Annotated in this window: 43 protein-coding genes and 1 pseudogene (1 of these 44 running past the window's edge); 29 read left to right on the plus strand and 15 right to left on the minus strand. The window is 66.7% G+C overall.

Annotated features, from left to right (window positions below; genetic code table 11):
* The 6 genes in view from hemC to B9Y86_RS05185 are tightly spaced (at most 50 nt apart) and all read right to left on the minus strand, a layout consistent with a single transcriptional unit that may run on beyond the window.
* On the minus strand, window positions 1-674 hold the 5' portion of the coding sequence (gene hemC, locus B9Y86_RS05160) for a hydroxymethylbilane synthase (protein ID WP_085483531.1). Its footprint begins 259 nt before the window's first position; the window shows 674 of its 933 coding nt (coding positions 1-674); it begins with the start codon at window positions 672-674; its stop codon lies off the left edge, out of view.
* Between the two features lie 31 nt (window positions 675-705).
* Window positions 706-1,869, minus strand: coding sequence for a ferrochelatase (locus tag B9Y86_RS05165; protein WP_085483533.1), 1,164 nt, complete (start codon window positions 1,867-1,869; stop codon window positions 706-708).
* Window positions 1,866-2,591 (minus strand): hydrogen peroxide-dependent heme synthase, encoded by a 726-nt coding sequence (hemQ, locus tag B9Y86_RS05170; RefSeq protein WP_139824733.1) that lies wholly within the window; start codon window positions 2,589-2,591, stop codon window positions 1,866-1,868. Before hemQ ends, B9Y86_RS05165 begins: the two co-directional genes overlap by 4 nt.
* A gap of 50 nt (window positions 2,592-2,641) precedes the next feature.
* Window positions 2,642-2,995: a DUF3618 domain-containing protein gene (locus B9Y86_RS05175; protein ID WP_085483537.1), complete on the minus strand. Its 354-nt coding sequence runs from the start codon at window positions 2,993-2,995 to the stop codon at window positions 2,642-2,644.
* On the minus strand, window positions 2,992-3,396 hold the full coding sequence (locus B9Y86_RS05180; RefSeq protein ID WP_085483539.1) for a phage holin family protein: 405 nt from the start codon (window positions 3,394-3,396) through the stop codon (window positions 2,992-2,994). Before B9Y86_RS05180 ends, B9Y86_RS05175 begins: the two co-directional genes overlap by 4 nt.
* A 10-nt stretch (window positions 3,397-3,406) precedes the next feature.
* Window positions 3,407-3,766, minus strand: coding sequence for a hypothetical protein (locus tag B9Y86_RS05185; protein WP_085483541.1), 360 nt, complete (start codon window positions 3,764-3,766; stop codon window positions 3,407-3,409).
* 159 nt (window positions 3,767-3,925) lie between these two features.
* On the opposite strand from B9Y86_RS05185, the gene B9Y86_RS05190 reads away from it, so the two are divergent.
* Complete coding sequence (locus tag B9Y86_RS05190) at window positions 3,926-4,657, plus strand: phosphotransferase (protein ID WP_085483544.1); 732 nt, start codon at window positions 3,926-3,928, stop codon at window positions 4,655-4,657.
* Window positions 4,658-4,687: 30 nt separating this feature from the next.
* Here the strand turns inward: B9Y86_RS05190 and B9Y86_RS05195 are convergent, their stop codons facing one another.
* Both B9Y86_RS05195 and hemE read right to left on the minus strand, forming a co-directional pair.
* Entirely contained in the window at window positions 4,688-6,184 is a 1,497-nt protein-coding gene (locus B9Y86_RS05195) for a protoporphyrinogen/coproporphyrinogen oxidase (protein WP_085483546.1), read from the minus strand.
* Window positions 6,181-7,257: a uroporphyrinogen decarboxylase gene (gene hemE, locus B9Y86_RS05200; RefSeq protein ID WP_244894636.1), complete on the minus strand. Its 1,077-nt coding sequence runs from the start codon at window positions 7,255-7,257 to the stop codon at window positions 6,181-6,183. The genes B9Y86_RS05195 and hemE overlap by 4 nt, the downstream gene beginning before the upstream one ends.
* A gap of 56 nt (window positions 7,258-7,313) precedes the next feature.
* On the opposite strand from hemE, the gene B9Y86_RS05205 reads away from it, so the two are divergent.
* The 5 genes from B9Y86_RS05205 (at window position 7,314) to B9Y86_RS05225 (ending at window position 10,627) form a co-directional block, all read left to right on the plus strand.
* Window positions 7,314-8,627, plus strand: coding sequence for a glutamyl-tRNA reductase (locus B9Y86_RS05205; protein WP_085483548.1), 1,314 nt, complete (start codon window positions 7,314-7,316; stop codon window positions 8,625-8,627).
* A complete protein-coding gene (locus B9Y86_RS05210) occupies window positions 8,628-9,233 on the plus strand; it encodes a GNAT family N-acetyltransferase (protein ID WP_217809163.1) in 606 nt (201 codons plus the stop codon).
* Window positions 9,226-9,642, plus strand: a complete 417-nt coding sequence (locus B9Y86_RS05215) for an NUDIX hydrolase (RefSeq protein ID WP_085483841.1) — start codon at window positions 9,226-9,228, stop codon at window positions 9,640-9,642. The genes B9Y86_RS05210 and B9Y86_RS05215 overlap by 8 nt, the downstream gene beginning before the upstream one ends.
* A gap of 92 nt (window positions 9,643-9,734) precedes the next feature.
* Window positions 9,735-10,130 carry a PPOX class F420-dependent oxidoreductase gene (locus B9Y86_RS05220; protein WP_085483550.1) on the plus strand — a complete coding sequence of 132 codons (396 nt, stop codon included), beginning with the start codon at window positions 9,735-9,737 and terminating at the stop codon, window positions 10,128-10,130.
* The gene (locus B9Y86_RS05225; RefSeq protein ID WP_085483552.1) at window positions 10,127-10,627 is read left to right on the plus strand and encodes a VanZ family protein; all 501 of its coding nucleotides are present in this window, start codon (window positions 10,127-10,129) and stop codon (window positions 10,625-10,627) included. The genes B9Y86_RS05220 and B9Y86_RS05225 overlap by 4 nt, the downstream gene beginning before the upstream one ends.
* A 109-nt stretch (window positions 10,628-10,736) precedes the next feature.
* On the opposite strand, the gene B9Y86_RS05230 is transcribed toward B9Y86_RS05225, so the two are convergent.
* Window positions 10,737-11,798: an aminotransferase class V-fold PLP-dependent enzyme gene (locus tag B9Y86_RS05230; protein ID WP_085483554.1), complete on the minus strand. Its 1,062-nt coding sequence runs from the start codon at window positions 11,796-11,798 to the stop codon at window positions 10,737-10,739.
* Window positions 11,799-11,879: 81 nt separating this feature from the next.
* Between B9Y86_RS05230 and B9Y86_RS05235 the strand changes: the two genes are divergently transcribed.
* Window positions 11,880-12,848 (plus strand): LysR family transcriptional regulator, encoded by a 969-nt coding sequence (locus B9Y86_RS05235; protein ID WP_085483843.1) that lies wholly within the window; start codon window positions 11,880-11,882, stop codon window positions 12,846-12,848.
* A gap of 101 nt (window positions 12,849-12,949) precedes the next feature.
* Here the strand turns inward: B9Y86_RS05235 and B9Y86_RS05240 are convergent, their stop codons facing one another.
* Window positions 12,950-13,231, minus strand: a complete 282-nt coding sequence (locus tag B9Y86_RS05240) for a putative quinol monooxygenase (protein ID WP_085483555.1) — start codon at window positions 13,229-13,231, stop codon at window positions 12,950-12,952.
* Window positions 13,232-13,302: 71 nt separating this feature from the next.
* Between B9Y86_RS05240 and B9Y86_RS05245 the strand changes: the two genes are divergently transcribed.
* From B9Y86_RS05245 to B9Y86_RS05270, 6 genes are all read left to right on the plus strand, one after another.
* Window positions 13,303-14,337, plus strand: a complete 1,035-nt coding sequence (locus tag B9Y86_RS05245; RefSeq protein WP_085483556.1) for a LacI family DNA-binding transcriptional regulator — start codon at window positions 13,303-13,305, stop codon at window positions 14,335-14,337.
* Window positions 14,338-14,528: 191 nt separating this feature from the next.
* The gene (locus B9Y86_RS05250) at window positions 14,529-15,740 is read left to right on the plus strand and encodes a sugar ABC transporter substrate-binding protein (protein WP_085483557.1); all 1,212 of its coding nucleotides are present in this window, start codon (window positions 14,529-14,531) and stop codon (window positions 15,738-15,740) included.
* Window position 15,741: 1 nt separating this feature from the next.
* Window positions 15,742-16,680: a carbohydrate ABC transporter permease gene (locus B9Y86_RS05255; protein WP_085483559.1), complete on the plus strand. Its 939-nt coding sequence runs from the start codon at window positions 15,742-15,744 to the stop codon at window positions 16,678-16,680.
* A complete protein-coding gene (locus B9Y86_RS05260) occupies window positions 16,677-17,507 on the plus strand; it encodes a carbohydrate ABC transporter permease (protein WP_085483561.1) in 831 nt (276 codons plus the stop codon). Before B9Y86_RS05255 ends, B9Y86_RS05260 begins: the two co-directional genes overlap by 4 nt.
* A gap of 49 nt (window positions 17,508-17,556) precedes the next feature.
* Entirely contained in the window at window positions 17,557-19,584 is a 2,028-nt protein-coding gene (locus tag B9Y86_RS05265; protein ID WP_085483563.1) for a glycoside hydrolase family 31 protein, read from the plus strand.
* Between the two features lie 31 nt (window positions 19,585-19,615).
* The gene (locus B9Y86_RS05270; RefSeq protein ID WP_085483565.1) at window positions 19,616-20,635 is read left to right on the plus strand and encodes a diacylglycerol/lipid kinase family protein; all 1,020 of its coding nucleotides are present in this window, start codon (window positions 19,616-19,618) and stop codon (window positions 20,633-20,635) included.
* Here B9Y86_RS05270 and B9Y86_RS05275 read toward each other — a convergent pair.
* Entirely contained in the window at window positions 20,632-21,552 is a 921-nt protein-coding gene (locus tag B9Y86_RS05275) for a serine hydrolase (RefSeq protein WP_085483567.1), read from the minus strand. The two genes, B9Y86_RS05270 and B9Y86_RS05275, sit on opposite strands and share 4 nt — an antisense overlap.
* 192 nt (window positions 21,553-21,744) lie before the next feature.
* Here B9Y86_RS05275 and B9Y86_RS05285 point away from each other — a divergent pair, with 192 nt between their 5' ends.
* The 4 genes from B9Y86_RS05285 to B9Y86_RS05300 all read left to right on the plus strand — a co-directional run bounded on the left by B9Y86_RS05285 (window position 21,745) and on the right by B9Y86_RS05300 (window position 25,373).
* Window positions 21,745-23,100 (plus strand): hypothetical protein, encoded by a 1,356-nt coding sequence (locus B9Y86_RS05285; protein WP_139824735.1) that lies wholly within the window; start codon window positions 21,745-21,747, stop codon window positions 23,098-23,100.
* A 107-nt stretch (window positions 23,101-23,207) separates the two neighbouring features.
* Complete coding sequence (locus B9Y86_RS05290; protein WP_085483573.1) at window positions 23,208-24,500, plus strand: HNH endonuclease signature motif containing protein; 1,293 nt, start codon at window positions 23,208-23,210, stop codon at window positions 24,498-24,500.
* Between the two features lie 74 nt (window positions 24,501-24,574).
* Entirely contained in the window at window positions 24,575-24,928 is a 354-nt protein-coding gene (locus B9Y86_RS05295; RefSeq protein ID WP_085483845.1) for a darcynin family protein, read from the plus strand.
* Window positions 24,921-25,373 carry a MarR family winged helix-turn-helix transcriptional regulator gene (locus tag B9Y86_RS05300; protein ID WP_176223261.1) on the plus strand — a complete coding sequence of 151 codons (453 nt, stop codon included), beginning with the start codon at window positions 24,921-24,923 and terminating at the stop codon, window positions 25,371-25,373. The genes B9Y86_RS05295 and B9Y86_RS05300 overlap by 8 nt, the downstream gene beginning before the upstream one ends.
* 10 nt (window positions 25,374-25,383) lie before the next feature.
* Here B9Y86_RS05300 and B9Y86_RS05305 read toward each other — a convergent pair whose 3' ends face one another.
* A complete protein-coding gene (locus tag B9Y86_RS05305; protein ID WP_085483577.1) occupies window positions 25,384-27,336 on the minus strand; it encodes a M13 family metallopeptidase in 1,953 nt (650 codons plus the stop codon).
* Window positions 27,337-27,362: 26 nt separating this feature from the next.
* On the opposite strand from B9Y86_RS05305, the gene B9Y86_RS05310 reads away from it, so the two are divergent.
* From B9Y86_RS05310 to B9Y86_RS05335, 6 genes are all read left to right on the plus strand, one after another.
* On the plus strand, window positions 27,363-28,676 hold the full coding sequence (locus tag B9Y86_RS05310; protein ID WP_244894637.1) for an MATE family efflux transporter: 1,314 nt from the start codon (window positions 27,363-27,365) through the stop codon (window positions 28,674-28,676).
* A 31-nt stretch (window positions 28,677-28,707) separates the two neighbouring features.
* Window positions 28,708-29,769: an NAD-dependent epimerase/dehydratase family protein gene (locus B9Y86_RS05315; RefSeq protein WP_085483580.1), complete on the plus strand. Its 1,062-nt coding sequence runs from the start codon at window positions 28,708-28,710 to the stop codon at window positions 29,767-29,769.
* Entirely contained in the window at window positions 29,766-30,443 is a 678-nt protein-coding gene (locus B9Y86_RS05320; protein ID WP_217809164.1) for a glycosyltransferase family 2 protein, read from the plus strand. The genes B9Y86_RS05315 and B9Y86_RS05320 overlap by 4 nt, the downstream gene beginning before the upstream one ends.
* Before the next feature lie 62 nt (window positions 30,444-30,505).
* Window positions 30,506-31,774 (plus strand): ROK family protein, encoded by a 1,269-nt coding sequence (locus B9Y86_RS05325; protein WP_176223262.1) that lies wholly within the window; start codon window positions 30,506-30,508, stop codon window positions 31,772-31,774.
* Between the two features lie 258 nt (window positions 31,775-32,032).
* Complete coding sequence (locus B9Y86_RS05330) at window positions 32,033-33,217, plus strand: MFS transporter (protein ID WP_085483584.1); 1,185 nt, start codon at window positions 32,033-32,035, stop codon at window positions 33,215-33,217.
* Between the two features lie 29 nt (window positions 33,218-33,246).
* The gene (locus B9Y86_RS05335; RefSeq protein WP_085483586.1) at window positions 33,247-34,764 is read left to right on the plus strand and encodes a carboxylesterase/lipase family protein; all 1,518 of its coding nucleotides are present in this window, start codon (window positions 33,247-33,249) and stop codon (window positions 34,762-34,764) included.
* A gap of 30 nt (window positions 34,765-34,794) precedes the next feature.
* Here B9Y86_RS05335 and B9Y86_RS05340 read toward each other — a convergent pair whose 3' ends face one another.
* Together B9Y86_RS05340 and B9Y86_RS05345 are read right to left on the minus strand one after the other, a co-directional pair.
* Window positions 34,795-35,862, minus strand: a complete 1,068-nt coding sequence (locus B9Y86_RS05340; RefSeq protein ID WP_085483588.1) for a S41 family peptidase — start codon at window positions 35,860-35,862, stop codon at window positions 34,795-34,797.
* 90 nt (window positions 35,863-35,952) lie between these two features.
* Window positions 35,953-36,888 (minus strand): hypothetical protein, encoded by a 936-nt coding sequence (locus tag B9Y86_RS05345; RefSeq protein WP_085483590.1) that lies wholly within the window; start codon window positions 36,886-36,888, stop codon window positions 35,953-35,955.
* A 579-nt stretch (window positions 36,889-37,467) separates the two neighbouring features.
* On the opposite strand from B9Y86_RS05345, the gene B9Y86_RS05350 reads away from it, so the two are divergent.
* The 4 genes from B9Y86_RS05350 to B9Y86_RS05365 all read left to right on the plus strand — a co-directional run bounded on the left by B9Y86_RS05350 (window position 37,468) and on the right by B9Y86_RS05365 (window position 40,826).
* Window positions 37,468-38,289, plus strand: a complete 822-nt coding sequence (locus B9Y86_RS05350; protein WP_085483592.1) for a hypothetical protein — start codon at window positions 37,468-37,470, stop codon at window positions 38,287-38,289.
* A 147-nt stretch (window positions 38,290-38,436) separates the two neighbouring features.
* Complete coding sequence (locus B9Y86_RS05355) at window positions 38,437-39,093, plus strand: TIGR04282 family arsenosugar biosynthesis glycosyltransferase (protein WP_085483594.1); 657 nt, start codon at window positions 38,437-38,439, stop codon at window positions 39,091-39,093.
* Window positions 39,094-39,102: 9 nt separating this feature from the next.
* Window positions 39,103-40,356 carry a molybdopterin-dependent oxidoreductase gene (locus tag B9Y86_RS05360; RefSeq protein ID WP_085483596.1) on the plus strand — a complete coding sequence of 418 codons (1,254 nt, stop codon included), beginning with the start codon at window positions 39,103-39,105 and terminating at the stop codon, window positions 40,354-40,356.
* Window positions 40,353-40,826: a hypothetical protein gene (locus B9Y86_RS05365; protein WP_085483598.1), complete on the plus strand. Its 474-nt coding sequence runs from the start codon at window positions 40,353-40,355 to the stop codon at window positions 40,824-40,826. Before B9Y86_RS05360 ends, B9Y86_RS05365 begins: the two co-directional genes overlap by 4 nt.
* Here B9Y86_RS05365 and B9Y86_RS05370 read toward each other — a convergent pair.
* Complete coding sequence (locus tag B9Y86_RS05370; RefSeq protein ID WP_085483600.1) at window positions 40,815-41,312, minus strand: CGNR zinc finger domain-containing protein; 498 nt, start codon at window positions 41,310-41,312, stop codon at window positions 40,815-40,817. The two genes, B9Y86_RS05365 and B9Y86_RS05370, sit on opposite strands and share 12 nt — an antisense overlap.
* Window positions 41,313-41,395: 83 nt before the next feature.
* On the opposite strand from B9Y86_RS05370, the gene B9Y86_RS05375 reads away from it, so the two are divergent.
* Together B9Y86_RS05375 and B9Y86_RS05380 are read left to right on the plus strand one after the other, a co-directional pair.
* The gene (locus B9Y86_RS05375; protein WP_085483602.1) at window positions 41,396-42,274 is read left to right on the plus strand and encodes an alpha/beta fold hydrolase; all 879 of its coding nucleotides are present in this window, start codon (window positions 41,396-41,398) and stop codon (window positions 42,272-42,274) included.
* 270 nt (window positions 42,275-42,544) lie between these two features.
* Window positions 42,545-42,957 (plus strand): annotated as a pseudogene (locus tag B9Y86_RS05380) (hypothetical protein); the annotation flags it as partial.

Raw genomic sequence — 42,957 nt, forward strand, 5'->3', positions numbered from 1 at the left:
GCTCGAACAGCGGTGCGTGTCAGCCCGTGTTCGATGCTCAACAGCTCAGTGATGTCGTCTCCTTCTCGCGCCTCGATGGCGAGAGCGCCTTGGCCGGGCGCGGTCGGCCACAGCTCAAGATCAAAGAACTCCGACGCCTCCGCCAGCCGACCCAGTCGTTCGAGTCCGGCTGCAGCCAACACGACGCCGTGAAGGTCTCCCCGTTCAACCGATCGTAGTCGTGTGTCGACATTCCCTCGAATATCTACGACCTCCAGATCAGGACGAAGTGATAACAATTGGGCACGACGGCGCGGAGAACCGGTTCCCACTCGAGCGCCCTCGGGCAGATCAGCGAGCGAGACGCCTCCCTGTGCGCAGAGAACGTCGCGCGCATCCTCCCTCTCGGGAACCCCGCCGATGACGAGCCCTGGGTATGCGGCCGTCGGCAGGTCTTTGAGCGAGTGCACGATGAGATCGACCTCGCCGCGTGTCAGAGCTTCACGCAGCGCACTCGCGAACACGCCGGTTCCCCCCAGCGACGCGAGCGATTCCCTCGATGTGTCACCCTCTGTCTTGATGATCACGAGCTCGGTCGGCACGCCGGTCGCCGCGGTGATCTGGTCGGCGACCATGCCCGTCTGGGCGCGCGCGAGCGCGCTGCCACGGGTGGCGATGCGAAGGATTCGGGTCAAAACAGAAGAGCTCTCAGAATGGAACGAAGGGTTAGGGCGCGAGTCCGGAGATCGCGGGCTTGAACCCCAAGCGTACGTTCTCGCAGCAGCCCGGGCGGCACACGTCGTACCAGGGGCCGAGCTTGGTCACTGCCGGACGCTCCGCCGCGGGCGTCGCCTGCACCCGCTCGAGTACGAGATCGACGAGCCCCGAAACGTAGGCCGGGTGGATGCCCGGGGTCGGCACCCGCACGGCCGCTAGGCCGGCTTCGGCGGCCGAGGTCAGAGCCTCGTTATCGAGGTCCCACTTCACCTCCATGTGGTCGCTGACGAAACCGAGGGGCACGATGATGACAGCCCGGATGCCGCGGGCCGGCAATTCGGCGATCGCATCGTTGATGTCGGGCTCGAGCCACGGCATCGAGGGCGGGCCGCTGCGCGACTGGAACACCAACTGCCACGGGGCACTGGACTCCGCGGCGAGCATGACAGCCTCGGCGACCGCGAGGTGCTGGGCCTGATACGCGCCACCCTCGCCGAATCCACGGGCCTCGGGGCCCGAGCGGGCGGCATCCGTCGACGGGATCGAGTGCGTCGAGAACAGAACCTCGACCTCTGTCTCGAGGTTGAGATCGGGCACCTCTGCGGCGAGCTGGGCGAAGCCCTCGCGCACACCCTCGATGAACGGCTCGACGAAGCCGGGGTGGTCGAAGAACTGACGCACCTTGTCGATCTCGAGCACGTCGCCGAGGCCAGACTCGTCGAGCGCCATCGCGAAGTCCTCGCGGTACTGGCGGCAGCTCGAGTACGAGCTGTAGGCGCTGGTCGCGATGGCGATCAGCTTCTTGTGGCCGGCATCGGATGCCTCGCGCAGCGCGTCGGCGAGGTAAGGATCCCAGTTGCGGTTGCCCCAGATCACCGGCAGGTTCAGTCCGCGGCGGTCGACCTCGGCCTGCAGAGCGATCTGCAGCGCGCGGTTCTGCGCGTTGATCGGGCTGATGCCGTCGAACGCGCGGTAGTGGTGGGCGACCTCTTCGAGCCGCTCTTCAGGGATGCCCCGGCCGCGCGTGACGTTGCGGAGAAAGGGAATGACGTCGTCTTGGCCCTCAGGCCCGCCGAACGATGCCAGCAGAATGGCGTCGTACTGCGTGGGCTCTGTGACGTGCTCGGGGCCTTCGGCCGCTGCCGGCGTTGCGTTGCGCACCAACTCGCTCACTGGAGCACCTCGATGACCTCGGCCGTGGTGATACGGCGACCGGTGAAGAACGGAACCTCTTCGCGCACGTGCCGACGGGCATCCGTCTGGCGCAGATCGCGCATGAGGTCGACCAGGTTCAGCAGGTTGTCGTCTTCGAGGCCGAGGATCCACTCGTAGTCGCCGAGGGCGAACGATGCCACCGTGTTAGCGAGCACGCTGCGGAACTCGCTGCCCTTGCGACCGTGCTCGCCGAGCATGGCGCGACGCTCCTCGTCGGGCAGCAGGTACCACTCGTAGCTGCGCACGAACGGATACACCGTGAGCCAGGCGGCCGGCTCCTTGCCACGCATGAACGCGGGAAGGTGGTTCGCGCTGAACTCCGCGGCGCGGTGTACACCCATGGCGTTCCACGTCGGAAGCAGTGGCTGGATCAGGCCCGTGCGACGCAGCTCGCGCAGTGCCCACTGGAGTGTCTCGGGAACGGGACCGTGCAGCCAGAACATGACATCGGCATCCGCTCTGAGACCAGACACGTCGTAGAGGCCACGCACGACGACACCCTCGGCCTCGACGATCGCGATCGCGTCATCGAGTTGGCCGACGGCATTCGCGACGTCGTGCCCATCGAGTGTCGTCGCTCGGTCGGGATTTCGTCTGAATACGGCCCACAGCGTGTAGCCGATGACCTCATCGGCGGGCGTGGTGGTCTGCTCGACTGTCGGGTCAGTCATGTTCCTCATTCATTTCGTGTGAGTAGTCAGTGGCGATGGCACGCCACGAGATCATGCGCTCAGCGCCTGGAAATAGCCCGAACGGCCACGAACACAGCTCCGCCCACCGCGACCGCGAGGCCACCGATCGCTGCAGCCAGGGCCACGGGGTTCTCGTCGCGCAGCACTCGGATCTTGTTGGAGATCTCGGCCGCGGCGAGCTTGGCCTGCTTCGGCACGTTGAGCTTGTATTCGATGGCATCGAGGTTGGCGGCGAGCGCCTCCCTGTTCTTCACGATGTCGGCGGCGAGCTCTGCCGAACTGCGCTGCGGCGCCTCCGGCTTGCCGTCGCCCTGCAAAGCGGTCTTCGCCATCTGGGTCGTGGCACGAACTGCCGCGCCGTCGATGGGTGCGTCTTTTCTATCGGTGCTCATCGGCCGAGTCCCTTGATCGCGTTGACATCTTTCTTGAGGCTGTCGACCGAGTCCTCGGGAATCGGCGGGATGCCCTTCTTGATCGAGCGCACGCCGACCAGCACCAGAATCGCGACGATGACGAGAAGCGCCCCGGCCACGATGAGGGCTGCGGCCCACGGCTGGAAGACCGTCGCGAGGCCGAGCACTGCGGCTGCGATGAGCACCGCGAGCGCGAAGAAGCCCAGAAGCGCGGCGACGACGAACAGTGCTGCGCCGACTCCGAGCTTGGCGAGGCGTGAGGTGATCTCGCGCTTCAGGCCCTCGATCTCATCTTTGACGAGCTTCGTGAGCAGGCCCGGAAGTTCGCCGAGAAGTTCGCCGAGCGACTTCTTGCGAGCCGGGTTGGGAAGGTTCGTCATCGGACGCGCCCTACTCGTCGTCTGCCGAGGCAGGAGCGGGCGTGGCCGGCTTCATCGTCGAGGCCTTCGTTGTGGAGGCCTTCTTCTTCGCCGCGCCGGCGGACTTCGAGCTGGCACCCTTCGCGGGAGCGTCATCGAGGTGCAGCAGCGAACGCACCGCCTTCTTCGTGGCGTTTCCGGCCTTCACCTGCACCGTGTCGACGCGCTGGCCGGCGAACTCCTTGACGGCCCCGGCGACCTGTTGCACGGGTGCAAGGTTCCACACCTTGTCGGCACCTGCCTTGATCTGCTCGTACCGCGGCCGACCGGCACGCGAGCCGAGAACGTAGCCTGTGGCCAGACCGACCACCAAAATCAACTTGCCGCGCATAACGACTCCGATCCATAGAGAGTTGGCGTGAGCTATAAGCGTAGACCTTGCCGCCTGAACGGCGAACGGGATGCCTTTCCCTCCGCGGGTGTGTTAGGTGCGGCCAGCGATTCCGGCGCGGCCAGCGTGGGGCGACTCGCTCACTTCTATGCTGGCGCTATGGACGGACTCCTCTCAGGCGGCAACATGAACGTGGTGGAACGCAGTGGCGACACGGTTCTTCGACAGGCGGGGCCCTGGACTCCCACCGTTCACCGATACCTCGACTACCTCTCGCTGGCGGGAATCGACTGGGCTCCGCGAGCGCTCGGCATCGAGGGCGAGCGTGAGAGGCTCTCGTTCATCGAGGGTGACGTTCCGCTGTACCCGCTTCCGGAGTGGGTATGGAGCGAGTCTCTCCTCGCCGAGTGCGCCGCGCGGCTGCGTGAGTTGCACGATGCCAGCATCGGCTTCGGTCTCGACGACGCGGTGTGGCAGTCACGCAGCAAGGTTCCGGCCGAGGTGATCTGCCACAACGACTTCTCACCGCACAACCTCGCCTTTCGCGACGGGCACTTCGTTGGCGCCATCGACTTCGACATGTGCTCGCCCGGGCCTCGCCTGTGGGACATCGCCTACTTCGCGACCCGCATTGTTCCCCTGACCGGGTCGACACCCGAGGGTGCACCCGGCATGGAAGAGGCGCGGCGCCGGGTGGGCATCATCCTCGAGGCGTACGGCTCCGACGCGAGTTGGGATGATGTGCTCCGCGTAGCGATCATCCGCCTCGTCGATCTGGCGCAGATGTCGATCGAGAAGGCCGACGAGCTGTCGAAGCCGCACCTGCGCGACGAGGCCGCGTACTACGAGGCAGAGGCCAAGTACCTGCGCGAGCTGCGGAAGGCCAGCTGAGCCCACTGCTTCATCGGTCGACGGCCGGGGTCACGCGTGCCCGGCGCGCAGCTCGAAGGCGAAGTCGGATGCCGCGGTGCGCGACTGCGCGACCGTGGCGGCCAGGCCGGTGCCCGCCATCCAGGCGCCGACCACGAGGAGCCCGGGAACGGCATCCGCTTGGGAGCGCAGCGCCTCGACCCTGGCGCGGTGTCCGACGGTGGCGAACGCCAAGGAGTCGTTCCAGCGAGTGCGGGCGAAGCCGCGCACCGAACTCTCATCGAGGGTGAGGCCCAGCAGCGCCGTCGCATCCGACAGCGCCTGGGCCTTCGTGGGCGGCGGCGTGACGGCGTCGAGATCGTAGGAGAGGCGCAGCACGTGCCTGCCGGAACCTGCAGCCTGGGCCAGCCAGTTCCATTTGGCGGTCGCGTGGGTGAGCGCCTTGGCCTGGATGCCGGGAACGCCGGTGGCGACGAGCACGCCGGTTCCCCGCGGGGCCGCGTCGAGGCGGGCATCGTCGACCACGAGGGTGGCGAGCTCTACCGAGGCAGGCGCGGGCCACGCCTCGGGGGCTCCCGTGTCGATGCCGAGCCCATCGAGAAGTGCGAGGCCGGTGCGGAACGACGTAGCGACGACCACAGCTCGCGAGGTGACTTCGATCGGCTCGGACTCGTCTTCGACTGCCACCGCTGTGGTGCTCCAGAGGCCGTTGTGTTCAGGGAGCGGTCCGGTGCTCCGCACGGCGGTGGACATCCGGAATTCGACGCCGAACTTCTCGCAGTCGGCGACCAGGGCCTCGACGAGTCGATACATGCCACCGTCGAGCCCTGCGACTGCGGAGCCGGCGGCCACCTTGGTTCCACGCTCCTCGAGCAGGGCGAGTACCGCCCCAGACAGCGAGCCCTGATTTGTCATGGCCTTCGTGAGTCCGGGGGCCACGGCGTGCACGTCGATGACGTTCGGCGACGCCGAGTGCACCCCGGCGACGATCGGTGTCACCAGGCGGTCGAGCACCGCCCGACCCATACGGCGGCGCACGATGCCACCGAGGTCGGTCTCAGGCCGCACGCGCAGAAGCGGAATATATCGGTCGAGCTGCGCCCGCAACGCGCCCTTCCAGCCGAGGATGCGGCGCACGTCGTCGGCGAGCGGGGCGCCCGGGATTCCGAGGAGGCTCAGTTTCGGCAGTGGCGCCGCCCCACCGGGCAACTGCACCCATGCCCCGCGGGAGTTGGGAGTGGCGATCTCGTCGCCCAGCCCGAGGTCGGCGATCAGCGTCGCGACGGGTCCGGGCTTGCCCTTCTCTCCCCCGCGGGTGGCGAAGCTCTCCGCCCCGCTGTCGAGCCGGATGCCGGACACCTCGTGCGTCGCCACGAATCCGCCCGGGGTCTCGGCCGCGTCGAGCACGACGACCCGGAGGCCCTTGCGCGCGCACTCCCGCGCCGAGACGAGTCCGGCAACACCGGCCCCGATGACGACGACATCGAAGTCGACGGGCTTTTGTTCAGAATCAGCGGCGTGCTCGTCGCTATTGGCCGAGGTGGTCATCGTGAGTGCACGAGTTCGACGATGCGGGTGAGCACGTCGGGATCGGTCTCGGGCGGAACCCCATGCCCCAGGTTGAGCACGTGGGCGGGAGCGGCCTTTCCGCTCTCGAGAACATCGAGCACGTGCCTCTCGAGCACGGGCCAGGGCGCGGCGAGCAGCGCGGGGTCGACATTGCCCTGCAGTGGAACTCCTCCGCCGAGACGACGGCTCGCCTCGGCCAGCGGGATGCGCCAGTCGACACCCATCACGTCGGCACCGATCTCGTGCATGGCCTCGAGAACCTCGCCGCTACCGACACCGAAGTGCACCCGAGGAACACCGAGCTCGGCCACGGCGGAGAGCGCCTTCGCCGAGTGCCGCTGCACATGGGCCGTGTAGTCGGCGAGCGACAGCGATCCCACCCACGAGTCGAACAGCTGCGCCGCCGAGGCTCCAGCGACAACCTGCGCGCGTAAGAACTGACCCGTGACCGTCGCGGCCCAATCGAGCAGGCCGGCCCAGGCATCCGGATCGGCGTGCATCAGGGTGCGCGCCCGCAGGTGGTCTTTCGACGGGCCACCCTCGACGAGATAGGCGGCGAGAGTGAAGGGGGCACCGGCGAATCCGATGAGCGGGGTGGTGCCGAGCTGCGCGACCGTTCGGGCGACTCCCGCGGCGACGGGAGCAAGTGCGGAGGGGTCGAGCGTGGGCAGCGCGGCCACATCCGCGGCGGTGCGAACGGGCTTGCCGAGCACCGGTCCGCGGCCGGGAACGATGTCGACGTCGACTCCGGCCAGCTTCAGGGGAATCACGATGTCACTGAAGAAGATGCCCGCGTCGACTCCGTGCCGACGCACGGGCTGCAGCGTGATCTCGCTCGAGAGCTCGGGGTCGAGACAGGCGTCGAGCATCTGCGTTCCGACCCGCAACTCGCGGTACTCGGGCAGCGAGCGGCCCGCCTGCCGCATGAACCATACGGGCGTCACGTCGCCACGTTCACCTCTATAGGTGGTGACGAGAGCGCTGGATGCCGTGCGCCCGTCGACAAGGGGATGATCGGCGGGCAGGGTGGTTGCGGCGTTTGTCGAAGTCACCGGGCGATTTTAGCTGCGCTACCTGAGCAGTGTTCTACGCACCGTAGACTTGTCAGGTGCTGCTCTGCCTGACTGCGAACCATCGCAACGCCAGCTTCGATCTTCTCGAGAAGCTGTCGATCGGCGCACCCTCCCTCGCCACCTCGCTCGTGACCGAGAGCGACTTCATTCAGGGTGCCGTTGTTCTGGCCACCTGCAACCGCTTCGAGGCCTACCTCGACGTCGACGAGCCGCTCACCGCGGCCGCCGCTCTCGCGGCCGAGCAGGCCATCGAGGTGCTGGCCGAGGCATCCGTCGTCGACGTCGACGACGTGCGCAACACCCTCACCGTTCTCTGCGGCGACACGGTCGCCGAGCATCTCTTCTCTGTGTCGAGCGGGCTCGAGTCGGTCGCCATCGGCGAAGACGAGATCGCCGGCCAGGTTCGCCGAGCCCTCACCACCGCCCGAGTCGAGCACACCACCTCGAGCGATCTCGAGCGCCTGTTCCAGCGCGCGTCGAAGACCTCACGCGGTGTCAAGACGAAGACCGGCCTCGGCGGAGCGGGCCGCAGTCTTGTGCGTCTGGCGCTCGATCTGGCCGAGAGCCGCGTCACCGACTGGGCCGGTACCACCGTTCTTCTCGTGGGCACAGGCCGCTACGCCCGAGCCAGCCTCGCCGCCCTCCGCGACCGCGGGGTCACCAACGTGCGGGTCTACTCGCCGTCGGGCCGCGCCGCGAACTTCGCCGCCTCGCACCAGCTGCAGGCCGTCGCGAAGGCCGAGCTGGTCGAGGCGATTGCGGCATCCGATGTGATCGTCACCTGCAGCACCGCACCCACTGTCGTGCTCACCGCCGAGCAGCTGAACGCCGCAGCCGACATCGAGGGCGCCGTCGAACGCCGCCTCGTGATCGACCTCGGATTGCCGCGCAACGTCGACCCGGCGGTCTCCACCGTCTCGGGCACCGAACTGCTCGACCTCGAGACAGTGAGCCTGCACGCTCCCCTCGAAGAGCTGAACGCCGAGTCGCACGCACGCGCGCTGGTGGGCGAGGCGGCAGCCGAGTATCGCGCATCCCGCGCCGAGGCCGAGGTCGCCCCTGCCGTGGTGGCCCTGCGCTCGCACCTCTTCGACCTGCTCGACGACGAGATCGCCCGGGCCCGATCGCGCGGAGACTCGTCAGACGAGACCGAACGCGCGCTGCGGCACCTGGTCGGCGTGATTCTGCACACCCCGTCGGTGCGAGCCCGCGAGCTCGCACGCACGGGCGGAACCGAGACCGTGTTCGCGGCCGTCGAAGCATTGTTCGGCCTGCAGGCGTCGCCCGCCGTTGCCGAGGCCGTCGTCGCGTCCACTCTGCCCCTCACGCACCGCGCGCCCGGAGCCTGAGTGAGCGGCGAGGCCGTGCTGCGCGTGACGGAGCCCGTCCGCACCGAGCATCTGCTTTTGCGCACGCTCACTCCTGACGATCTTGACGACGTCTTCGCCTACGCCGGGCGCGACGATGTGATCCGCTATCTGCCCTGGCCGAAGCGCAATCGCGACGAGGTCGCCGAGCACCTGGCGCGCAGACTCAACACCACCCTGGCCACTGACGGCGACGTGATCGTTCTGGGCATGGAGCTGGCACCGTCGGCCGACGACCCTGCCGCGCGCCCGCGCATCATCGGCGACATGACTCTCGTTCTCTCGAGCGTCGAGCATCGCCAGGCCACGATCGGCTGGGTGCTGAACCCGGAATACGAGGGCAAGGGCTACGCGACCGAGGCCGCATCCCGCGTTCTGACTCTCGCCTTTGATGAACTCGGTTCGCACCGCGTCATCGCCGAGCTCGACCCGCGCAACACCGCGTCGGCTGCGCTCTGCGCGCGGCTGGGCATGCGCCTCGAGGCCCATTTCGTGCACAGCGAGATCTTCAAGGGCGAGTGGGGTGACCTCGCCGTCTACGCGATCCTCGATGTGGAGTGGAATGCCCGGAACGCGCTCGATGGCTGAGCCGGCTGAGCTGTCCACGATCCTCGTCGCGGCGGTGGCACTGGTGCGTGACCGCCAGGTTCTTATGGTCACGGCGCGCGGCCGCGACGTCATCTATATGCCCGGAGGCAAGATCGATCCCGGTGAGACGGCGTTCGACGCGGCGATCCGTGAGGGGCGCGAAGAGGTCTCGGTCGAGCTCGACCCCGCGTCTGTCGCCGAGCTCTTCACGGTGACCGTGCAGGCGCACGGCGAACCGGATGGCCGGCTCGTCGAGATGCGCGTGTTCGCGGGGGCGACGCCCGACGAGCCCATCGCATCCGCCGAGGTCGACGCCGTGCACTGGGTGACCACACTCGATGCCCACCGCTGCCCACCCGCGGGCCGTGAGACCCTGCGCCGCCTTGCCGCCCTCGACCTGATCGACTAGCCAGGCAGCGGGTACCCGCGCGGACTGTGGTACCCGGTGCGCCGGTACCCACTGTCTGCTTCGGTACCTGCTACGGCGGTTAGGGTTAGCCCATGACTCTGGATGCCGCGCTCGCCTCGATCGCCGACGAGCGGTTCGTGTCGCTCACCACCTTTCGCAAGACCGGCGAGGGCGTGCCGACTCCGGTGTGGATCGCACGAGACGGCGATGCCCTCATCGTCACGACCCCCGATGGAACCGGCAAGGTGAAGCGGCTGCGCAACGACGACCGCGTCGAGCTGCGCCCATCCGACCGGATGGGCAAGGTGGCCGACGACGCCCCCGCCGTTGCCGCTCGCGCCGAGATCGTCGACACCGACGAGGCTCGCGCCAGCCAGGAGCGTGTGTTCCTTGCTAAGTACCGTCTTGAATACCGCATTTTCATGTTCATCGAACGCCTCGGCAAAAAGGGCAAGAAGAAGCGCGTGAGCCTGCGCATCACGGCGTGAACAGCTTCTCGTTCGAGCTCGCATTCGCGGCACTGCTCGTCGTTGTGAGCATCGCGGGCGTCCTACTCGTACTGCGGCGTGCGCGTCGAGGGGGCGAGTCGCGCAGCGCGCGCCTCGACGGCATCTGCATCGTCGTCTCTCTAACCGCGTGGCTGGCGGGGCTTCTCTTCATGACGATGCGACCGGGCTCCGGAAAAGGCTCGCTGCTCAACCTCGTGCCGCTATCGTTCCAAGGCCCCAGCGCGGTTGTCGATGCGGTGCTCAACGTGGGCGTGTTCATTCCGCTCGGGCTGCTGCTCGTCGCGGCGGGCGTGCGTTTCTCTGTGGCTCTGCTGATCGGGCTATTGCTGTCGGTGGGCATCGAGCTGAGTCAGTACCTCGCGCAGGTCGGCCGCACCGCCGACGTCAACGATCTACTCACGAACACCGCGGGAACAGTACTCGGCTGGGCCGTCGGGGCGGCGATCGTGCACGTGAGGCGGCGAGCCGACAGCTAGTGCCTCGTCGGTCGTTCGCGAGTTGCCGATTCGATCGCCGAAGAGTCCGGGTGTTGCCAGTTCAGACCAACGGAACTGGCAACACGAGAGCTCCGGGGCGCCTATAACGTCATCTCGACGTCGGGGCGACAGCGAGCGCTGCGAGTATGTCGGCCACGTCCTGCTCGTCGTTCCAGAGGTGGAATGCCACCCGCGCGCATCCGGCACGGCCAGAAGCCACGATGCCGGCGGCGGTGAGAGCCGCGAGCTGGGTGCCATCGGCATCCGGCCACGTGACGATTGCCTGACCGCGGCGCGGAATGCCGAGCCCGTCGCAGAGAGCATCGCCCAGGGCGACGTTGTGCGCGTGCACCTCGTCTAGGTCGAGCGAGGCGAAGAGCTCGATAGCCGGTTCAGCTCCGACCCACACCGGCCAGGCCGGCGACACGTCGAAGCTGCGGGCGTCGCCGGCGAGGTTCATGGTGGGTCCGTAGCAGGAGCCCCAGATGTCTTCGCCGGCGTACCAGTTGGCCTGAATCGGCGACAGCGTCTGCTGGTACTCCTCGCTCAGGGTCATGAACGCGGCTCCGCGCGGTGCGCACAACCACTTGTAGGCGTGGCACACGGTGGCGTCGAAGATCGAGGCGTCGACGGGCATGGCGCCCGCCGCCTGCGTCGTGTCGCACACGGTGAGCGCACCGTTCTCGCGGGAGGCCGCCACGATCGCATCGACGTCGGCGACCTTGCCCGACGCCGACTGAACGAGCGAGAAGGCCACCAGATGCGTGGCCGGGGTGATGGATGCCGCGAGCGCCTCGACCGGAACATGCCGCACCACGACGCCGCGCTTCTCGGCCACCACGAACGGAAACACCATCGAGCTGAAGTCGCCGTCGACACAGAGCACTTCGGCGCCGTCGGGCACCGCGGCTGCCAGCACACTGACCATCGCGGAGGTCTGCGACCCGATGGCCACCCGGCCCGCGTCGACGTTCATCATCCGGGCGAAGGATGCGCGGGTGCGGTCGATCGTGGCGTCGTATTTGCCGGGCGAGCAGAGGCCGGCCACCCAGTCCGCCTGATCCGCCTGCATGGCCGCAAGAGTGGCCGCGCCGGCCAGGCCGAGCGAGCACGCGCCGAGGTATCGCCGGCCCCCTGTGAACTGGGCGCGGGCTTCGGCGAGTGTTGTCATGCATCCAGAATGATCGCTGCTGAGCTATTCGACAACGACAGGTTCAGCATCTACGCCATAAGCAATGATTATGCTGATGCCATGCCCCTCTCCCCGACCTCGCGATCTGCCGTCGCAGCCGACCTCGACTCCCAGACCCTGCGCGTGATCAGGGCGATCGCCGACCGCGGATCGATCACCGCAGCAGCCGCGGCGCTCGGCTACAGCCAACCCGCCATCAGCCAGAGCATCAAGCGCCTCGAAGAGAAGCTGGGCATGCCCGTGCTCACTCGCGTCGCCCGCGGGGTGGAGCTGACAGAGGCCGGAGAGGTGCTCGCCCGACACGCGGCCACAGTGCTTCGCGCCATCGACTCGGCCGCCGACGAGCTCGCCGATCTGTCTGGATTGCGCTCGGGGTTGGTGCGCATCGCCGCCTTCCCCTCGGCGTCGTCGACCGTCGTGCCGCGGCTCCTCGGCGACATCACCGTCCGGCATCCGGGAGTGCGCTTCAGCTATCTCGAGGCCGAGCCGCCCGAGGCTGTTCAGGCGGTGCGCGACCACGCCGCCGACATCGCCCTCACGTTCAGCTACCCCGGCGACCCCGACGATCCTCACCGCGCGAGCGCGTCGGGGCTCGTCACCCTGCCCCTCTGGCGCGAGCAGATGCTGCTCGTGGTTCCGGATGCTCCCGGGCTGGGCGACGGGTCGATCGAGCTCGCGAGTCTCGCCGACTCGGGATGGATCGCCGGATGCCCGCGGTGCCGCGGGCACCTCGTCGAGCTGTGCGAGGCATCCGGATTCACCCCCGCTCTCGGCTACGAGACCGACAATGTGCAGGCCGTGTTGGCCATGGTGGCGGCGGGCCTCGGCGTCGCGCTGCTGCCCTCGCTCGCCCTCGCGACGACGCCGCTGCCCGAGGGAGTCGCAACCCGGCCGCCGTCAGCCACCGACTACCGCACCGTTCACCTCGTCACGGCGCAGGGCTCGACCGCTGTTCCCGCGATCGGCGCGACGATCGCCGCGATCCGGTCATTGGATGCCGCCGCCTGGGGCCTCGAGACCCAGCACTGACCCGCTTCGCTGGTCGAGTAGCGAGGCACGAGCGTATCGAGACTATGATCGGTCGGTCTCGATACGGCCGCAAGCGGCCTACTCGACCAGCGCAGCACCGGCTAGCGCAGCCCGTCGACCTCGTATCGCCTCTCGATTCCGGCCGTCGCGCGGCCCCACTCGCTGGCGGCTACACGCTGCTGATGCGCGGCGAACGACGCCGCATCCATGAACTGCTCGTCGACCTGCCAGACGTGCGGATCTTTGGTGCGCGCAACCTCGAACGAGACGCAGCCCGGCTCTGAGCGGGTGAGTTCCACATGCAGAGGCAGATGATCGATGACGATCTGCACCTGATCCGAGGTCTCGCAGATCAGCAGTCCGGTCAGGCGCACAGAGGTCATGGCTCGAGCGTGCCACACGACGTCGCTTCCGCTCGGAACTTTTGCCCCTCGAAGCTGGCTACGCTGTGGTCATGGTGACAATTCGCGACGTTGCAGCCGATGCCGGCGTCGCACGCAGCACGGTGTCGTACGTCTTGTCGGGCAACAAGAAACTGCCCGAGAAGACACGGCTCCGCGTGCTCGAAAGCGTTGCCAGGCTCGGCTATCGCCCCGACCCCATGGCTCGGGCTCTGGCGCTGCGCCGCACCAACATCCTCGGACTCCTCGCCTCGATCGACCCGTCATCGCGCCAGACAGACGTCGATGTGTTCATGCGCTTCGTGCGCGCCGCGATGTATGCCGCTCGCGCCCGAGGCTTCGACCTGCTGATGATGGGATCGGGCGAAGACGAACTCGCACGAGATGTTCTCGCCGACGCACTCATCGTCATGGACATCCGTCGAGACGACCCTCGGCTGCCGGTACTCGCGAGCATCGGCCTTCCCACTGTGCTCGTCGGCTACCCCGGCGATTCGAGCCCGTTCAGCGCCATCGACCTCGACTTCAAGCGCGCCGCCCGTATTGCGGTCGATCATCTGGCAGATCTCGGTCACACCGAGATCGCGGTCCTCGGACTCGGCACAGACTCGTCTGAGCACGGATTCGCGTTCGCCCTGCTCTTTCGCGAGGGATTCCTCGACCAGTGCGCGATTCGCGGCGTGCGCGGGGCGGTCATACCGAACGTCGATGACGATGCCGGGGTGGATGCCTGGCTTGATCGAGCGCAAGACGAGTTGCCGGGCCTCAGCGCGGTCATCACGCATGGGCCTGGTTCGCTCGAACCGTTCATCGATCGGCTGCTGAAGCGGGGACTCTCGATTCCCGAGGACTGCTCGATCATGACGGTCGCACCCGAGGAGGTCATGCGGCACGCCGATCGACCGGTCACCGTCGTCGATCTGCCCGGCGAAGAAATGGTCTCGAGAGCCGTGAATCTCGTGCTCGACGAATTGAGCGGCTCCGTGTCCCCGGGTATCACCGAACTCCTTCCGGCTCTCGTGCACGACTTCGGCACGACCGCGCCTTATGTGCAGGGCGAGGGCGGCCGCATCTTCACTCGTCGCTGACGCGAACGGCTGACACTCGAAACTGATTGTTCGCCCGATTGGAGAACCGGTTCTCTGAAAACTATTGAACCGGTTCTCCAACTCGGTTAGGCTCGCCCCAATCTCGCGAAGATCTCGCCCTCGGACTCGTCCGATCGAGACGTGCGAGCTGGGCAGCGTCGCTTAGACAACCGTATTCAGAGAGGAATACCGTGAAACATCGCATCACTCGAACAGCAGGTGCCATCTCCCTCGCACTCGTCACAGGGGTCGCGCTCAGCGCGTGCAGCGGCGGAGGATCCGACTCGTCGGCGAAGTCGTTGACGCTGTGGGACAGCTTCACCCAGTACGACGCATCATCTCCCTACGGCAAGCTGCTCTCCGGCTGCGAGGCCAGCACGGGCATCACTCTCGAGCGCACCTCCGACCCCGACCTCACCACGAAGCTGCTGCAGTCGGCCGCGTCGAAGAGCACCCCCGATCTCGTCACCATGGACAACCCCTCGGTCGCGAAGTTCGCCGACACAGGGCTCTTCGTCGACAACGAGACGTCGGGCCTCAAGACGACCGACGTGCTGCCGAACGTGCTCGCGGCGGGCCAGCTCGACGGCAAGACATATGGTTCCTCGATCGGCGCGAACACCCTCGCCCTCTTCTACAACAAAGACCTGCTCGACGCCGCGGGCATCACGCCCCCGACGAACTGGAGCGAACTCAGCGCAGCGGCGACCAAGCTCAGTTCGGGCGACGTCAAGGGTCTCGGCTTCTCTGCAGCCGGCTCAGAAGAGGGAACCTTCCAGTTCCTGCCGTTCTTCTGGGGCTCCGGCGCGAGCCTCGACGACATCTCGTCTGACGATGCGGTGTCGGCTCTCACTCTCTGGACAGACATGGTCAAGAGTGGCTCCGCGTCGCAGTCGAACGTCAATGCCAACCAACAGGACGTGCGTGACCAGTTCCTCGCCGGCAAGCTCGGCATGATGGTCAACGGCACCTGGCAGCTGTCGGCTCTCGACGAGGCGGGCATCAACTACGGCGTCGTGCCTCTTCCGGCGAAAGACGGCGGTGCCGCACCGAGTCCGCTCGGCGGCGAGTTCGTCGAGGTCGTGGTCTCCGACCCCGCGAAGCAGAAGCTCTCGGCGGAGTTCGCGCAGTGCATGATCGAACCCGACAACCTGAAGCCATGGGCGACCGGCCAGTCGTACATCATGCCGTACGCCGATGCCGCAGCTGCACAGGCGACCGAAAACCCCGCTCTCGTTCCGTGGGTGGAGGCGATTTCTGTGGCACAGGGCCGCACGAGCGATCTCGGCGTCGCTTACCCCGACACCTCGAAGGCGCTCTACACCGCCATTCAGGAGGCGCTGACGGGATCCAAGTCGCCCAAGGCCGCCCTCGACGATGCCGCCGCGAGCCTGAAGAAATAACATGACCGACACCGCCGTACTCGCGGCGCCGGTCGCGGGCGGAGCGGCCTCCCGGCCGCCCGCCCGCCGCAGGCCCCGCCTCCGACTCCGTCTCGCCGCGCTCGGCTTCATGGCCCCCGTGGTGATCTTCCTCGCTGTCTTCTTCGTCTACCCGATCATCCGGGGATTCGTTCTGAGCATGCAGGACTTCGGGCCCAGTTCCTTCATCACGGGCGACGCCGACTTCGTCGGCATCGACAACTATGTGACCGTCGTGACCGACCCGATCTTCGGCACCATCGCCTGGCACACCGTGCTGTTCACGGTCGTCTCGCTGGCGGGACAGTTCGCCATCGGCATGGCGCTCGCTCTCTTCTTCACCCGCCGATTCCCGCTCTCTGCCACGTTCCGATCCCTCATCCTTCTGCCGTGGCTGCTGCCTCTTATCGTCTCCGCCACCGCGTGGAGATGGATCTTCGACCAGCAGTTCGGCGTGCTCAACGCAGCCATCGGCAGTCAGGTCGGCTGGCTCACCGACCCAGCCGTTTCGCTCTGGGCGGTGATCATCGCGAACATCTGGCTGGGCATCCCCTTCAACATGGTGCTGCTGCACGGCGGCCTGCAAGGCATCCCAGAAAGTCTCTACGAGGCGGCCGCTCTCGACGGAGCCAGCCGCTGGCGCACCTTCTGGAGCATCACCTGGCCGCTCCTTCGACCCGTCACCGCGGTGACGCTGCTTCTCGGTCTCGTCTATACGATCAAGGTGTTCGACGTGATCTGGATCCTGACCAAGGGTGGGCCGGCGAACAGCTCGCACACCATCGCGACCTGGGCCTACGAGCAGTCTTTCACCGACCTCCAGTTCGGCGTCGGCGCTGCGGCGGGCGAGATCTTGGTCGTCGTCGCCCTCATCTTCGGTTTCATCTACATTCGCGCCCAGCGCAAGGAGACATTCGGATGATCACCAAGACCACGCGCCTGCGTCGCGGCATCGATCTGGTGATCGCCATCGTCGCCTGCGGCTTCCTCCTGTTCCCGCTGTACTGGATGGTCAACGTCTCGTTGACGAAACCCCAGAACCTGATCCAGACCCCACCGAGTCTGTTCCCCTCCGACCCGACGCTCGACGGCTACGTGCAGGCCCTGTCGACGCAGCTGCCGAACCTCGTCACAAGCCTCGTGATCTCGATCGGCTGTGTCATCTTGACTCTGGCCATCGCCCTGCCGGCCGCCTTCGCCATGGCGAAGTTCAAGGTGCGAGGCACGGGAGCCGTCATGTTCGTCTTCCTGCTCGCCCAGATGATCCCGGGAATCGTGCTCGTGACAGCGCTCTTCGCGATCTACAACGCGCTGGGGCTGCTGAACACGTACCAGGGTCTGATCCTGGCCGATGCCACGGCCTCGGTGCCCTTCGCCGTGATCATCCTGCGCGCCTTCATGCTGGGCATCCCCGACGAGTTGATCGAGGCCGCGCGCATCGACGGTGCCAGCAACTGGCGGGCGTTCGTCTCGATCGTGATCCCCCTCAGCCGCAACTCGATCGTCACGGCGGGGCTGTTCTCGTTCCTGTTCGCATGGGCCGACTTCCTCAACGCGAACTCGCTGACATCTGGCAACAGCATCGTGCCCTTCACCCTGGGGCTCTACCGCTACATCGGGTCGACCACCACCAACTGGAACGGCATCATGGCCACCGCCGTGATCGCCTCCATTCCGGCGGCCATCCTGCTCATCGTCGCCCAGAAGTACGTGGCGGCCGGCGTGACCGCCGGCGCCGTCAAGGACTGACCGGGCACGCAGGCCCGTCGCGCACAACCGAGAGATTCACGAGGAAAAGATGAACCAGATTGCATTCGAACTCGATGGCGCCCGCCTGCTGTGGCGGGGCGACGGCGAGACTATCGCGGTCGAGCCATGGGGGGCAGACAGCGTGCGGGTGCGCGCAGCCCAGATGACCGACGTGCTCGACACGGAATGGGCGCTCCTGCCCGCCGAGCAGATCCAGCCCGAGGTCACGATCGATGAAGATCGAGCGACCCTCACGAACGGCGGCATCACCGTGGTGCTCGAGCACACCGAGGGCTTCGGATACCAGACCGGCTACCACGAGGTCTCGTGCTCACTGACGTTCTACGATCGGCACGGAACCCTGCTGTTCTCCGAGCTGCCGAGCGGCGGAGCGCTCAAGCTGCGGGCCAGGGAGCAGCGGGCGCACCTGGGCGGAGACTTCCGACTCACCGCCTCGTTCGAGACCGACCCCGACGAGAAGCTCTACGGCATGGGCCAGTACCAGCAGGACATCCTCGATCTGAAGGGCTGCACGCTCGAGCTCGCCCACCGCAACTCGCAGTCGAGCGTGCCCTTCGTGCTCTCGAGCCGGGGCTACGGATTCCTCTGGCACAACCCTGCGATCGGCCGCGCGACCTTCGCCGCCAACCGCACCGAGTGGGTGGCCGAGTCGACGAAGCAGCTCGACTATTGGGTGACCGCCGGAGACACCCCCGCCGACATCACCCGGGCGTACGCCGAGGCGACAGGGCATGTGCCGATGATGCCGGAGCACGGCCTCGGCTACTGGCAGTGCAAGCTGCGCTACTCGAATCAGGAGGAACTGCTCGAGGTGGCCAGGGAGCACAAGCGGCGCGGCCTGCCCATGGATGTGATCGTGGCCGACTTCTTCCACTGGCCGCACATGGGCGACTATCGCTTCGAAGAGGAGTTCTGGCCCGACCCCTCGGCGATGGTGTCCGAGCTGCGCGAGCTCGGCATCGAACTCATGGTCTCGATCTGGCCCCAGGTCTCCGTCGAATCAGAGAACTACATCGAGATGAAGAAGAGGAACCTGCTCGTCAAGACCGAGCGCGGGCTCGACCTGCACATGCAGTTCGAGGGCCCCAGTGCCTTCTACGATGCGACCAATCCGGTCGCACGGCAATTCGTGTGGGAGACCTGCCGGCGCAACTATGGCGCCCATGGCATCCGCACGTTCTGGCTCGACGAGGCCGAGCCAGAGTACGGCGTGTACGACTACGACAACTTCCGCTACGCCGCCGGGCCCAACGTACAGATCGGCAACATCTATCCGCAGTCGTTCTCGCGCGGCTTCTACGAAGGTCAGCGCGCCGACGGCCAGACCGAGATCGTGAACCTGGTGCGCACGGCCTGGGCGGGCAGCCAACGCTACGGCGCCCTCGTCTGGTCGGGCGACATTCATTCGACCTACGCCGACCTGCGCCGTCAGATCACCGCCGGCATCCACATGGGGGTGGCGGGAATCCCCTGGTTCACGACCGACATCGGCGGCTTCTCCGGCGGCGACCCGAGCGATCCGGCGTTCCGCGAGTTGCTGGTGCGCTGGTTCCAGTTCGGCGCGTTCAGCCCGGTCATGCGCATGCACGGTGACCGCAAACCAAGTGCGCCGGTGCGTGCCGCCGACGGCTCGCGCCGCGCCAACACCGGAGCACCGAACGAGCTCTGGAGCTTCGGCGACGAGCTGACCCCCATTCTCACCGACCTGGTCATGCTTCGCGAGCGTCTGCGGCCGTACACCCGCGAGGCCATGCGCGAGGCTCACGAGTCGGGGCAGCCGGTGATGCGAGGGCTCTTCCACGAGTTCCCGAGTGACCCGGTCGCCTGGACCGTGGCCGACCAGTACCTGTTCGGTTCCGACCTGCTCGTCGCCCCTGTCACACAGCCGGGCGCGACGTCGCGCGAGGTGTACCTGCCCGGCGGCGCGAGCTGGACCGAGCTGGCCACGGGCACCGAGCATGCAGGCGGGCAATGGCTCACGGTGTCCGCCCCGCTCTCCGTCATTCCGGTGTTCGCTCGCGACGGTCGACAGGCTCACCTGGTCGGCTCGATGTAACGAAGAACAAGCGGCACTATTCTTGGCTGGCGTGAACGGAGATTCAGGAGAGCCAGCTGAAGAGTCGCCCCGGCGGAGGGCCGCTGTCGTCGTCAATCCCGCGAAGGTCTCGCTAGAGACACTCCGAGCCGCGGTCGCTCGAGAGGAGGCCCTCGCGGGCTGGTCGGCATCAGAGTGGTTCGAGACGAGCGCCAGCGACGACGGCAGATCAGCGGCCGAAGACGCGGTGCGCTCGGCTCCCGACCTCATCGTCGTGGCCGGCGGCGACGGCACGCTCCGGGCGGCAGCCGAGGCACTGATCGGCAGCGGCATCCCCCTCGGGTTGGTGCCGTCAGGAACCGGCAACCTGTTCGCCCGCGAACTGAGCCTGCCTCTCAACGACCTGACGGCATCCATCGCCACGGCTTTTCGCGGCGTCGACCGGCCGGTCGACGCGGGTATCGCGATCCTCGAAAGAGCGGATGGGCGCGAGTCGCAGCATGCGTTTCTCGTCATGGCCGGCATCGGCCTCGATGCCCACATGGCAGGGCACACCAACGAGCGCCTCAAGAAACGCATCGGCTGGCTCGCCTACTCCGACCCGATCGCACGCAGCATCTTCAGCAACAGGCAATTCGATCTGAGATACCGACTCGACGAGCGACCCGAGGTGGCGACGCGGGCGCACACCGTGATCGTCGGCAACTCGGGCATGCTCACGGGTGGTCTGCTGCTGCTGCCGGGAGCGGTCATCGACGACGGGCTCCTCGACGCCGTGATCTTTCGCCCCGGTCGCGGTTCGGGCTGGACCAACATCGGCTACCGGCTCGCCTTCAACCGGATGCTGCACCGCACGCGGTTCGGCCGCGTGGTCGCCAGTCTCACCCCGACGCCGCGCGCGATCCGCTGGGCACAGGCCTCAGAAATGCGCGTGCGCTTTGCCGACGCCCAGGAAATCCAGCTCGATGGCGACACTCACGGCCCCATATCGGCGGCATCGCTCTCGGTGAAGCACCACGGACTGATCGTGAGGGTGCCGCGACGAGCGCTGCGATCGAGCGCTGCTCGCTAGAAGACGTACTCCAAGATGTCTGTGCCGAGGGTGCGCATGCCCTCGAGCACGGCGAGTCTGCCGGTGAGGTCGGTGTCGTTGAAGCGCATCGTGACCGCGTAGGCCACCGAACCGCTCGGCCCGCGCAGAACGCCGGCCTCGCTGCGCACCCCTACGTCGGTGCCGGTCTTGTTCGTGAGCAACAGACCGTGATCGCTCGTGCGGTGCGCCAGCGGATCGAGTCCGAAGGCACTGGCGACCATCGAGAGGTCGGAGCCAAGGGCGAGCCATTCCATGACCTGCTGGCTCGTGGCGACGTTCACGACCTCGCCGCGCGAGAGGCCTGCGAACAGGGTGGCCAGCTCGCGCGCCGATCCGACGGAGAGCTGCGGCGCGTCATCCGGCCCGCGGTAGTCGCGAACCGTGTCGAGCAGAAAAGTGCGGGTGAGGCCGAGTGCTTCGCCGCGAGCGCGCACCGCGTCGAGGCCGACGCGGCGGATGAGCACATTGGTCGCCAGATTGTCGCTGGCCGCGCCGACGAGCGCCGCGACATCTCCGACGGGCAGCGCCGGCACCTGCAGGTGCTGCCAGAGGCCCGAGTCGGCCACCGAGTCTTGCGCCGTGCGATTCAGGATGCCGTGGGCCGACTTGTCGCCGGCGCTCAGCCTGGCCGCGATCTCGATGAGCAAGAGGACCTTGCCGATCGACGCTGTCGGAACGGAGAGGTGATCGTCGACCGAGAAGAGCAGTCGATCGGTCTTGACGTCGATGACACAGGCGGTGATCTGAACCCCGGAGAGGGCGAGCTGAGTGAGACTGGCGAACCCGCGGCGGAACGCGTCGTCTCCAGCGGTAGCGGCTCCCGAGCGGGCGCGCCGGGCCGTGGGCGCGTCAGGGGAATCTCCCCGTCTATTGCGCCTTCTGGTGGACTCCGCCATACCGTCCCCACATCTCCCGAAACACTCTCCGCACGCTCGGACCGATCGAATCTCGTCTTCGGACCGATCGAATCTCGCGTGAGGGATAACCGGTATCGTGCCACATTCACCTGTGATCGGCCATCGAGTCGGCTGTCTGCCACGGGTGCGCAAGCCTCGATCTCGGTGGGAGGCCTCTGACAGAATCAATCCATGTCCGATCCCCGTGAGCCCTCCGAGCCCGAGTCCACCGAGAAGACCCCGGCGACCCCAGCGGAGCCTTCTGCTTCGGAGCCCGCCGCGTCGGAACCCGCGCCTCCCGCGCCGAGCATGCCGCCGTTTCCCTCGGGGCCACCGACCGCCGCCGCGCCAGCCACGCCGGCCGCGCCGACGAGCCCACCTTTTGTTCCGCCGACGGCGCCGCTGGCCCCGGCATCCTCATCGCTGCCGCCCATCCAGAAGCCGCCGACGGCGCCGTCTGCGCCCAGCGCTCCGAGCGCGCCCGGTTACGGCCCGCCGAGCATCGGCAACTCGGCGCCGTCGTATGGCCCGCCGAGCACCTCCGGCGCCTCATCCTCGGCGCCCTCGTACGGGGCACCCCCGGTCTACGGAACCCCGCCATCCACGAGCTCATCGGTACCGACACCGGTGTACGGCTCGAAGCCGACGCCCGCCGGTGCTCCGCCGTCTGGCCAACTGCCATACGCGCAAGCCCAGATTCCGCCGAGCGGCAAGGGCGGCTGGATGGGCATCGTCAGTCTCATCCTCGGCGGTCTGGCATTGCTGTTCTGCTGGGTGCCGTTCCTCGACGTCATCACCGTCTTCGGCGCTATCGCCGGCCTGGTGCTCGGTCTCATCGCCGTGTTCCGCAAACTCGGCTCTCGCGTGCTCTCGCTCATCGGCACGATCGTCTCGGGCCTCGCCTTCGTCTTGAGCGTCGTCTTCATCATCATCTACGCGGTCTCGTTCTTCTCCGCTTTGGATTCCGCTTCCGACTACGACTACAGCAGCCCCTCGACGTCGAAGCCATACGGAGATCCTTCCGAAACGGATTCGCCCGACGACCAGGCGTACCCCGGCGACCCGACGGCTGTTCCGGGCGACCCGACTCCCTCGGCGGACGCCACTGTGTGCACCGACGGAACAGCGATCGCGCTCGGCAAGGCGGGAATCTTCACGTACGACGACGAGAACCAGGCCGAGGTCACGATCAACGATGTCAACCTCGACGCCACCGACGAGATGCTCAACAAGAACTCGCTCAACGAGACGCCTCCCGACGGATATCGGTACGCGATCATCTCGCTGACGATCAAACAGCTAGGTAACGAGCCGTTCCCGGCGGGAGCGACCGACGTCATCTTCAAGGGCGTCGCAGAAGACCTCGCATCACCTGCTCAGTTCGCTGTCGTGCCAGAGCCATGGATGCTGTTCGCCCCCAATCTCACCCCGGGTGCCTCCGTTACTGCAAACGTCTCCACGTATGTTCCTGTTTCGGGAGCAGACACGGGCTCGGTGTTGCTCAGCAATTACCTCGCCGACAATGTGTGCGAGATGAAGGTCGGATAGGCGGTCTCCTCCTCCACAATCACTGACGATTCGAATCTCTTAACAAGCTGGTCAGAGATCGTTTGCCCGATCGAGCCAATGTCGGTGGCTGGTGCTTGACTTCAGTCATGACCTCGACGGCTCAGCTCTCGCGCAACTCGACCGCACTCGAGTCGCTGCGCGCCGAGGTCGAGGCCATCGTCGAGGCAGATCGAGAAGTGGCGCGCATCCACGCCCGCCGAGCCGAACGCATCCATCGTGCTCGGCAACTCGCGCTCGAACTCTCGCCCGGCGATCAGTCGACCGGCGGGCCGCAGTGGTCTCGCACGCAGGTCGCCGAGCGGCAGCTTGCCACCGAGCTCGCCGTGGGGCTGCGTGTCACCGAGAACGAGGCTCGCCGACTCATGAGCACGGGCGAGGGCCTGGCCGAGTCGTTCACCGCGACGCTGGCCGCTTTGTCGAACGGGCAGTTCAGTTACCGGCACGCCCACATCGTGGTGCGCTTCGGAGCCGCGCTTCCTGCTGAGGCTCAGGCAGAGTTCGAGCAGCGCATGCTCGCCGACGCCGCAGACCTCACCGTGGTGCAGGTCGAGAATCTAGCGAGACGCCTCACCGAAGAGGTGCAGCACGAAACGGCGATCGAACGTTTCGAGCGGGCGGCCGCGTCACGCTACTTCGCGCGTGAGAACGCACCCGATGGCATGGCCTACCTCACGCATTACCTGCCTGCGGTCGAGGCCGTGGCCATAGAGAGCATGGCCAACAGCATCGCCAACTCGGCGCGCAAGGCTGGTGATCCACGCACCCTCACACAGTTGCGCGTCGACGCGATCAGCGACCTCATCCTCAGCGGCAGCAGCTCCATCCCTGGCGTCGCTGCGGGCATTCGGCCCAAGGTTGCCGTCACTGTGCCCGCCCTGAGCCTGCTCGGCCACGACACCGAGCCCGCCACGCTCGAGGGCTACGGTCCCATCGACGAGCACACGGCCGGCCACCTCGTCGCCTCGGCACCCAGCTTTCTCCGGGTGCTCACCGACCCGGTAACGGGCAGCCTGCTCACCGAGGGCCAGAAGCGCTACCGGCCCGTCGCCATTCTCGACGATTTCGTCAAGCTACTGCACCGCAGCTGTCGCTTTCCGCAGTGCACGCGACCGGCCGGCGACAGCGACACCGATCACACCCACGATCACGGGCTCGGCGGCAAAACGTACATTCTGAACCTGGCACCGCTCTGCCCGACGCACCATCGGGTCAAGCACCATACGAGCTGGTCGGTCAGACAACTCGCCGACCACGTTCTCGAGTGGACTTCACCGCTGGGCCACATCACTCGAACGTCGCCACCGGTGCGAATGCGGCCCGCACCGGCCGACCTTGTCGATCAGCATCTGCCAGGCGACGACGAACCCCCGCCGTTCTAGCTTGGCTCGCCGCGGCCCGCCGCGGCCGGGCAGGAATACTATGTCTTCTCAGTAATCGCGTGTAAATTACACGCATGCCTCATTCGTCTTTGAAGTACGTCGTCATCGTTTCACTCATCGCCCTGCCTTCATGGCTCCGTCTGAGTCGCACGGAGCGCGCCGATGTCATCTCGGCCGAGGTGGAGCCCGCGGCGGCAGCGCACCATGACTGCCACATCCGCTGGATCGACGCCGAGAGCATGACCGCGCTGTGCAGTGACGTGATGATCATAGACACGACCGACCTGCGCAGCTGGAACCACCTGTGGGAACAGCTCCGCGACAGCAGTCTGTTCGCCGAACCCTACTTCGAGCTCGTCAGCATCGTTCCTGGAATCGAAGACGGTTATGCCGATTATGAGGCCGAACTCGCCGCATCCGATGCCTGACGACACCAGTCTCGCCCAGACCGTCGAGGCCGTGCGCACCTCGCTCTCGCACCTGCTACTGCGACGATTCCGCTCCCGGATCTACGCACACCTGCAGCACCAGGTCGACGTGCCCGTGCGCGATGGAACGTACCCACTGCTTGTGACGCTCGCCTCGGGCGCGGCCCGGTCCACCGACCTGGCGGAGCGAGCCGGTGTGGATCGCACAACTGCGAGCAGACAGATCGCGTCGCTCGTCGAGGCCGACCTGGTCGATCAGCGCATCGACGATGACGACCGACGCAATACGGTGCTGAGCCTGACGCCTCGAGGAATCACCGCGGCGCGGCGAATCACCGAGAACGCCGACGACCTGCTCGAGCACGCCTTGGCCGACTGGAGCCCGTCGGATCGCGATGCCCTCGCCCGGCTGCTGCCCCGTCTACTCCAGGCCCTCGACGCCTGACCGCCCAGACCTACCAGATCGTGACGCGCTCTTCGGGAGCCAGCCAGAGAGCATCCGACTCGGTCACGTCGAAGGCGCTATAGAACTCGTCGATGTTGCGCACGATCTGATTGCAGCGGAACTCGTTCGGCGAGTGCGGGTCGATCGAGAGCAGGCGAATGACCTCCTCGTCGCGCGACTTCTGCTGCCAGGCCTGCGCCCACGACAAGAAGAAGCGCTGCACACCCGTGAGTCCGTCGATCACCGGGGGCTCTTCGCCGTCGAGCGAGAGGAGGTACGCGTCCCACGCGATGCTCAGACCGCCCAGGTCGCCGATGTTCTCGCCGATCGTCAGCGCGCCGTTCACGTGCTGGTCGGGAACCTGCGCAGGAGCCAACGCGTTGTACTGGTCGATGAGCGACGAGGTGCGCTTCTCGAAGGCCTCACGGTCGGCCTCCGTCCACCAGTCGGTGAGCCTGCCGTCGCCATCGAAGCGCGAGCCCTGATCGTCGAATCCGTGCCCGATCTCGTGACCGATGACCGCGCCGATCGCGCCGTAGTTGGCCGCGGCATCCCGGCTCTCATCGAAGAAGGGGTACTGCAGGATCGCCGCCGGGAACACGATCTCGTTGAAGCCGGGGTTGTAGTAGGCGTTGATGGTCTGCGGGGTCATGAACCACTCGTCGCGATCGAGCGGCTTGCCGATCTTGCCCAGCTCGCGCTGGAACTCGAACTCGCTCGTGGCGCGGATGTTGCCCGCCAGGTCGCCAGCGTCGATGGAAAGAGTGGAGTAGTCCCTCCATTTCACCGGGAAACCGATCTTGGGCGTGAACTTGTCGAGCTTGTCGAGGGCTCGCTCGCGCGTCGCCGGGGTCATCCACTCGAGGTCGGTGATGGATGCCCGATACGCCTCGATGAGATTGGCGACCAGCACATCCATGGCCGCCTTGGCCGTCGGCGGAAAATGACGGTCGACATAGATGCGACCGACGGCCTCGCCCATTGCGCCCTCTACCAGCGACACCCCACGCTTCCAGCGTGCGCGCATGGTCGGCGTTCCCGTGAGGGTGCGGCCGTAGAAGTCGAAGTTCTCGTTCACGAATGCGGCCGGCAGATAGGCGGCGGCGCCGTGCACGACCTGCCACGACAGCCAGTCACGCCAGGCGTCGAGCCGGTCTTCGGTAAGCAGCTCGGCGATGCCGGAGACGAACGAGGGCTCGCGCACAACGAGCTCGTCGAAGACGCCCTCCGGGGCACCGAGTGCCGAGCGCCACAGCTCGAGATCGACGGACGGGGCCGACGACGCGAAGTCGTTCCACGAGACGAGGTTGTAGGTGGCCTGCGCGTCTCGGGTCCGCACGTTGTCCCAGTGGGTGGCCGCGATCGCGGTCTCGAGGTCGAACACGCGCTGAGCGCGAACCGCCGGTTCCGAGAGACCCGCGAGCGCGAGCATCCGCTCGATGTGGCCGAGGTATGCGGTGCGAATGTCGGCGAACTTCTCTTCGCGGAAGTAGCTCTCGTCGGGCAGCGAGATGCCACCCTGTTCGACGAACACGAGGTAGCGCTCGGGGTTGCCCGGGTCGTTGTCGACGAACAAGCGGAAGAAGCCGCCCACTCCCTGGCGCTCTAAGTGCGCGGCCGTCTCGAGCAGCTCGCGCACGCTCGAGATGCGAGCTGCGTCGGCAAGCTGCGCCTCGATCGGGGTTGCACCCAGCTCTTCGACCCGCTCCTCGTCGAGGAAGCTGGCGTAGAGGTCACCGAAGGTGCGCTCCTCGGTGCCGGGCTCGGCATCTTGCGCCTCGATGATGATGTCTCGCACGGCCTTCTCGGCCTCTTCGTGCAGCTGATAGAACGAGCCGTCTCTGGCTCGGTCATCGGGAATGACCGTGCGGGCGATCCACTTGCCGTTGACGTGCCTGAACAGGTCGTCCTGGGGGCGGATGGAGGGGTCGAGTTCGTTCAGATCGATGCCGGAAGTCGTCATTGGGCAAGCCTAGCTAGGCTCGCAGGGTGAAGGCTCTGGATCGTGACATTCTGCGTCTCGCCATACCGGCCCTCGGCGCCCTCGTGGCCGAGCCCCTGTTTCTGCTCACCGACACCGCCCTCGTCGGGCACCTGGGCGAGACGCCGCTCGCCGGCCTGAGCATCGCCAGCGCCCTGCTGCAGACCGCGATCGGCCTGCTGATCTTTCTCGCCTACGCCACGACGCCGTCGGTCGCGCGACGACTCGGCGCGGGCGACAGGCCCGGCGCCATCCGTGCGGGCATCGACGGCCTCTGGCTGGCGCTGCTGCTCGGATTCGTGCTCGTGGCCGTAGGCATCATCGCGGCCCGGCCACTCGTGCGCCTCTTCGGAGCGACCGCGGCCGTCGAAGAGCAGGCTGTCGTCTACCTCACCGTGTCGCTCGCCGGCCTGCCCGCGATGCTGCTCGTGATCGCGGCCACCGGGCTGCTGCGGGGGCTGCAGGACACGAAGACCCCGCTCATCGTCGCCGTCTGTGGCTTCGCTGCGAATGCGGGGCTCAACGCCCTCTTCATCTACGGCCTCGGCGCGGGGATCGCCGGCTCCGCCGCTGGCACCGTCGTCGCCCAATGGGCGATGGCCGCCGTGTATCTCGTGATCGCCGTGCGGGCATCGCGCAGTAACGGCGTCAGCCTGAGGCCCGGCCTTGCGGGAGTGACCGGCGCCGCGGCATCCGGCGGCTGGCTCTTTCTGCGCACGGCGAGCCTGCGCGCGGCGCTGCTCGCGACGGTCATCGTCGCATCCGATCTCGGAGTCGTCGAACTCGCGACGTTCCAGATCGCCTCGACACTCTTCTTTACACTCGCCTTCATTCTCGATGCGCTGGCCATCGCGGGGCAGGCTCTGGTGGGCCACGGCCTCGGTGCGCAGGATGCCGCGCGAGTGCGGGGCGTGATGCGTCGCCTGGTGCTGTGGGGAATAGGCGCCGGGCTCGCTCTCGGAATCGTTCTCGCTGCGATCTCGCCTCTGCTCGGACCCATCTTCTCGTCGAGCCGCGACGTGCACCAGGCGCTGGTCGCAGTCGTGCTCGTGATGGCGATCGGGGTACCCCTGGCCGGCTACGTCTTCGTTCTCGACGGCGTGCTGATCGGGGCCGGCGACGCCCGCTATCTCGCGCTCGCCGGGCTCGCGACGGTGGCGATCTACGCGCCGCTTCTGCTACTCGTCGCACTGTTCGGCCCCGACGGAACCACCGGACTCGTCTGGCTCTGGCTGGCGTTCGGCTTCGGCTACATGACGGCGCGGGCCCTCACGCTCGGGCTTCGCGCCCGCGGAACCGCCTGGATGACCAGCGGCGGTTAGGCTGATCATCCACGTCTCTGGGGGTCATCACATGCCGCATCTGCTCGTCACCGGCGGCGCCGGCTTCATCGGCAGCGAGATCGTGCGCCAGGCTCTGGATGCCGGATGGTCGGTGCGCGTGCTCGATTCGCTGCGGGCCGACGTGCACGAGACGGCCCCAGCGCTCGACGAGCGCGCGGAGTTCGTGCTCGGCGACGTGCGCGACGAGGAGACGGTGGCGCGGTCGCTCGAGGGCATCGACGCCGTCTGCCACCAGGCCGGCAAGGTGGGCCTCGGAGTCGACTTCTACGATGCGCCCGACTACGTCTCGTCGAACGAACTGGGCACCGCCGTGCTGCTCGCCGCCATGACGCGCGCCGGCATCGACCGCTTCGTCGTGGCCTCGTCGATGGTCGTCTACGGCGAGGGCAGCTACAGCAACGAGGCCGGCGACAAGGTGCGTCCGCCCGCGCGTGCGGTCATCGACCTCGAGGCCGGGCGCTTCGAGCCGCTCGACCCGGCCACCGGTACTCCTCTGATTCCCGAGCTCATCGCCGAGGATGCGCCGCTCGATCCGCGCAACGTCTACGCGTCGACGAAGCTCGGCCAGGAGCACCTCGCCTCATCGTGGGCACGTTCCGCCGGCGGCACGGCGATCGCGCTGCGCTATCACAACGTCTATGGGCCAGGCATGCCACAGAACACGCCCTACGCCGGAGTGGCCTCGCTGTTCCGCTCGGCTCTGGCTCGCGGCGAGGCGCCTCGGGTGTTCGAAGACGGGGCCCAGCGACGCGACTTCGTGCACGTGAGCGACGTGGCGGCGGCGAATCTCGCGGCCCTCGACGCAACGGAGTCGGTCGAGTCGTCGTCGTTCGCGACTTACAACGTGGGCAGCGGCGTCGTGCACACCATCGGCGACATGGCGGCAGCCATCGCGCGCGCCTCGAACGGATCCGACCCCGTCGTCACCGGCGAGTTCCGCCTCGGCGACGTGCGGCACATCACCGCATCGAGCGACAAGATGGCCCGCGAGCTCGGTTGGCGCGCGACCGTCGACTTCGATGCCGGGATGGCCGAGTTCGCCACGGCCCCTCTGCGCTCGGCCGCATCGTGACCCGCGCCGCCCTCGTCGATGTCGTACTGCCCTGCCTCAACGAGGCCGAGGCCCTGCCCTGGGTGCTGTCGCGGCTACCCGAGGGCTATCGCGCGATCGTGGTCGACAACGGCTCGACGGATGCCTCGGCCGACATCGCGCGCGCGGCCGGCGCCACGGTGGTCGCCGAGTCGCGCCGCGGTTTCGGCGCCGCCGCCCACGCCGGGCTGCTCGCCGCGACGGCGCCGATCGTCGCCTTCTGCGATGCCGACGCCTCTATGGACCCGGCCGAGCTGCCGACCCTGGTCGAACGGATCACGGCCGACGAAGCCGACCTGGTTCTCGGCCGCCGCATCCCGACCACGGCAGGAGCCTGGCCCCTGCACGCGCGATTCGCCAACCGCGCTCTCTCGTTTCTCATCAAGCGTCGGGCGCAGATCGCGATCAAGGATCTCGGGCCGATGCGCGCCGCTCGCCGCGACGGACTGCTGGCTCTGGATCTGACAGATCGCCGAAGCGGCTATCCCCTCGAGATGCTGCTGAAGGCATCCGCCGCCGGTTGGCGCATCGAGGAGTTCGACACGCCCTACAGCCCTCGGGTGGGCCGGTCGAAGGTCACCGGAACGATCCGCGGAACCTACATCGCGATCAAGGACATGTCGGCGCTGTTGCGCGAGGTGAAGCGCGGAGAATGACCCGCCTCTCAGGTAGCCACGGTGCGCGTTCGCGCCAGCCGCGGAGTGGGATGATGAGCCACATGGATCGCCCAGGGGAGAGTCTCAAGTCGAGCGATGTGCGCGACCACAATCTCGGGCTTGTGCTTGCCTCGCTGGAGAAGGCGGGCTCCGCGTCTCGCACGCAGCTTGCCGAGACGACAGGGCTCGTTCGGGGCGCGCTGACCGCACTGATTGCCGAACTGATCGAGGTCGGTCTCGTGCGAACGTCGCCCGTTGATCCGAAGCCCGTCGAGGTGACACCGCCGCCCCGAGCCAGAGCCGGGCGCCCGCAGGAGAAACTGGAGCTCGACGGGTCGCGGCTTGCTGTCCTCGGCGTGCAGTTCACGCCCGATCGGATCCATCTCTGCGTCGTGGATCTTGCCGGGCGCAGTCTGCTCCGACGAGAACTCGCGTTCCGGGCGCCCTACGGCGACCCCGAGGCGCTGGTGGCCATTCTCGTCGAACAGATGGAGGAGGTCTTTGCCTCGAAGATCGTCGGCTCACCGAGCATTGTCCAGTGGGTCTTCGCCGTTCCGGCCCCCGTTTTCACATCCACCGGGGTGATCCCGATCGCGATCGATCTCGGGTGGCACGACGTCGACTTGGCGAGACTGGTCTCGGATCGGATCGGGGTACCACGTCTCGGAATCCGTGTCGTCAATGATGCGAACGCCGCCACGTACGCCGAATTCAATTCTCTGTGGCGCAACCCAGAGACGGCAGGGGTCACCGATTTGATCTATCTGAAATCAGATACCGGCATCGGCGGAGGTGCGATCGTCGCCGGATCGATCCTCCTGGGGGCGAACGGTTTCGCTTTCGAACCGGGGCACGTCTCCGTGGTGCCGGACGGCATCGAGTGCGAGTGCGGCAGGCGCGGGTGTCTCGTGACCGTCGCCGGCCCCGAGCGGGTTGTCAGCCTCGCGGGGCTGGACGCGTACGCCGTGGACAACGGTCTCGAGGCGGCATTGCAGGAGGTCGTGCGGCGATTCCGCGCTTCCGAGTCGGCGGCGGTTGCCGCTGTAGGTGAGGCCGTCAGGTGGTTGCGTCTCGTACTCGAGAACCTCGTCGTCCTGTTCGAGCCGCAATACATCGTCCTCGGCGGATACCTCGCCGAGATTGTCGACGAGTTCTCAGCGCTGCCCGTGCCTGTGCACGCGTACACGAACCCGTGGGCGACAAGCGGGTCAGGACCGGAGGCATCCGAACGCCCGCCTGCATCGTCAGCTGCGCTCGGCGCTCTCGACGGAGCGATCCTCCAAGCCAGGCATGATCTCCTCTCCTCGCCCGGGCCGCTCCGCACAGCCTGAGGCAGGTAATTACTTCGCGGGTTGAAGTATTCGTGATGGTCTTCTAGAGTTGCGACACGACGCCGGAGTCGGTGTCTGATATTCGTGCTCAAGGAGGAGCTCATGTCACATCCTGTCGACGACGCCAACCAGCCCGTTTCGATCGCGACGCCCGATGGAAAGACCATCTACGCCGACTAGGAAGCGGCCCCGTTCACCGAATCGACGGGCATCTCGCGGGGCGTCACCGGGGCGGCTCGGAGCCGTCTCGTGGCATCCATGCTGGTGGGCAACGTCTTCCTCTTCGCCACCTATGCGGGCGTGATCGTCATTCTGCTTCCGCAGCAGATGGCCGATCTCGATCCTGCGAACAAGGTCGCGAACCTGGCGATCGTGACAGCGACCTCGTCGTTTTTCACTCTCTTCGCGCAGCCTCTAGTGGGGGCATTCTCCGATCGCACGCGTACTCGTCTCGGCCGGCGCGCTCCGTGGTTGCTCGTGGGCGGTGTCGGTGGCGGCGTGCTCACAATCGTGCTTCAGTTCGCTCCCGGTGTCTTCTGGGTGACCGGTATCTGGGTTCTGGCACAAGTGCTGCTCAACGCTTTCCAGGGGCCGCTCTCGGCCATCATCGCTGACCGGATCCCAGCCGATGGGCGCGCGACGGCATCTGCCTTCGTCGGAGTCGGCACCGCGATCGGCGGAACCCTCGGAGTCATCATCGCGGGCCAGGTACTGACGTTCATCGGAGTCGGCTTCTGGATCTTCGGCCTCGGAGTGATCGTCGCTGCTGTCGCCTTCGTTCTCGTCAACCGAGACCGCTCGTCGGAGTCGCTGCCTGTCACCGCCTTTCGCTGGGGTGCGTTCGTCAGGAGTTTCTGGGTCAGCCCGCGCAAGCACCCGGATTACGCCTGGGCTTTCGCCGGTCGATTCGTGATGATCCTGGGCTATCAGGGCGTGCAGGCCTACCAGCTCTACATCCTGACCGATTACCTCGGCCTCGCGTCGCAAGAGGCTGGCAGCGTCGCGGGCATCCTGTCGATCTGCTCGATGGTCACGCTCGTCGTCGGCACCCTTGTATTCGGTCGGCTGTCAGACAGGCTCGGTCGGCGAAAGGTGTTCGTCTTCGCAGCGAGCATCATCATGGCGCTCGGTATTGCGATCCCGCTCTTTTTTCCGACCGTTCCCGCGATGATCGCGTATTCACTCGTCGTCGGAGTCGGCTACGGCGCGTACCTCGCCGTCGATGTCGCACTGATGGTCGACGTGCTGCCTTCCGCCGGCGACGCGGGCAAAGACTTGGGCACCTTGAACGTGGCGACCAACATCCCGCAGGCGATCACCCCGGTTGTCGCGGCGACCCTGCTGTGGCTGACCGGCGGCGACTATGGCGCCATCTTCGGCTTCGCGGCCGCGATGGTCCTGCTCTCCTCGTTTCTCGTCTTCCCCATCCGCTCGGTCAAGTGACCCGACAACCGAAACCTCGAAGGACATCCATGAACCCCGCGTCATCACCCATCGCCCCCGTGAACACCACGAGCGGCGCAGTCTCCGGGGTACCTCACCCGCACGGCTCCGCCTACCTCTCGATCCCCTTCGCCGCGCCACCCGTCGGAGCGAACCGTTTCCTCGCCCCTCAGCCACGAGCCCCCTGGTCGGGAGTCCGCGCCTGCGACGCCTACGGACCGACTCCGCAGCGACGCCCGTTCGGCGTGGTCACGACGATTCCCGAGCCCTCTATTCCCGGCGACGACACACTCAGCCTGTCGGTGTTCACCCCGGCAGGCGGAGAGCCGGATGCAGGCCTGCCCGTGTTCGTCTGGATTCACGGCGGAGGATACTTCGCAGGCTCGCCGGCCAGCCCCTGGTACGACGGCCGATCATTCGCCCGCGACGGAGTGGTCACGGTCGTGATCTCCTACCGCCTCGGATTCGACGGGTTCGGCTGGATCGATGGTGCGCCGCTCAACCGCGGCGTTCTCGACCAGATCGCCGCCTTGGAGTGGGTGCGCGACAACATCAGCGGTTTCGGTGGCGATCCGGCGCGAGTGACGATCGCGGGACAGTCGGCCGGCGGGGGAAGCGTACTCACCCTGCTCGCATCACCGGCGGCCGAAGGGCTCTTCAGCGCCGTCATCTCGCATTCGGGTGCCGTCGGCTCCCTCACCGCGCCGGAAGCCGAGGCCATCGGGAGGCGCTTCGCCGAGGAACTCGGAATCGAACCGACGCTTGCCGGATGGCGATCTGTCGACGAGACACAGATCCTCGACTCGCAGAACGAGTTCAACCAGGTGCCGGATGCCGCGGGATGGGCATCGACGCCGGCCGAACTCATCGACGCCATACGGGCTCGTCCGATCGAATCCATGGGACTCGCGTTTGCGCCTGTCATCGACGATGAGACAGTCAGAGCGCCCTCCAAGACGATGACGGCCGGCCACAGCGCCCGGATACCGCTCCTGATCGGGACCACCCGAGACGAGTTCAGCTTCGAGACCGCCGGCACCGCAGAGACCGGATCGGCCGCCCTCGAGAGAACGATCACTGACCTCGCCCGCGCGGGGATCGGAGAGAGCGAGATCGCGCAATACCGCAGAGAAGTCGAGCGGATCGGCGTGCAATTCGCGACGAGTCAGCTCGTCACCGCGCAGATGTTCCGCGCGCCGGCCGCCGGGATCGCTGCCCTTCGCGCGGCACATGGCGCCGGTGACCGAACGTGGCTCTACGACTTCGCGCATCCGTCGGCCATCACCGGCCTCGCTTCGCACTGTCATGAACTGCCCTTCGCCTGGGATGTCCTCGACGCGGAGGGTGTCTCGGCTGTGCTCGGCGATGCACCGCAAACGCTCGCCGACGAGGTTCACGACGTCTGGGTTCGGTTCATCACTCACGGCACGACAGGATGGGCATCGGTCGCCGACAACGCGGCCGGGGCCAGGGTGTTTGGCGCCAGCGGAGGGTATGACCGGCAGGCCTACGCCTTTGAACACGCTCTTCTGGGCGATGCTCGTTGAGTGGAGTGGCCTCAGCTCGTCAGCGGAGGATCACGCGACGGTCGCGAGCCATGTCTCGATCGCGCCGGTGAGCTGCGTGTCGTCGATGGTCTCATCCGGCTCGATGGGCACGCCGTAGCGTTTGCCGGTGCGATCGGCATCGACAGCCACGGTGAGGTTCACGACGGCTCCGTCATAGAGCCTCATCGGCTGATTAGCCGTACTGAACCCGTAACTCGGCTGCCCGAAGACGCGCACGTTCGACTGCCCGATGAAGGCGATCGCGACCGCCTCGGCGGAGCTACCGGTCATCCCGTTGACCACGACAGCCACCGGTCCACCGACCTTCGGTTGCGGAGCGCTTGCCGCGCTCTGCTCTTTGCCGCCTGAGGAGATCGCGCCCCCATCGACGGAGATGATCGTCGAGGTGTCGACGGAGTCGAAGGTCTCGACGGTGCCGTCGTCGAGAAGGGGCGCTACGGCGGCGAGCATCGGCCAGACATTGCCGCCGTGGTTTTCGCGAAGGTCGACGACCCAAGCAGAGGTCGAGGGGGCCGCTTTGCCGATGGCGGCGACGACTGTGTCGATGTACTTCTGACCGAAGGAGTCGCTCCCGGTGCCGCCGCCGATCAGGGTGGGAAGCCGGATTGTCGTCACGCCGTCCGCGCTCGAGACGGTCGGCAACTGGTTCTGAGAGTTGCCGCCTGACGACGGACCGAACATCTCGGCCGCCTTCGCCGGGTCTGCGAATGTCGTGTGCGGACCGCCTAGCTCGGTGGCGGCCTTCGCGAGCGCGTCATAGGTGCCTGCATAGTCCGTGGCAGTCGCAACCTCCGCGAGCGTCTCGGCACGTACTTCCGCGTAGTGATCCGGCGTCGCATCGAGTCCATGGCTCATTTCGTCGAGGGCGAACTCCGCGTACTGCTGAGGCGACGGGGGCACGACGTAGATGCCGTAGCTGCGCAATAGTGGAGCAGCGACGACGATCCCGCCGACTCCCAGCGCGGCCACTCCGACCACGGCGACGCCCACGATGATTCCACGCCGACGGCGGCGGCGCTGCCGCTCTTCCGGGGTCTGGTGAGTGGTCGAAGGGCGAGCTGAGGTGTCTCCGGGCATGGTTTCACCCTACGAAACACAGTTCCGTCCGGCGTCAGACCAGGGCACGATTTCGAGGAGGCGTCTGTCGTTCCCCCGTACGATTCGATGTCACAACCGCACAGGCGGAAACCGCTGAGCCCTCATCGCGTCGCGCCAGCCCTCGATGCGGCGCTGGGCGAACGTGGTGCTCAGCTCGCCACGCGCATCCGGATGCTCGGACCAGTACCGCACGGCCGTGTAGATCAGCCACGCGTGGCTCTGATATCCGCCAAGACTGTAGTCGTTCGCGTCGTTCTCAGCGCCGGCAGCCGGTTCGATGATGAGGCCCGGAGCGAAGTCGCCGGTGCTCTCGTCGACCGCGGTCACAGACGGTCGAACCCGCGCGATCGACTCCCACGGCCACTCGTCTACGCCGTCGACGTAGTAGTACACGAGTCCGTGCCGACCCAGAGAGATGCCGATCGGTCGGCGTCCGAAGGAGGAGTGTCGCCAGCGCAGCCACACCGCCATCACCGACGCGATCACCACCACGAGGCAGCCGAGCAACAGCGGAATCGTTGCAATGAGAGCCCAGGGCGCCTTCATCACAGCCAGCGCGCTCGCCCACGCGAACATCACGGAGCCCCCGCATCCGGCTGTCGTGAAGAATGCGGTCTGCCAGCGTCCGGGGCCAGACCGGCTGAAGAAGTGAATCCAGGAGTCCGCCGGACGCACCTCCGCTCGCGAGAGGGCAATGGCGTTGATCATGGCGGGCAGAGCCTTCTCGTCGCCCGACCGTTCGTATGCGATACCGGTCACCAGGCCTATTGCGGCGAAGAAGAACGCCCAGACGATCGTGCCGACCAGGTCGCCGCGCGCCGCCGCCCAGACAGCGAAGGCACCGAGGGCGAAGGTGGCCGTCGCGCCGAACACCACCAGCCACGTCGCGGTGCGCTTCGCGGCATGCACTTGCCATTTCGGGGGAAGCGGGTAGGGCAGGCCGTCGAAGGCTGCCGCGCCGCCCCGAACCGAGGGCGGCAGAGGAGGTAACTCGGGCACCGTCATAACGAAATTATGACTCGCTGATGCGGGCGCGTGGCGCAGCGATACAGCGGCCGGTCCACATGGAGGAAGCGCTGCTCAACCTCCTCGTGGTGCCGTTCGGGGCCGACTTCGCCCTGCTGCTCTAGGTGTACTTGGCCTCGACGAACGAGGCCATGCCCCTCTCAGAAGGTGATCTTCTGCTCGACCTACGATCGTCAGATGAGTCCGTTTCTCCCTGGTGCCCGTGGAACGCAACCCTGCCCGAACTGCGGCGCCCAAGTCGCCCAATCCGACCGGTACCCCGAATACCTGTGCAGCGAATGCGAGGCTCGCGCGGTAGATGCGAACGGCGCACGGGTCACTGGATCGAACGCGTCGTTTGGCGGCGGGTTCGTGTTGCACTGGCCGAACGGCGAGCACGACCCGCTGCCATGCATTTCGGCACGGGTGTGGGTTGATGGACGTGAGTGGGACTATTCCGAGGCGCGATTCGGCGGAGTGCTGATCACGCCAGCGCGAGAGCGCTGACCAGCGTCACACCTCTGGAACTCCCGCTACGAGCACGTGACCGCATCAAGCGGACTGGCTAAAGTTGGCCGCATGGTGGAGGACCGAAGCGGGGGCCGTTCAGCTCGCGATTGGCTTGATCCCGACTTCAGCGAGCTCTCGGCGGGCGCTCCGGATGCGCTGGCGCGTTTCGCTCGGCAGAACGGCTGGGAGTACTACGCCTACAGCAACGAAGTGGCGTTGCCGGGGCTCGTCTTTCACGAAGCCGACGGGCGCGACCGGTTCATGGGCGGCGCCGCAGACATCGTGCGCATCCCTGGTCGACTGCTCACCGAGGTGGGCAACAGCGCCTACATCTCGCAACCTGCCGGCCACCAGGTGGGCAGGATGTGGGGCTACATCGCCCTACAGATCGACACGCCCGTGGCCCCATTCGTCCTCCAGTCCCGCCGCACGGCCCTACACAGGCCGCTCCCTTCGCTGCCGATCCTGCCGACCGGCCTGAAGCCGAGCATCGTGGGCGATGGCGACCGCGCCTTCGAGCTCTATACGTATGTGGCCTCGGTGCCGGGGGCCCACGCTCTGCTGACCGACCGCATCCGGTCTCTGCTCGACGACGGTGGCGTGGGTTTCGCCCTCGAGTCGATGCCCGGGTGGCTGTTCGTCTACTCGCCAGAGAAGCTGTCGACGCTGGACGCCTCCACGTGGCGAAGGGTGCTGCAACTGATCGACGAGCTGCGCGCGCAGGCGGCGACGGTTGCGTCGGCCAACCCCGGAGCCGGATTCAGCGCCGCCCTGCCGATGCGGTCTAACGCATGGGCCGTGGATAGGCGGCATGCCCTCTGGGTTTACGGACTTGTCGCAGCGGGGATGGTCGTTGCGGGGCTGCTGGGCTGGCTCTTTTCGCTGCGCTGACTCCCGATTGGGGCGCGCCCGTCGCGATGGTCCATACAGTAGATACAGGTGCAAAGGAATCCGATAGCGCCTCCGCGACGAAGTACTTAGAGTGACGACACCTGTCGTTCACTCGCAGTGCCTCTCGAATACAGGAGTCCTCTACTCATGCTCACCATCGCCGTCATCGCCAAGGAGTGCATTCCCGGGCGGGTGAAGACGCGCCTGCACCCGCCGTTCTCGCTCGTCGAGGCTGCTGAGATCGCATCCGCAAGCCTGGGTGACACGCTCGATGTGGTCTCGGCCGTTCCTGCCGACCGGCGCATCCTGTTCTTCGACGGCGAGAACCCGCCCGCCGAAGCACGCGGCTTCGAGATTCTGCATCAGAACGAAGGCACGCTCGACGAGCGTCTCGGCTACCTCTTCGACTCGGTCGACGGCCCCCTGCTGATGATCGGCATGGACACCCCTCAGGTCACGCGCGAGCTACTCGAGCCCGTGATCACCCGCTGGCACGACGACATCGACGCCTGGTTCGGGTTCGCCAGCGACGGAGGCTTCTGGGCGCTCGGCATGCGCGAGCCCGACGGCTCGCTCATTCGCGGGGTGGCCATGTCTGAGGCCGAGACAGGTCGCGACCAGTTGGAGCGACTGCTCGAGGCCGAGATGCGCGTCAAACTGCTCGCCGAGATCAACGATGTCGACTCCATCGACGATGCCCGCGACGTCGCCGCGATCGCCCCCGACGGGCGCTTCGCCGAGGTCTTCGACCGCGTCAGCGTCAGGGCCGGCGTGCGCGACCTGCAGCTCGATCGACGAGCCTAGGCCGCCGCCGTGAGACGCCTTCTCTCGTACACGCAGCAGGCTCTCGCGGCGCCCCCGCGTAATCCGCGCATGGCCGTCGTCATCGGTCGTCTCCTCGCGATCGCGTTCCTGCTCTGCTTCGGCACCGGCCTCTACAGTCACTTTCTGCAGGAGCCCGAGCCGTGGATGCGGTTCTCTACGGTGCCCGCGCAGCTCTATCAGGTGACCCAGGGCATCCACATCACGGCCGGAATCGCCTGCTTTCCCCTGATTCTCGGCAAGCTCTACACGATCTATCCGCAGCTGTTCCAGACACCCCCGGTCAAGAGCCCGCTGCACCTGCTCGAGCGCGCATCCATCGCCCTGTTCGTGGGTGCCTCGCTCGTGCAGATCACCATCGGCCTTCTCAACACCTACCAGTGGTACCCGTGGAAGTTCGGTTTTCGCGAGGTGCACTGGGCACTCTCGTTCGTGGTCATCGGCTCGCTCGCCATCCATATCGCCGTGAAGCTGCCCATGATCGCCCGCTTCTGGAGCCGCAACTCTGAAGGGTCGCGCGAGTTGCGCGGCGAGACAGCGGTCGACGAGACTCCGGATGCCGCTGCTCCCGTCGCCGAATCGGCTCCGGTCGGCGGCGTCACCGGTCGCATCTTCCGCTGGATTGACGGCGCGCCAGAACCCGAGCCCGCGGTGAGCCGACGTGGATTCATGACCGCGGTCGGCGTCTCGACGGCTACCGTCGTGGCTCTCACCGCCGGTCAATCGTTCGCGGCCCTCAGCCCGTTCAACATCTTCGCGCCGCGCGTCAAGGGAACCGGCCCGAACGCCCTGCCGGTGAACCGCACCGCGAAGGCGGCGCAGGTTCTCGACACGGCAGTGTCGCCCGACTGGGCGCTCACCATTTCGAACGGCCGCCGAACGGTGACCCTGACCCGCGCCGAGCTGTTGGCACTGCCCCAGACCACCGTCGAGCTGCCCATCTCGTGCGTCGAGGGCTGGAGTCAGATGGCAACCTGGAAGGGCGTGCGTCTGCGCGAGCTGCTCAACAAGGTCGGAGCCGACACCTCGCAGGGACTCAAGCTCACGAGCCTCGAGAAGAAGGGCGGCTACCGGGTCACCCAGATGGGACCGGAGTACGCCTTCGACTCGTCGACCCTCGTCGCACTCGAGGTCAACGGCGACACCCTCGACATCGACCACGGCTACCCCGCGCGCATGATCGCGCCCGGGCGGCCCGGCGTTCTGCAGACCAAGTGGCTCAGCAAGCTGGAGGTCGAGGCATGAAGGTCACACGAATGAGGGTCGCCCGGATCATCCTGATCGTGATCGGTCTCGCAGGGCTGTTTCTCGGCGCTCTGATCATGGTGCAGAAGGAGCGCCCCGACCAGATCCTCGGAGTGATCGTCTGGATCGGCGCCGCCATCATCGTGCACGACGGCATCCTGTCGCCGCTGCTTCTGCTGCTCGACGTCTGGATGCGCCGCGCGGGTCGCCGCATTCCCTTCGGCGTGCTCGTCATCATCCAGGGCGGCGTCGTCGTGGGCGCGATCATGAGCATGCTGGTGCTGCCCGAGATCTACAAGAAGTCGCTGGGCACCAAGAACCCCACGATCCTGCCGCTCGATTACGGGCTGAACCTGGCTCTCTTCTGGGCCGCGGTCGCGCTGCTCACGGCAGCCGCCTGCGCCCTCTACCTGCGGCGCCGCCGCTCGAGCCGAGACGCAGAACAGGTGCAGCCGACCTCAGCTGCGTGACCGGCTCGCGTGAGTGCGCGCCTTCATCCGGTTGCCGCAGGTCGCCATCGAGCACCACTTCGCGGTGCCGGGGCGGCTGTGATCGATGAGAAACAGGTTGCACTCGTCATTCGCGCAGGCGCGAAGCCGCCCGGGATACTGTCTGGTCACGGTCGACCAAGCCAGCACCGTGCGCACCGCAAGACTGTTCTCTGCCCTGGAGTCGAGCTGCCACACGATGCCGTCTCGGGTAACGCGCGGTGTGCGCACCGTGCCGTCGATGAGTCTGGTCAGTTCGTCGATCGCAGACGGATCATCTCCGCGGACCACCGACTGGATCGAGTCGCGAGCCCGGCGCAGCTGCGCAACCTCGTCTGCGGCTCCGGTTCCGCCCCTACTGAGAGCCAGCTGGCGCCCCGGTGCTCCGTCGAGGCCGTCGACGGGTCGGCCTTCCACCATGGGTGCACTGTTCAAGACAGCCAGCAACAGCTCCTCTTGCCCATCCATGACTTCTCCTCCTGTGCTCGGTGTGCGCGCTCAGTCCATGCTACTGTCCAACTAACCAGTAAAACAACTTTAGGAGGTTAGTAATGGTTGCTGTTCATCACCGCTCCGTCTCTATCGATGGGCTTGACGTGTTCTGGCGCGAAGCCGGCCCTGCAGACGCTCCCGTGCTCGTCCTGCTCCACGGATACCCGTCCAGCTCGCACATGTTCCGGCATCTCATCCCGCGGCTGGCCGAGCACTACCGCGTCATCGCACCCGACCACATCGGCTTCGGGCGCTCCTCCGCGCCCTCGGTCGACGACTTCGAGTACACCTTCGCAGCACTGGCCGAGACGACGAGCCGCTTTCTCAGCGCCATCGGCGTCACGCAATACACGATCTACGTGCAGGACTACGGCGCCCCCATCGGATGGCGCCTGGCGCTGAGCGATCCGGCCGCCGTCGTCGGCGTCATCACGCAGAACGGCAACGCTTACGAAGAGGGATTCGTACCCGAGTTCTGGAACCCCATCTGGGCCGATGCCGCCGAGCGCACAGTCGAGACGCGCGATGCTCTTCGCCCAGCCCTCGAACGGGCGGCGGTCGAATGGCAGTACACCCACGGCGTACCCGATCCGTCGACCGTCGATCCGGATGCGTGGGAACACGACCTCGCGCTCCTCGCCCGGGCAGGACAAGACGATGTGCAGCTGAACCTCTTCCGCGACTACGCGACCAACAGAGATCTCTACCCCGCCGTCCACGAGTGGATCCGTACCTCGCAGGTTCCCATCCTCGCGATCTGGGGCCGCAATGACGAGATCTTCGATGCCGCGGGTGCCCGCGCGTTCCTCCGTGATGCGCCGGATGCCCGCCTCGAGCTCATCGACGGCGGACACTTCCTGCTCGAATCACATCTCGATCTCGTCGCCACCACGATCACGAACTGGCTCGCTGAGAAGCAGCCCGCTGCGCGTTCGTAGCAACGAGGTGCGGAGTATGGCCGCTTCGCTTGATGCGGATGCGGCCATTTCGCGCATCTCAACGATCGGCTGGCACCTGCATCCGGATGCCCATGGTCACGGATGCGCCTAGTCGCCGCTCCAATTCAGGAAAATTGGCGCGATTGCGTACTTCTCGCGCGCGGCGACCCGGGTTTTCCTGACGTGAAGCACGCCCCGACCAATCCGATTTCTGAGGGGTGGCGAACTACATGTGTCCGCAACAACTCCCCAGCAAAGGAAACCCACCTCATGCGCTCACTCGCCAAGACCTCGATCAGCCTCGCCGCTGCCGGTCTCCTCGCTTTCTCCCTGGCCGCCTGCTCCAGCTCGTCCGAGTCGACCGAGTCGACGTCGTCGTCGCCCACATCATCGGCCGAATCGACCCCCACACCGGTCGCATCGATCCCGAGCCTCACCGGAGTCGACACCGCCGTTCTCCTCGACTCGGGTTTCGCCGCCGCTCTCACCAGCCTCGGCCTTACCCCCGGCACCGTCGGAACCGCGACCCTGACCGACGGATCGCTCCACTTCCCCATCACCGGCGGAAACGTCGACTACTACGACCCGGCCCAGAAGTACCGCCCCTACGTGCAGGGCACCATCAAGCACGAAGGCTCCGGCTTCTCCCTCACCGCCGGTGACACCGTCGTCGACCTGACCAA

It is taken from the genome of Agreia pratensis (assembly GCF_900177685.1).
GTDB classification, from domain to species: domain Bacteria; phylum Actinomycetota; class Actinomycetes; order Actinomycetales; family Microbacteriaceae; genus Agreia; species Agreia pratensis.

Bases quoted from the DNA above. Each gene is read 5' to 3' on its own strand.
- B9Y86_RS05375 (WP_085483602.1), top strand. From the start codon at position 41,396: ATGGTTGCTGTTCATCACCGCTCCGTCTCTATCGATGGGCTTGACGTG.
- B9Y86_RS05305 (WP_085483577.1), bottom strand. From the start codon at position 27,336: ATGACGACTTCCGGCATCGATCTGAACGAACTCGACCCCTCCATCCGC.
- B9Y86_RS05265 (WP_085483563.1), top strand. From the start codon at position 17,557: ATGAACCAGATTGCATTCGAACTCGATGGCGCCCGCCTGCTGTGGCGG.
- B9Y86_RS05245 (WP_085483556.1), top strand. From the start codon at position 13,303: ATGGTGACAATTCGCGACGTTGCAGCCGATGCCGGCGTCGCACGCAGC.
- B9Y86_RS05295 (WP_085483845.1), top strand. From the start codon at position 24,575: ATGCCTCATTCGTCTTTGAAGTACGTCGTCATCGTTTCACTCATCGCC.
- B9Y86_RS05335 (WP_085483586.1), top strand. From the start codon at position 33,247: ATGAACCCCGCGTCATCACCCATCGCCCCCGTGAACACCACGAGCGGC.
- B9Y86_RS05260 (WP_085483561.1), top strand. From the start codon at position 16,677: ATGATCACCAAGACCACGCGCCTGCGTCGCGGCATCGATCTGGTGATC.
- B9Y86_RS05290 (WP_085483573.1), top strand. From the start codon at position 23,208: ATGACCTCGACGGCTCAGCTCTCGCGCAACTCGACCGCACTCGAGTCG.
- B9Y86_RS05235 (WP_085483843.1), top strand. From the start codon at position 11,880: ATGCCCCTCTCCCCGACCTCGCGATCTGCCGTCGCAGCCGACCTCGAC.
- B9Y86_RS05330 (WP_085483584.1), top strand. From the start codon at position 32,033: ATGCTGGTGGGCAACGTCTTCCTCTTCGCCACCTATGCGGGCGTGATC.
- B9Y86_RS05345 (WP_085483590.1), bottom strand. From the start codon at position 36,888: ATGACGGTGCCCGAGTTACCTCCTCTGCCGCCCTCGGTTCGGGGCGGC.
- B9Y86_RS05180 (WP_085483539.1), bottom strand. From the start codon at position 3,396: ATGACGAACCTTCCCAACCCGGCTCGCAAGAAGTCGCTCGGCGAACTT.
- B9Y86_RS05370 (WP_085483600.1), bottom strand. From the start codon at position 41,312: ATGGATGGGCAAGAGGAGCTGTTGCTGGCTGTCTTGAACAGTGCACCC.
- B9Y86_RS05255 (WP_085483559.1), top strand. From the start codon at position 15,742: ATGACCGACACCGCCGTACTCGCGGCGCCGGTCGCGGGCGGAGCGGCC.
- B9Y86_RS05355 (WP_085483594.1), top strand. From the start codon at position 38,437: ATGCTCACCATCGCCGTCATCGCCAAGGAGTGCATTCCCGGGCGGGTG.
- B9Y86_RS05325 (WP_176223262.1), top strand. From the start codon at position 30,506: ATGGATCGCCCAGGGGAGAGTCTCAAGTCGAGCGATGTGCGCGACCAC.
- hemQ (WP_139824733.1), bottom strand. From the start codon at position 2,591: ATGAGGAACATGACTGACCCGACAGTCGAGCAGACCACCACGCCCGCC.
- B9Y86_RS05240 (WP_085483555.1), bottom strand. From the start codon at position 13,231: ATGACCTCTGTGCGCCTGACCGGACTGCTGATCTGCGAGACCTCGGAT.
- B9Y86_RS05365 (WP_085483598.1), top strand. From the start codon at position 40,353: ATGAAGGTCACACGAATGAGGGTCGCCCGGATCATCCTGATCGTGATC.
- B9Y86_RS05285 (WP_139824735.1), top strand. From the start codon at position 21,745: ATGTCCGATCCCCGTGAGCCCTCCGAGCCCGAGTCCACCGAGAAGACC.
- B9Y86_RS05220 (WP_085483550.1), top strand. From the start codon at position 9,735: ATGACTCTGGATGCCGCGCTCGCCTCGATCGCCGACGAGCGGTTCGTG.
- B9Y86_RS05300 (WP_176223261.1), top strand. From the start codon at position 24,921: ATGCCTGACGACACCAGTCTCGCCCAGACCGTCGAGGCCGTGCGCACC.
- B9Y86_RS05195 (WP_085483546.1), bottom strand. From the start codon at position 6,184: ATGACCACCTCGGCCAATAGCGACGAGCACGCCGCTGATTCTGAACAA.
- B9Y86_RS05275 (WP_085483567.1), bottom strand. From the start codon at position 21,552: ATGGCGGAGTCCACCAGAAGGCGCAATAGACGGGGAGATTCCCCTGAC.
- B9Y86_RS05175 (WP_085483537.1), bottom strand. From the start codon at position 2,995: ATGAGCACCGATAGAAAAGACGCACCCATCGACGGCGCGGCAGTTCGT.
- B9Y86_RS05190 (WP_085483544.1), top strand. From the start codon at position 3,926: ATGGACGGACTCCTCTCAGGCGGCAACATGAACGTGGTGGAACGCAGT.
- B9Y86_RS05340 (WP_085483588.1), bottom strand. From the start codon at position 35,862: ATGCCCGGAGACACCTCAGCTCGCCCTTCGACCACTCACCAGACCCCG.
- B9Y86_RS05215 (WP_085483841.1), top strand. From the start codon at position 9,226: ATGGCTGAGCCGGCTGAGCTGTCCACGATCCTCGTCGCGGCGGTGGCA.
- B9Y86_RS05315 (WP_085483580.1), top strand. From the start codon at position 28,708: ATGCCGCATCTGCTCGTCACCGGCGGCGCCGGCTTCATCGGCAGCGAG.
- B9Y86_RS05230 (WP_085483554.1), bottom strand. From the start codon at position 11,798: ATGACAACACTCGCCGAAGCCCGCGCCCAGTTCACAGGGGGCCGGCGA.
- B9Y86_RS05350 (WP_085483592.1), top strand. From the start codon at position 37,468: ATGGTGGAGGACCGAAGCGGGGGCCGTTCAGCTCGCGATTGGCTTGAT.
- B9Y86_RS05185 (WP_085483541.1), bottom strand. From the start codon at position 3,766: ATGCGCGGCAAGTTGATTTTGGTGGTCGGTCTGGCCACAGGCTACGTT.